Source organism: Streptomyces sp. NPDC054975, from assembly GCF_053609105.1.
Map to the genome: position 1 here is coordinate 1 of NZ_JBSGWV010000025.1, position 56,509 is coordinate 56,509.

Consider the following 56,509-nt stretch of genomic DNA (forward strand, 5'->3'; position numbering starts at 1 on the left):
CAGCCGGCACACCGTGGGTGTGCCGGGCCCTGACGCGACCCAGAAGCCTTACAAGTACGGGCCCGAGCGGACCGCGTGTCCGCGGCCGTGTTCGTCGTCATCGTCGGCCGATGCACCCGGAGGAAGCGCCCGCCGCATCTGCTCCAGTTGGGCGCGGGCTGCCATCTGCTGGGCGAACAGCGCCGTCTGGATGCCGTGGAAGAGGCCTTCGAGCCAGCCCACCAACTGGGCCTGGGCGATCCGCAGTTCCGCCTCGGACGGAATCGCCTCGTCGGTGAACGGCAGGGAGAGCCGCTCCAGTTCCTCGACCAGTTCGGGCGCGAGCCCGTCCTCCAGCTCCTTCACGGAGCTCGCGTGGATGTCCTTGAGTCTGACCCGGCTCGCCTCGTCGAGGGGAGCCGCGCGTACTTCCTCCAGGAGCTGCTTGATCATGCTGCCGATCCGCATGACCTTCGCAGGCTGCTCGACCATATCCGTCACCGGGACCTCGCGGGATTCGTCGTCACCCTGAGCGCCGCCGAGTGCCATCCCGTCCTGTCCCACGATGAGGACCTGGGGAGTCTCCTGCGACCGTTCATTCCTCGGCATCTCCATGCCGCCATTCTCTCGCACACGTGCCTCACCACACGGTGTGCCCCTGGAGAAGGGTGATCCACCCTTCTCCAGGGGCACAGGACGGCAACGACCGACCGGGACGCGTCAGGCCGCTTCGCGGCGGGCCAGGGCCCCGCGCGAGCGGGTCACCAGGGCCGCGAGGAGCGCGGCACCGAGCGGCACGGCGACCAGCAGCGCCGCCAGCGTCTCCCAGGGGACCACGATCGGGACGTACGGCACGTCCGACGCCACGCTCCAGCCGTTGTCGAGGCTCTCCTGGTAGAAGCGCAGCTCCTGGCGCTCCTCGGTGAGCCGCAGGCCCATGGCCGGGAGCACACCGGCCGCCGACCCGAGGATCACGCCCATCGCGGCGACCACCCCGCACTGGAAGCCGCTGAGCGTGCGGCGGACCCGCGGGGGCGCGCCGACGGCGGACAGGGTCTTCAGATCGGCCTCGGCGTCGGCCTGTGCGAGGCCGGTGGCGATACCGGCGGCGCCGATGGTGACGAGGCCGGCGAAGACGGTGAGCGCGAGGAGCACGATGCTGGTGTCGCTGACGAATCCTTCCTCCACGTGGAGCGAGGCATCGCTGCCGATCTTGGCGAGCTCCCCGTCGAGCTTCTGACGCTGCTCGGCGGTGGGCATCGTGTCGGTGGAGAAGAACGAGCCGAGCGGCACCGCGGTGAGGCCGGCGGCCTTGGCGGCTTCCGGGGTGAGGAGCGCCCGTACGCCGTAGGCGTTCTGCCCGGTCACCAGGTGGGCGGGGAGCGTCTTGACCGTGCCGGGAACCGGCTTGCCCGCCTGTTCGGCCTCGTTGGCCTTCCGGGTGTCGGCGATCAGCTTGAGGCCGATCGCGCCGGACTTGTCGATCGGGGCCTTGGCGAAGGAGACGATCTTCCCCTCGGCGAGGGCCTTCTCCGCGCCCGCGTCCGTGACGCCGAGGACCTTCAGGAGCGAGGCGTCACCGACCAGCAGGCCCCCCTCGACGTAGACGCCGCCGGGCAGATCGCCACCGCTGTTCTCCTTGCAGCGCCAGTCCTCGGCGAACTTGCGGCGCTGCTCCTTGGTGAACTTCTCGGCGGGGTCCGAGCCGTCGGTGGTGGTCATCCACAACGGGCACTCGTTGGCCTTCGGGATCACCAGCTCGAAGCGGCCACAGCCCGGGCTGTCGCTGTACGGGGCACAGCCCGGCTTGCCGACCTGGATGCGCTGGACGTCCGCGCGGGAGTCGACGGGCAGCAGCCGCTGCACCGCGTCACGCACCTGCGGCACGTCCCGGCCGCCGTCCTCCATGACCAGGGCGGAGACCGCACCGTGCGGCAGCTTCGCCGTGTAACCGGCCTCGTCCTGGGCCTCGCGGCTGGCCGCGTACGTGGAGACGGCGACCGTTCCGGCGACCGCCGCGAGCACGGCGGCGACGGCGGGGGCCGTACGGCCCCGGTTGCGGACCGCGTCCCGCAGGGCGAGGCGCGGCGAGAGCGGCAGCCAGCGGCCGGTGCGGCCGAAGAGGCCCACCAGAGCCGGCGTCATGGCGACCACGCCCAGCTCGGCAAGGGCGCTGCCGCCCGCGACGATGACGAACTGGTCGGTGACCACCGAGCCGTACAGCGCGATCGCGGCGCCCAGGAGCAGGGCCCCCAGGCCGACCAGCGGCAGCACGCGGCTGCTGCGGCGGACACCGCGACGGCCGGTGAGCGAGGCGAGAACGGTCTGCCGGGACGCGGTGACGGCCGGGACGATCGCGGCCAGCAGGCCGGTCAGCACGGCGATGAGCGCGATGCCGAGCAGTTCCAGCGGGCGGACGTCGAAGGAGCCGAACCGCTGGCCCATCGCGTCTTCCAGGAGCGGCTGCAGCGCGAACGTCAGGATCAGCGCGAGCACGGTGCCCGTGACGGCCGCCGCGACGCCGATGACGAGGCCGCCGCTCAGCACGATGGCGCGGATGTGGTGGCGAGCGCCGCCGTTGGCTCCGACGAGCCCGAGCTGACGGCGCGAGCGGCGGGCGCCCACGGCGAACGCGGGTCCGGCCAGCAGGCAGATCTCCAGCATCGCGAGGCCGACGACCGTGCCGACGGCCGCGAGTTCGGCGGCCTGCGCGCCGGCGCTGGACTCGAAGTCGCCCCAGCCTTCCTTCTGGTAGAGCGGCACGTCCGCCTTGGCGGGCGGGTCGAGGAGAACCGCACGCGAGGTGACGGTGACACCCTTGGTGTTGACCTGCTGGACGGTGTTCCACGTGAAACCACCGGCGGCCTTCACCAGATACGTGGTGGACGGCAGGTCCGTGCCCATCCCGCTCTTGGCGAGGACCTTGGCGTACGACTCCAGGAACGCGCCCGGCAGGGCGTTGATCTGGTCGGCCTTCAGGTCGTTGGGGAGCTCGTACGAGCCGACGATCCGGAACGTCCGGTCGTCACCGCGCGCGGAGAGGGTGGAGCCGATGGACAGCCCGCTGGTCTCCAGGAAGTGCTGGGTGGCGGCGACCTCGTCGGCCTTCTCCGGGAAGCGGCCCTCCTCAAGGGTCATGATGCCGCGGGCGATCGGGTCGGCGGCCTTCAGCTCACGGACCTGGGTCTGGAGCAGCCCGTGCGAGGTGGTCAGCTTGGCGCTGCCGGTGCTGTCCGTGAGGACCGTGGCGCCGGCCGGGAAGGTCTTCGTGACGTCGGTCGGACCGCTCGGCCAGACCCTGTCCTCGTAATCCGTGGCCGGCGTGCTCATCTCGCCGCTCGGATCCTGGAGGATCGGCACGCCCGCCACGTGGGCGTCGGTGAACCGGGCGTCGGCGCCGCCGATCGTCCGGCTCAGGCTCTCCTCGGGGGAGAGCTCGGAGCTGCGCAGGGTCAGATCCGCGGCGCTCACACCGAGGATGGGCAGGGCGATCATCGCGAGGACGAGGAAACTGCGTCCCTTGGAGCGCCAGGCGTCGCGGCGTGCGATGCGGATCGCGGCGCGCCAGGAGTGGAGCCACTTGTTCACCGTTCGGCCGCCTGGCCGGAGAGGAGCGAGTCGGCCTCGCTGCGCACGGTCTGGTCGACGACGGCGCCGTCGCGCAGGAAGACGACCCGGTCGGCCCAGGCGGCGAACCGCGGCTCGTGGGTGACGAGGACGCCCGCCGCGCCGGCGTCGCAACGCGAGCGCAGCAGGGCGAGGACGGACTCGCCGGTCTCGGAGTCCAGGGCGCCGGTGGGCTCGTCCGCGAGGACCAGACGCCGGTCGCCGACGAGGGCGCGGGCGATCGCCACGCGCTGCTGCTGGCCACCCGACATCTCGTCGGGGAAGCGGTCGGCGAGGTGGCCGAGGTCCATCTCCTCCAGCGCCGCCACGGCCTCCACGCGCGCCTTGCGGGCCGAGACACCGTCCAGCTCGCGGGGCAGGGCGACGTTCTCGGCGGCGGTCAGCGCCGGGATGAGGTTGTAGTCCTGGAAGACGTACCCGATGCTGCGGCGGCGCAGGGCCGCGAGGGCCTTGCGGTCGGCGGTGGTGATGTCGGTGTTCTCGACGATCACCCGGCCGGAGGTGGGGGTGTCGAGGCCGCCCGCGATGGTGAGCAGGGTCGACTTGCCGGAGCCGGACGGGCCCATGACGGCGACGAGTTCACCGGGGTAGACCGCGAGGTCGATGCCGCGCAGGGCGTGCACCTCGGTGGCGCCGGAGCCATGGACGCGGGTCAGGTTCTGGAGTTGCAGCACGGGCTGCGCTGTGGACATGGAGGGGTCCCCCTTGGGCGTACGGACGCGGACGGCGCACTCGTACGGAGCGGTTGAGAGAGGTGGTGGTGCCGGAGGGTTCGGGACGTGGGGCGTCCCGGTGGATCCGGCGGGGTGGTCGGTGTGGTGTGGATCGTGCGGGGTGGTGCGGACGGCTACCCGGGCGCCGGTGCGGACCGTGGCGCGGCCGGTGAAGCGGGGCGGGAGGCGGATGGTGATGCGGGGCGGGACATGGGCGGTGACGTGGGCGGCTCGACGGGCTCGGCAGGCCGGGGGTCCCCCGCGCCGACGGCTGACGTCGAGAGCCGGATCAGCCGGGCCTCGCAGTGGTCCAGCCAGCGGGCCTCCGCCTCGGTCTGGAAGATCAGCTGCTCCAGGACGAGGAGCCAGGCGACGTCGTCGCGTTCCCGGGACCGGCCGCTCTCCAGCGCTGCGAGCGCCTGGGCCTTGAGCCGGGTGTAGTCCTGCATCGCCTTGACGGTGTGGTGGCGCTGGGACTGGATGACCGCCCGGATGTCGACCCCTGGCGCTCCGACGGCCATGGCGAGCTTGATGGCCAGCTCGTCGCGGGCGGGGCTGGTGCGGTCCACGGGCTTCTCGAACCAGTTCCGCAGCTCTTCCCGGCCGCTGTCGGTGATCGAGTAGAGCGCGTGACCGGCCTCGTCCTCGCCGTCCTGGGCGACCATGCCGTCCCGTTCGAGACGGTTCAGGGTCGTGTAGACCTGGCCGACGTTGAGCGGCCAGGTGGAGCCCGTGCGGGACTCGAACTCCGTGCGGAGTTGCGAGCCGTAGCGAGGCCCGCGTTCGAGGAGGGCGAGCAGCCCGTGGCGGATCGACATACTCAGTATGTATACCGAGTATGTCGAGGCCGACAAGCGACCTGAGACGGAGCTTCCGCGTCCGACTCAAGGGGGACACGCGGCAGCGTGCGGCGGCGCGGTGCCCTCAGCGGCGCCGCATCCGGAGGCCGAGGAAACCGATCCCGAGCCCCATCAGCGCGAGCCCCGCGCCCAGCGTGACGACAGGAATCTGCCGGTCAGCGGCGTTGGTCGCGGTACGGGCGCCGATCCGGGGCGCGGCGGCGGGCAGGGTCGCGGGCGAGGAAGCGGAGGCCGTGGCATCCGTCTCCGGTACCGCTTCGAGCACGCCGCCGGCCTCGTCCCCGTCCCCGGGCGGCCTCTCCGCAGGCTCCTCGGCTGTTTCGGTTTTGGTACGAGACGGGTCCTCCGGCGCGTCCGTCGCGATCGGTCTCGGCGGCGCCGCCGGTCGCCCGGGCCGCTCGCGGCCCGCCGCCGCGGGTCGACCGGCCAGCGAACCGGACGGGGTGGGCCCGGGGACCTCCGACGCCGAGGGCGCGGTGGAGCTGGGCGCGCCGGGCGGACCGGAGGCGCCGGGGGCAGGGGGCGTGTGACCCGTGGAGGGGGAGGCTGAGGCGGTCGGGGGCGGCGCGCCCGAGGTGGCGGGCGCCGACGGTCCGGCGCTCCTCGTCGCGGACGGAGACGCGGACGGGGGCTTCGGCGCGGACGCGGGCGTGGCCCTGGACACGCTCTTGGACGACGACTTCGACGACGACCTCGACGAGGACTTCGAGGAGGACTTGGGCGTGGAGGACGACGACGGCGCCGACACGGATGCCGGAGTCGGCCGCTCGTACCCGTACGCCACCGGCACGGCGCCCACCAGCAGCCCGCACGCGACCACGGGGCCGAGCGCCCGCCAGCGCAGCGCCCGCTCCCGCCGAGCCCCAGCACGTACCCGCGGTACCCGAGCCCGTACCCGCGCGCGCGGTACCCGAGCTCGAACCCGTACCCGCGGTACCCGCGTCCGCAGTGCCCGCTTTCGCGTGCTGCGGAGTCCTGGAGTCACCGGGTGACCCCCTCCCGTGCCGAGCCGCCGAGGTGTCCAACTCAGCGTCACATGGCCGGACAATTCCGGCATCCGGGCGGCCGCGCAGGGATGACGCCTGCTGAGGAGCGACTACTGCCCGGGGTTGCCCGTCGAGATCTCCAGGGTGAACTCGGCGTCGTCCTTGGACGCGTCCTCACCGGCCGGCGGGTACTGGGTGAGCACCGTGCCCTCGCCGTACGTCGCCTCGTCCACCGGCGTCTGCTTCGTGATCTTCCACCCGGCGGCCTGGATGCAGTCCTTCACCGACTGGATGTTCTTGTACGTGAAGTCGGGGATCTCGAACTTCGAGGGGTCGTCGCTCGACTCCCTCGGCTCGGTGCACTTCTTCACGTCGATGGTCTTCGTCAGGTCCGGACCCTTGTGCCCCGGCGCGGCCGACTGGCTCTGGCTCGGGTCACCGCCCGCGTTGTTCCCCGGCTCGTCGTCCTTGTTGAGGTTGATCGCGGTGATCACACCGCCGACCACCAGCAGCGCGGCGACGGCCGCGCCCACGATCATCGGAACGTTCCGCCGCGACCCGCCGGATCCACCGGGCGTCCCGGACGTGACGCCGCCCGTCGGAGGCTGCGGCGACATCGTGTACGGCCCGGGCGTGGGCGTCTGGTACGCCGGGGCCGGCGGCGGGGTCTGCGCCTGCTGCGGGTACCCGTAGGAGGGCGCCGGCGTCGGCGGACCGTAAGGAGAGTGGGGCTGCGGCGTCGGCTGCTGGTACGGGTGCTGGACCCCGTGCGTCGACGGCGGCGGCGTCTGACCGACCGGCGGGAAGACCGCCGAGCCGACGCCCGCGCCGCTGCTGACCGGACCGCCCGCCACGATCACCGGGGCGCTCGTCTGCCCCGCCGAAAGGACGCGCAGGCACTCGTCCTGCATCGCGGCGGCGCTCGGGAAACGCTCGTTCGGGTTCTTCTTCAGCGCGCGGGCGACGAGCGCGTCCATCGCCGGAGTGACCGAACGGTTGATGGAGGACGGAGCCACCGGCTCCTCCTGCACATGCGCGTACGCGATGGCCAGCGGCGAGTCCGCGTCGAACGGCAACCGGCCCGTGAGCAGCTGGAACAGCATGATGCCGACCGAGTACAGGTCGGAGCGGGCGTCCACCGCGCGGCCGAGGGCCTGCTCGGGGGAGAGGTACTGCGGCGTGCCGACGACCATGCCCGTCTGCGTCATGGAGGTGACACCGGACTGCATGGCGCGCGCGATGCCGAAGTCCATCACCTTGACCACGCCACGCTTGGTCATCATCACGTTGCCGGGCTTGATGTCCCGGTGGACCAGGCCCATTTCGTGGCTGGTGTCCAGGGCGGCGAGGACGTCGGCCGTCACCTTGAGCGCCTTGTCCGCGGGCATGGCGCCGAACTGCCGTACGTCGGAGGCCAGGGCCGAGCCGAGCGGCTGGCCCTCCACGTACTCCATGACGATGTACGGCATGACGGAGCCGTCGAGGGTGTCCTCGCCGGTGTCGAAGACCGACACGATGTTCGTGTGCGAAAGCTTCGCGACAGCCTGCGCCTCGCGCCGGAACCGCTCGCGGAACGACTGTTCCCGGCCGAGTTCCGTGTGCAGGGTCTTGATGGCGACCTGCCGGTCCAGCGCGCTGTCGTACGCCAGGTAGACCGAGGCCATGCCACCTTCGCCGAGCAGGTCGCGAAGCTGGTACCGGCCGTTCGCTACCGAACCGCCCGCATAGCGGCCCTGGGCGCCGTCCTGGCTCATTCGTGCTCCCCCTACGCGCGCGTGGCGGCGCTGATCGTGAATTTCCTGGCCAAGTCTGCCCCAGGGCACCGACACGTCAAGCCGGGTGCCCGTTCCGTGACCCTCCGCGCAAGAAGCGTCTCGGAAGCGTTACACGAACGGACGTGAATTTGCACGGGCGTACGCGCAGGGGGTTGGATGGCCGGTCCACTCGGACCGTGTTGTCGGACGAAGCCTGTAGCGTGACGACGGCACGGCTCCACACGACAGACACATGACGGCGAGGACTGATGGCACCCGAATCCGAAGCAGGCGGCGGCGGCCTGTCGGGCGCTGCCGCGGAGTCCTGGGGCGTCGGCGGAGTCGTCGGTGACGGACGGTACCGGCTGACGCACCGCCTCGGGCGCGGTGGCATGGCCGAGGTGTTCGCCGCCGAGGACGTCCGCCTCGGACGCACCGTCGCCGTCAAGCTGCTCCGCTCCGACCTCGCCGAGGACCCGGTCTCCAAGGCCCGCTTCACGCGCGAGGCGCAGTCGGTCGCCGGCCTGAACCACCACGCGATCGTCGCGGTGTACGACTCCGGCGAGGACGTCGTCGGCGGCCACTCCGTGCCGTACATCGTGATGGAGCTGGTCGAGGGCCGCACCATCCGCGACCTGCTGATCAGCGCCGAGGCGCCGGGCCCCGAGCAGGCCCTGATCATCGTCTCCGGTGTCCTGGAGGCGCTCGCCTACTCGCACCAGCACGGCATCGTCCACCGCGACATCAAGCCGGCGAACGTCATCATCACGCACGGCGGCGCGGTGAAGGTGATGGACTTCGGCATCGCGCGCGCCCTGCACGGCGCGCAGTCGACGATGACCCAGACCGGCATGGTCATGGGCACGCCGCAGTACCTCTCCCCCGAGCAGGCCCTCGGCAAGGCCGTCGACCACCGCTCCGACCTGTACGCCACCGGCTGTCTGCTGTACGAACTGCTGGCGCTGCGGCCCCCGTTCACCGGCGAGACCCCGCTCTCGGTGGTCTACCAGCACGTCCAGGACGCTCCGGTCCCGCCGTCCGAGGTCGCGCACCCCTCGCCGCCGGAGCTCGACGGGCTCGTGATGCGTTCGCTGGCGAAGGACCCGGACGACCGGTTCCAGAGCGCCGAGGAGATGCGCGGGCTCATCCAGTACGGCCTGCAGATGCTCCAGCAGGCGGGCGGCCACACGGGCACGTGGAGCACCGGCCCCGTGGAGGTGCACGAGGGCGGTCACACCCCGGTCGGCGGCGTCGCGGCGACGACGGCGATGGGGCACCCGATGCACCACGAGACCGCGCAGCGCCCGATCCTGCCGCCGATGAACCCGGACGACGGGGGCTACGACGGCGGCCACGGCCACCAGGGCGGCGGCAAGGGCGGGCGCGGCAAGGTGCTGCTGTTCCTGTCGCTCGCGCTGATCGCGATCGTGGCGGGTGTCGTGTACGCGCTCGACAAGGCGGGCGACCCGGGCAGCAACAAGCCGAAGGCGCCGGTCACCAACTCGCCGTCCCCGTCCTCGCAGACGCCGACGCCGTCGCAGGAGCCGAGCCAGGAGTCGCAGGAGCCGGACACGTCGACGGGCGGCAACCAGCAGCCCTGGACGCCTTCGTGGACCCCGTCGACGACGCCGCCGACGACGCCCCACACGACCCCGCCGACCACTCCGTCGACGGACCCCACGGACGACGGTTCGGACGACGGGGGCAACACGGGCGAGCCGACGGACGAGCCGACCGGCACTCCGTCCGACAACCCCACGAACACGCCGTCGACCGGCGTCGTCCAGGGGAGCACCGGGCAGCCGACCCGCGGCGGCACCGGCACCCCGTAAGGGGCGCGGCGGCACCGGCACCCGCCTGACGGGCGAGCCCGTCATCCCGCGAACGCGTCGCGTACCGCCTCGTACTCGCGGGTCCACCACACCGCCAGGGCCGACGCCGCAGGAAACTGCGGGTCGGCCCTTCGGTCGTGGAGCTGGTAGCGCCAGCGCAGTATCCAGAAGTCGTTGAGCCGCTCCCACCACACCCGGTGCACCGCCGAGGCCAGCTCCGCCTCGTCCGCGCCTGCCGCCCGCCGGTAGGCCCGCGCGTACGCCCGTACCTTCTTCAGGGCCAGCTCCCCCGCCGGCCGCACGAAGAAGATGGCGGCGGCCCTGACCGCCTCCTCCGCCCGGGGCTGGACGCCGAGGCGGTCCCAGTCGACGATCGCGGCCGGTTCGGCGCCCCGGTAGAGCAGGTTCAGCGGGTGGAAGTCGCCGTGCACCCAGCCGGCGGAGGTGGCGCGCGGCGGGCGGCGGTGGGCGTGCTCGGCGAGCAGCACCCGGCGCTCGAGGAGCCGGTGCTCGGCGAGGGCGTCGAAGCCGGTGCGGGGGCGGTGGGCGCGGGCGAGGCGGAGGAGCTCGTCGATGACGCGGAGGGTGTCCTCGGGGCAGGCGCTCTCGTGCCCGTCGCCGGGCGGCGGGGACTCCATGACCTGCTCCAGGCAGGTGTGGACGTGGCCGAGGAGCGCGCCCAGGCGGCGTGAGCCGCCCTTCGAGAGCTGGGCACCGTCGCGGTGGCGGCCGTCGATCCAGGGGTGCAGGGCGTAGCAGCGGCCGCCGATGACGGCGACCGTGCGGCCGGCGGAGTCGGCGAGCGGCGGGGCGACGGGCAGGCCGAGGGCGTGCAGGCGCTGGGTGGCGCGGTGCTGGCGGCTGATGGTGTCCCGGTCGGCGGTCGGGGCGTCGAGGTGCTGCTTGAGGAAGTAGGAGCCTCGGGTGGTGGAGAGGCGGTAGCCGCGGTTGAGGAGGCCCTGGGTGACGGGTTCGCAGGAGAGCGGCTCGCCGGCCTCGCGGTAGCGGCGCAGCAGGGCGCCGACGGGCGGCGCGAGCGCGGCTCCGCCCGCGCGCGGAACGGGCGCGGTGAGACCGACTGGTGGGGCGAGCGTCGTGGAGCCGGCCGGAAGGGCGAGCGGAGGGGTGCCGATCCGTTGGGCGAGCGAGGTGGAGCCGGCCGGTAGGGAGAGCGGAGAGGAGCCGATCCGTTGGGCGAGCGTGGGGGAGCCGGCCGGCGGGGGCGTGGTGGAGCCGATCGGGGGAGCGTGCGTGGGGGCGCCGACGGGCGGAGCGAGGGTTTCAGATGAGCGCGGCACTCGCCAGATGTTAGATCACGCTACGTGCTGGACGTGTCGCTCGGTGGTGTAGTCGAGCTGGTGCACGGTCACGAACTGCGGCTCGATGCGCATGTAGAGCGCCTCGAAGGGCTCGCCGTCGACGATCTTCGGGGCGGGGCCGAAGGCGGCGAGCTGCTCCTCGGTCGGTTCGACGACCTCTGCGGTGCCGGTGAACTGCACGGACCAGAGGTTCTCGGCGCCGGAGTTGAAGTTGTCCGCGCCGTAGGCGACGACGCTTCCCGCGCAGGCCCGGTGGTATCCGAGGCCGCGGTGCATGCGGAGCAGGACGCAGCCGTCGTCCACGATGTGCCGGGCTGGGGCGACGAACGGCATCGCGCGCATGCTCGTCGCCACCCGGCCGTACGAGACGCGGGTCAGCAGCTCGATGGCGCGGATCTCCTCGGTGGACATGGCTTCCACTCTCCGCCACCGGCCCGGAGTCGGGAAAGGGGCGCCTGCCCCGGCTCGACGGGGACGTAGGTCCCGAAGTGGGGCCCGCACCGGGTCAGGCCGAACGGGCGCCCCCCGACCGGGGGCCAGTCGGCGGCCCCGGCCTCGGCGTCAGCGCCGCTCGGCGCCGGCCTGCATCCGGGCCACGTACGCCGCGGCCTGCGAACGGCGCTCCATGCCCAGCTTCGACAGCAGGCTGGAGACGTAGTTCTTGATGGTCTTCTCCGCCAGGTGGAGCCGTTCGCCGATGGCCCGGTTGGTCAGGCCCTCGCCGATCAGATCCAGGATCTTGCGCTCCTGCTCCGTCAGGTTGGCGAGTTTGTCGTCACCCTTCGGGTTGTTCCCGTCCCGCAGCCGTTCCAGGACGCGGGCGGTCGCGACCGGGTCGAGCAGGGACTTTCCGGCTGCAACGTCGCGCACGGCCGAAAGGAGTTCGTTTCCGCGGATGGCCTTGAGGACATAACCCGAGGCCCCGGCCATGATCGCGTCGAAAAGCGCCTCGTCGTCGGCGTACGACGTGAGCATCAGGCACTTGATGTCTTCGTTCTGCGAACGCACCTCGCGGCAGACCTCGACGCCGCTGCCGTCCGGCAGCCGCACGTCGAGCACGGCCACGTCGGGCCGGGTCGCCGGGATCCTGACGAGGGCGTCGCCCGCCGTACCCGCCTCTCCGACGACCTCGATGTCGTCCTCCACGGAGAGCAGCTCATGGACGCCGCGCCGGACCACTTCGTGGTCGTCCAGCAGAAATACCCGGATTTTTCCCTCTTCGCGCACGCGCTCAGTCTCACATATTGGCTCTTCCCGTGCCCGGGGTGTGCGGGATAACGTGCCCGTGTTCCGGCGGCCCGCGAGTCTGTTGCCAGCGCGCTGACCAGCCACTGTTCCCCCATTTCTCGATTTACTTGGAAATCCAAGCAAAATCGCAGGTCAAATGGGGTTTCGCAGGAATGCGAAGCAGTGGGTAACGTGCCTATGACAGGGCGCTCGCCGGGGCAACCTGTCACGCCTGACCCGGCCGAGTCGCACCCACCCCGTGCGCGCGTCCGGACAAGGCGAGCCGCACTGGCCTTTCCCGGCAACCCCGGGGGCCGGACCGACGGAGGAGTACGCACGTGACCGTGGAGAGCACTGCCGCGCGCAAGACGACGCGACGCAGCAGCGGCACCAAGCGCACTGCCAGCGCCAGCGCGAGCGCCAAGAAGTCGCAGACTTCGGAGCCCGAGCTTGTTCAGCTGCTTACGCCTGAAGGGGAGCGCGTCCAGCACCCCGAGTACGACATCGACCTGAGCGCCGACGAGCTGCGCGGCCTCTACCGGGACATGGTCCTCACCCGCCGCTTCGACGCCGAGGCCACCGCCCTGCAGCGCCAGGGCGAGCTGGGCCTCTGGGCCTCGCTGCTCGGCCAGGAGGCCGCGCAGATCGGCTCCGGGCGCGCGCTGCGCGACGACGACTATGTCTTCCCGACCTACCGGGAGCACGGTGTCGCCTGGTGCCGGGGGGTCGACCCGACGAACCTGCTCGGCATGTTCCGCGGTGTGAACCACGGTGGCTGGGACCCCAACACCAACAACTTCCACCTGTACACGATCGTCATCGGCTCGCAGACCCTGCACGCCACCGGCTACGCCATGGGTGTCGCCAAGGACGGCGCGGACTCCGCCGTGATCGCGTACTTCGGTGACGGCGCGTCCAGTCAGGGAGACGTCGCCGAGTCCTTCACCTTCTCCGCGGTGTACAACGCGCCCGTCGTGTTCTTCTGCCAGAACAACCAGTGGGCGATCTCCGAGCCCACCGAGAAGCAGACCCGTGTGCCGCTCTACCAGCGCGCGCAGGGCTTCGGCTTCCCCGGCGTCCGGGTCGACGGCAACGACGTCCTCGCCTGCCTGGCCGTGACCCGCTCCGCACTCGAGCGTGCCCGCCGGGGCGAGGGCCCGACCCTCGTCGAGGCGTTCACGTACCGCATGGGCGCCCACACCACCTCCGACGACCCGACCAAGTACCGCGCCGACGAGGAGCGCGAGGCCTGGGAGGCGAAGGACCCGATCCTGCGGCTCAAGGCGTACCTGGAGCGCGAGGGCCACGCCGACGCGGCCTTCTTCGAGGCCCTGGAGACGGAGAGCGAGACGCTCGGCAAGCGCGTCCGCGAGGCCGTCCGCGCCATGCCCGACCCGGACCACATGGCGATCTTCGAGAATGTCTACGCCGACGGCCACGCGCTCGTCGACGAGGAGCGCGCGCAGTTCGCCGCCTACCAGGCGTCCTTCGCCGAGGAGGGCAACTAACCATGGCCGTACAGAAGCTTCCCCTGGCCAAGGCGATCAACGAGTCGCTCCGCACGGCCCTCGAGAACGACCCCAAGGTCCTCATCATGGGCGAGGACGTCGGCAAGCTCGGCGGTGTCTTCCGGGTCACCGACGGCCTGCAGAAGGACTTCGGCGAGGACCGGGTCATCGACACCCCGCTCGCCGAGTCCGGCATCGTCGGCACCGCGATCGGCCTGGCCCTGCGCGGCTACCGGCCCGTCGTGGAGATCCAGTTCGACGGCTTCGTCTTCCCCGCGTACGACCAGATCGTCACGCAGCTCGCCAAGATGCACGCCCGCGCGCTCGGCAAGATCAAGCTGCCGGTCGTCATCCGGATCCCGTACGGCGGCGGCATCGGCGCCGTCGAGCACCACTCGGAGTCCCCCGAGGCGCTCTTCGCGCACGTCGCCGGCCTCAAGGTCGTCTCGCCGTCCACCTCGGCGGACGCGTACTGGATGCTCCAGCAGGCCATCCAGAGCGACGACCCGGTCATCTTCTTCGAGCCCAAGCGCCGCTACTGGGACAAGAGCGAGGTCGACACCGAGGCCATCCCGGGCGAGCTGCACAAGGCACGCGTCGCCCGCGAGGGCACGGACCTCACGCTCGCCGCGTACGGCCCGATGGTGAAGGTCTGCCTGGAGGCCGCCGCGGCCGCCCAGGAGGAGGGCAAGTCGGTGGAGGTCGTCGACCTGCGGTCGATGTCCCCGATCGACTTCGACACGCTCCAGACCTCGGTCGAGAAGACCCGCCGCCTGGTCGTGGTCCACGAGGCCCCGGTCTTCTACGGCTCGGGCGCGGAGATCGCCGCCCGGATCACCGAGCGCTGCTTCTACCACCTGGAGGCCCCCGTCCTGCGGGTCGGCGGCTACCACGCGCCGTATCCGCCGGCGCGCCTGGAGGAGGAGTACCTGCCGGGTCTGGACCGCGTGCTCGACGCCGTCGACCGCTCGCTGGCGTACTGACGGGCTGAAGGAGAGCATCGTGACGATCCGCGAATTCAAGATGCCCGACGTGGGCGAGGGCCTCACCGAGGCCGAGATCCTCAAGTGGTACGTCCAGCCTGGCGACACGGTCGCCGACGGGCAGGTCGTGTGCGAGGTCGAGACGGCGAAGGCGGCCGTCGAGCTGCCGATCCCGTTCGACGGCACGGTCCACGAGCTGCGTTTCCCCGAGGGCACGACGGTCGACGTCGGCCAGGTCATCATCTCGGTGAACGTGGGCGGGGAGGCGCCGGCGGCAGAGACCCCGGCGGTTCAGGCGCCCGTGGAGGCGCCTGCCGAGGAGCCGGCTGCGGAGGAGGCCGAGCCGCAGGGCCGGCAGCCGGTCCTGGTCGGCTACGGCGTGGCCGCGACCTCGACCAAGCGCCGGGCCCGCAAGGGCGGGACGGTACCCGGGCAGGCCGCCGCCGCCATCCAGGGTGAACTCAACGGCCACGGTGGCGCGGCCGCCGCGACCGCCACCCGGCCGCTGGCCAAGCCGCCGGTACGCAAGCTCGCCAAGGACCTCGGCGTCGACCTGGCCGCGGTCGTCCCGACCGGACCGGACGGGATCATCACCCGCGAGGACGTGCACAAGGCGGCGGCCCCGGCCGTCGAGGCCCCGGCACCGGTCTCCGCTCCGGTGGAGGCGCCGGCTCCCGCCCCCGCCGCGGCGCCCGTCGTGTCGGCGGACGCGCGCGAGACGCGTATCCCCGTCAAGGGCGTACGCAAGGCCACGGCGGCGGCGATGGTCGGCTCGGCCTTCACCGCGCCGCACGTCACCGAGTTCGTCACCTTCGACATCACGCGCACGATGAAGCTGGTCGAGGAGCTCAAGTCCGACAAGGACATGGCGGGCCTGCGGGTCAACCCGCTGCTCCTCATCGCCAAGGCCGTCCTGGTCGCCGTCCGGCGCAACCCGGAGATCAACGCGGCCTGGGACGAGGCGAACCAGGAGATCGTGCTCAAGCACTACGTCAACCTGGGCATCGCCGCGGCCACCCCGCGCGGTCTGATCGTGCCGAACATCAAGGACGCGCACGCCCAGACCCTGCCGGAGCTGTCGGCGTCCCTGAGCGAACTGGTCGCCACCGCCCGCGAGGGCAGGACGACTCCGGCGGCGATGCAGGGCGGCACGTTCACCATCACCAACGTCGGCGTCTTCGGCGTCGACACCGGTACGCCCATCCTGAACCCGGGCGAGTCCGCCATCCTCGCGGTCGGCGCGATCAAGCTCCAGCCCTGGGTCCACAAGGGCAAGGTGAAGCCGCGTCAGGTCACCACGCTGGCCCTCTCCTTCGACCACCGCCTGGTCGACGGCGAGCTGGGCTCCAAGTTCCTGGCGGACGTCGCCGCGATCCTGGAGCAGCCGAAGCGCCTCATCACCTGGGCGTAGCGACAAGCAGGCCCGTCCGTCATGCGGACGGGCCTGTCTGTTGCACCCCTGTTGTATCTATGCTGTGCGCATGCCGTCAGCACCCGCCGCCGCCGACCGTGTCTACATGCATGTCAAGCAGGCCGTCCTCGACCGCCGCTACGAGGGCGGGACGCTGCTCACCGAGGGCGAACTCGCCCAGGCCGTCGGAGTGTCCCGGACCCCCGTACGGGAAGCGCTGTTGAAGCTGGAGATGGAAGGGCTGCTCAAGCTCTACCCCAAGAAGGGCGCCCTCGTCCTCGCCGTCTCCGCACAGGAGATCGCCGACGTCGTCGAGACCCGGCTCCTCGTCGAGGAGTTCGCCGTCCGCCGGGCCGTCCCCGCGTCCGCCGCGCTCGTCGAGCGGCTCGAAGAGCTCCTGGAGGAGCAGAAGCGACGGGCCGCGGCCGGGGACCTCGCCGAGGTCGCCGTCACCGACCGCTCCTTCCACGCCGAGATCGTCAAGCACGCCGGCAACCAGATCCTCGCCCGCCTCTACGACCAGCTGCGCGACCGTCAGCTGCGGATGGGCGTCGCCGTCATGCAGTCCCAGCCCGACCGGATCGCCAAGAACATCACCGAGCACGCCGAGATCCTGGAACGCATCAAGGCCGGCGACACGGAGGGCGCAGCCCACTGCGTCCGCCAGCACCTGAGCTGGGTCAAGGTCCTGGTCCGGGGTGAGGCGCGGTGAGCCGCGACGGACACGGTCCCGCCGTCACCCTCCCCGGCGACCCGCCCGGCGGCCGGCGCGCCGCCCTCGTCTGGGGCGTCGGCGTCGCCGTCTACTTCGTCGCCGTCATCTTCCGTACGTCCCTGGGCGTCGCCGGACTCGACGCCGCCGACCGCTTCGACGTCAACGCCTCCGCCCTGTCCACCTTCTCCATACTCCAGCTGCTCGTCTACGCCGGCATGCAGATACCCGTCGGCCTCATGGTCGACCGGCTCGGCACCAAGAAGGTGCTGACCATCGGCGTCGTGCTCTTCACCGTCGGCCAGCTCGGCTTCGCGCTCTCCCCCTCGTACGGCACGGCCCTCGCCGCCCGCGCCCTGCTCGGCTGCGGGGACGCGATGACCTTCATCAGCGTGCTACGCCTCGGCACCCGCTGGTTCCCCGCCCGGCGCGGCCCCCTCATCGCCCAGGTCGCCGCCCTCTTCGGGATGGCCGGCAACCTCGTCTCGACCATCTTCATCGCCCGGGCCCTGCACGACCTCGGCTGGACGACCACCTTCGTCGGCAGCTCGATCGCGGGCGCCGTCGTCCTCGTCCTGCTGCTGCTCTTCCTCAAGGACCACCCCGAGGGCCACGAACCGCCGCCCGCGCCGCACGCCGGCGCCGCGTTCGTCCGCCGTCAGATCGCCGAGTCCTGGCGCGAGCCGGGCACCCGGCTCGGCATGTGGGTGCACTTCACGACCCAGTTCCCGGCGATGGTGTTCCTGCTCCTGTGGGGCCTGCCGTTCCTGGTCGAGGCCCAGGGCCTCTCCCAGGGCGTCGCCGGCGAGCTGCTGACCCTCGTCGTGCTGTCGAACATGGTGGTGGGGCTCGCGTACGGGCAGATCATCGCCCGCCACCACACGGCAAGGGCCCCGCTCGCCCTCGGCACGGTCACGGCGACCGCGCTCGTGTGGGGGGCCACCCTCGCGTACCCCGGCGACCGGGCGCCGATGTGGCTCCTCATCACCCTCTGCGCGGTCCTCGGCGCCTGCGGTCCCGCCTCGATGATCGGCTTCGACTTCGCCCGCCCCGCCAACCCGCCGGAGCGTCAGGGAACGGCCTCCGGAATCGTCAACATGGGTGGTTTCACCGCCTCGATGACGACACTGCTCGCGATCGGCGTCCTCCTCGACGCGACCGGCGACAACTACCGGATCGCCTTCGCGTCCGTCTTCGTCCTGGAGACGCTGGGCGTCGTCCAGATCCTGCGGCTGAAGTCCCGTACGGCACGCAGGGAGAAGGAGCGCCTGGTCGCCAGCCGCGTGGAGGCCGTGCACGTACCGGCCTGAGCGCGCTACGGAGTGACCGCGAAGGGGCCGTGCACGTACCGGCCTGGCGCGCTACGGAGTGACCGTGAAGTTGTTGAGGATGGCGTGGCCCAGGTCGACGTCGCCCTCGATCTTGACCCGGTCCGTGACGGTCTTCGGACGGATCCGGCCGCAGGCGAGACCTACGTACGTCTCCCAGTCCAGCGCCAGCGTCACCGCGGGCCCCAGCGACGGAGCGCCGTCGACCGTGCCGCGCCCCTCCGCGTCCACCCGCACCGTCCGCAGGAACTCCACCGGTCCGTGCACATCGACCACGACCGCCGAGTTCGCGGGCGCGCCCGCGTCCTTCGCGACGACCTTCGGCAGCGCCGTGAGCAGGACGTCCCGGGTCACCAGCGCGCCGGGGGAGTCCAGGTTGCCCGGCTTGCCGAGCGCGGTGCGCAGGTCCTGCTCGTGCACCCAGACGTCGAAGGCGCGCATCCGGTAGGCCACTTCGAGCGTCTGCTCGGCGCCCAGAGGCGCGCGGATCAGATGGTCGGGCTGCCGGTTCTCGTTGCGCAGCTGGCGGGCGCGGCGGATCAGGACGTACTCCAGCTCCGAGGTCATCTCGGGGCCGGTGTGGTGCCGCCGCACATCGACCTGCATCTCCATGTAGCGGGCGAACTCACCGCGTACGTGGTAGAGATCGCGCGGCAGAGAGTGGATCGGGCGCGGATCGCCCAGCATCTCGCACTCCATGCCGATCACATGGGACACGATGTCGCGCACCGACCAGCCCGGGCACGGTGTCGCACGGTTCCATTCGCCTTCCACGAGAGGCTGCACCAACTCGGATATCGCTTCGATGGAGTGGGTCCAGGCGTCGGCGTAGGTCTGGAGGCTGGGATGGACGGTCACGGGACCCCTCGGCGGTTCTGCGGTGCACGGGCTGACGATCGAGCGGACAGGCGGGCTGGAGACAAGACTGCGTGGGAGGCTCGGACGCTAAGTTACGCTGCCCGAAGGCACCCCGGCAGTGCTTTCGTGTGACGATCGTAGGCCTGTGTTGACCGCTCGAATGCCAGGACGGTGGTAGTGTGCGCGCCTCCCTCATCCAGATCGCAGTAGACCCGGACGAACCGGTCGTTTCGCGCCGCGCGCGCGTGGCCGGACTGGTGCGGGCGGAGCGCGGCGCGGCGGACCTCGTGGTCCTGCCGGAGCTCTGGCCGACGGGCGCGTTCGCGTACGAGTCCTTCACGGCGGAGTCGGAACCGCTGCGCGGCCCCACGTACGAGGCGATGGCGGCGGCCGCGCGCGACGCGGGGGTCTGGCTGCACGCCGGATCGATCGTCGAGGCGGCGGACGGGAAGCTGTTCAACACCTCCCTCGTCTTCTCCCCCGCCGGGGAGCTGGCCGCGAGGTACCGGAAGATCCACCGCTTCGGCTTCGACAAGGGCGAGGCCGTGATGATGGCGCCGGGCGACGAACTGGTGACGTTCGCCCTGCCGGACCTCACCGTGGGCGTCGGCACCTGCTACGACCTGCGCTTCCCGGAGCTCTTCCGGGGCCTGGTGGACGCGGGCGCCCAGGCCTTCGTCGTCCCGGCCGGCTGGCCGGCCCGCCGCCGCGCCCACTGGACGGTGCTGGCGCAGGCACGGGCGGTGGAGAACCAGGCGTACATGCTGGCCTGCGGCACGGCCGGCACCCACGCGGACGTGGAGCAGGCCGGGCACTCGATCGTCGTGGACCCCTGGGGCGAGGTCCTCGCGGAGGCGGGCCCGGGCGAGGAGACCCTGCGCGTGGAGCTGGACCCGGCGAAGGTGACGACGACGAGGGAACAGTTCCCGGCGCTGAAGGACAGGGTGCTGTAGGGGCCCGTCCGCACGGCGGCCCACTGCCCCTTCCGCTGCCCCCGCTACTCCTCCCGCTCCCGCTCGGCCATCCGGATCACGCACACCGCGACGGCGATGAGCAGCGAGGCGTCGGTGTCCTCCCGGACGACGTTCACGGCGTACGTGTCCCGCACGCGGAACCACTGCCGGGAGATGTGGGCGAGGAGCTCGCCGTCGTACTCGACGGTGAACTCCCGGTCCAGGATCCGCCCGCTGACGTCCAGCTCGGTCCCCTCGACGAGCGTGACCCGGTAGTGGTTGCGGAGCAGCGAGAGCCGCTTCCTGCGGACCGTGGCGAGCGGCCGGTCGTCCCGCTCGATCGTCATCGAGTCCCGCAGGCTGAACATCCTCTGCCGCAACGTGACCAGGACCTTCCCGAGCGGATCCTTCAGCTCCAGCGTGTCGCGCAGCCGCAACGCCTTGCCGTCGACGAGGAAGGCGTGGCGGCCCTGCTCGTCCTCGATCCAGTAGTCGTCGCCGATCGCGAAGATTTTGTCCCGTACGAGGTATTTCATGACGGGACGGGTTCCCCGACCGGCGACGGTTCACGCCGCGTCTGCCTCTAACGTGGCGGCATGAGCGACATGTGGGTGGGCGAGAAGGTGCGCCTTCGGGGCGTCGAGGCGGACGACTGGGAAGACTTCCGCGACCTTTCCCGGCACACCGTCGACATGCGCGACGCGGATGTCGTCGAGCCGCCGCGGTCGGAGGAGAGCTTCCGGTCCTGGACCGCCGAGCGCGCCGGGCGCGCACCCGGCGGCGACGCCTTCCGGCTGGTCGTCGAGTCCCTGGCCGACCAGGCCTTCGTCGGATCGGTGACGGTCGGGGAGACGGACCGCCGAGCGGGGCGGTTCAAGACCGGGATCGAGATCGCCCGCGAGCACCGCGGCCACGGATACGCCACGGACGCCACCCGGCTCCTCCTCACGTACATGTTCGCCGAGCAGCGCCTCAACAAGTGCGAGGTCGAGATCTACGCCTTCAACGACGCCTCGCTCGCCCTCCACCGCAAGCTCGGCTTCGTCGAAGAGGGACGGCTCCGCCAGCACGAGTTCTTCGCGGGCGCCCACCACGACGTCGTCCTCATGGGCCTCACGGCCGCCGAACACTGGACGACCCACCCCCGCCCTTCGCTGCGCTGACCCGTCTCGTACGGCCGTGACAGGCCGTTCACGAGCGGGTGGCAAGCTTGAAGCATGAACGATGCAGCCCCGGCGCCCACCCCCGCGCCCGTGCCCACGCCCCGTCGCCGTGCCCGTGTCCGTGCCCCCGAGCTGATCGGTAGGGGCGGCTGGCTGAACACCGGAGGCAAGGAACTCACGCTCGCCGACCTGCGAGGTAAGTGCGTTGTTGTTGATTTCTGGACCTTCTGCTGCATCAACTGCCTGCACGTCCTCGACGAGCTGCGTGATCTGGAGGAGAAGCACCGCGACACGTTGGTGATCGTCGGTGTGCATTCGCCGAAGTTCGTGCACGAGGCTGAGCACAGGGCCGTCGTCGATGCCGTCGAGCGGTACGAGGTGCACCACCCCGTTCTGGACGACCCCGAGCTCGCGACCTGGAAGCAGTACGCCGTACGGGCCTGGCCGACGCTCGTGGTGATCGACCCCGAGGGGTACGTCGTCGCCCAGCACGCGGGTGAGGGGCACGGCGAGGCGATTCGCAGGCTTGTGGAGGAGCTGGAGGCCGAGCACGAGGCCAAGGGGACGCTGCGGCGCGGGGACGGGCCGTACGTGCCGCCGGAGCCGGTCGCGACCGATCTGCGTTTCCCGGGCAAGGCCGTCCTCCTCGCGAACGGGAACTTCCTCGTCTCCGACACCACCCGTCACCAGCTCGTCGAGCTGGAGCCGGACGGGGAGACCGTGGTGCGGCGGATCGGGGAGGGGGAGTTCCGGGAGCCGCAGGGGCTCGCGCTGCTCCCCGACGGCAAGGTCGTCGTCGCCGACACCGTCCATCACGCGCTGCGCACGTACGACCCCGCGACCGGGGTGATCGAGCGGGTCGCCGGCACCGGGAAGCAGTGGTGGCAGGGGTCGCCGACCTCCGGCCGCGCCCTCGACGTGGACCTTTCCTCGCCGTGGGACGTGGCCTGGTGGCAGGGCAAGGTGTGGATCGCGATGGCCGGTGTCCACCAGCTGTGGACCTACGACCCGGAGACGGGGACCGTCGAGGTCGCCGCCGGTACGACCAACGAGGGCCTGGTCGACGGGCCCGCCGCCGAGGCCTGGTTCGCGCAGCCCTCGGGGCTCACGGCCACCGAGGACCGGCTGTGGATCGCCGACTCCGAGACGAGCGCGGTCCGCTGGATCGACACCGAGGGCACCGTCCACACCGCCGTCGGCACCGGCCTCTTCGACTTCGGCCACCGTGACGGCTCCGCCGGCCAGGCGCTGCTCCAGCACCCGCTCGGCGTCACCGCGCTCCCCGACGGCTCGGTCGCCATCTCCGACACCTACAACCACGCCCTGCGCCGCTTCGACCCGGCGACGGGTGAGGTGACGACGCTGGCGACCGATCTGCGCGAGCCGAGCGACGCGGTGCTCGTCGGGGACGAGATCGTGGTCGTGGAGTCGGCCCGGCACCGGCTGACCCGGCTGCGGCTGCCCGAGGAGGCGGTCCAGGTCGAGGCGGTCGCCCACCGCACGCAGCGTGAGGCCACCGAGGTCGCGCCGGGCCGCCTCCGGCTCGACGTGGTCTTCCAGGCGCCGACGGGCCAGAAGCTGGACGACCGTTACGGCCCGTCCACCCGGCTCCTCGTCTCGTCGACGCCGCCGGAGCTGCTGCTCGGCGGCGAGGGCACGGGGACGGACCTCTTCCGCGAGCTGGAGCTGAACCCGGAGGTGGCGGAGGGCGTGCTGCACGTGTCCGCCATGGCGGCCTCCTGCGACGACGATCCGGCCAACGAGTACCCGGCCTGCCATGTGCATCAGCAGGACTGGGGCGTTCCGGTGAAGCTGACGGCCGGCGCCGCCGACCGCCTCCCGCTGATCCTCGCGGGGATGGACGCCCAGGAGGCCTAGGGCCTCTCGTTCGGATCATGCCGGGCTCGCGGGGTCTGGCACCGTGCCTCGCCGCGTTGTCGTCGGTTGCCATGGCTCCGCCATGGCGCCCTCCTCCGCCTTGCGATCCACGGCACCAGACCCCGCTCCCTGATCCGGCCTGATCCAAACGAAAGGCCCTAGCGCACGATTCCCTGGTTCCTGGACGGGCGGTTCGCCGCGCCGTCCAGGCAGCCGGAGACCCAGGCGGCCGGGTCGTGCACGGCGCGGTCGCCGCCCATGCCCATGCGTTCCATGGACGCGCACTCACCGGCCAGGAGGGCGCGGGTGCGCTGCCCGGTCACGTCCGCCTTCCGGATCCGGACGGCCTGCAGGTAGCCGCCCTCGTAGGCGATGTCGGTGCCCCAGGGCGGGCGTTCGTTGTACGTGGCGATGCCGAAGCCCGCCACGGTCGTGCCGATCAGCACGGCCGCGGCGACGCAGGCGACGAACTTCCCCCGGGGCGGGCCCTCGTGACGATCCATGAGGTCGACGGTGCCAGGAGCGACCTTTCCCGGATGTTTCGTGCGGGAGCGTCTCAGTAGCCGCGGTCGCGCCGGTCCTCCTCCATGACCGTGGGGGTGGCCGGCGGTACGACGAGCCGTCGGCGCCGGGCGATGCTGGTGAAGGTCGCCACGCCGATGAGACCGACCGCCATCATGATCAGTCCCACCAGGTCGAGGTTGACGCCGTCGAGCTCCCAGTCCGTGGCGAACGTGAGGATCGCGCCCACGGCGATGAGGATGATGCATCCTCCGAGTCCCATGAATCCCGCCTCCTAGTGGAGTAGTTGGGATCGGGTACCCGGGTTCGGGCGCGTCATCCCTCCAGGAACGCCACGAGCGCGTTCGCGAGGAGGTACGGGTCGTCGGCGCCGCAGAGTTCGCGGGCGCTGTGCATCGAGAGGCAGGCCACGCCGATGTCGACCGTGCTGATGCCGTGCCGGGCCGCGGTGATCGGGCCGATCGTCGTGCCGCACGGCATGTCGTTGTTCGAGACGAAGGACTGCCACGGCACGCCCGCCTTCTCGCACGCCGCCGCGAAGACCGCGCGGCCGCTGCCGTCGGTGGCGTACCGCTGGTTGACGTTCACCTTGAGGATCGGGCCGCCGTTGGGGCGCGGGTGGTGGGTCGGGTCGTGGCGTTCGGAGTAGTTGGGGTGGACGGCGTGGCCGACGTCGGAGGAGAGGCAGATCGAGGCCGCGAAGGCCCGGGCGCGGTCCTCGTAGGCGCCGCCCCGGGCGTAGACGGAGCGTTCCAGGACGTTGCCGAGGAGGGGGCCCTGGGCGCCGGTGTCGGCCTCGGAGCCGTTCTCCTCGTGGTCGAAGGCGGCGAGCACCGGGATGTACGGGAGGTCGGCACGGCCCGCGACGGCGGCCAGGGCGGCCACGCCGGCGTGGACCGAGATCAGGTTGTCCATGCGGGGGCCCGCGACGAGTTCGCGGTCGCGGCCCAGGTAGGAGGGGGCCTCGATGGCGTGGACCATCAGGTCCCAGCCGGCGACGTCCTCGGCGTCGACGCCCGCCTCCTCGGCCACGAAGCGGATCAGGTCGCCCTCGTGGACGTCGCCGAGGCCCCAGATCGGCTGCATGTGGCGCTGCCGTTCCAGCTTGAGGCCCTCGTTGGCCTGGCGGTCGAGGTGGATGGCGAGCTGGGGGACGCGCAGCACGGCGCGATCCACGTTCACCAGGTGGTGGCTGCCGTCGCGCAGGGTGAGCCGGCCGGCGAGGCCGAGGTCGCGGTCGAGCCAGGTGTTGAGCAGCGTCCCGCCGTAGATCTCGACGGCGACCTGGCGCCAGCCCCGTGCGCCCATGTCGGGCTGCGGCTTCACGCGCAGGTTGGGGGAGTCGGTGTGGGCGCCGACGATCCGGTACGGGGTGTGGGGGGACGCGCCCTCCGGTACGTACCAGGCGATGAGCGCGCCGCCGCGGATCACGTACTGGCCGCCGGGCGTGCCCTCCCAGGCGGCGGTCTCCTCGACCTGGCGGAAGCCGGCCTTCTCGAGCCGCTCGGCGGCGTTCGCCACGGCGTGGTACGGCGACGGGGAGGCCGCCAGGAACGTCATGAGGTCGTCGGTGTGGCCGCGGTCGAAGCGGGCGGTGCTCGTCATGGGTTCACCTTACGCAGGCCCCGGAATACGGCGCCGGGGCCCCGATAGACGGAACGGTCCCCTCCTGGCGGGCCCTCGGCCGGGCTCGTGCCCGCGGCTCGTCGATCCGGGACGCAGGACGGCCCCTCCGGACGCGCCCCGGGTCGGGCTCGTGCCCGCGGCTCGTCGATCCGGGACGCAGGACGGCCCCTCCGGACGGGCCCCGGGTCGGGCTCGTGCCCGCGGCTCGTCGATCCGGGACGCAGGACGGCCCCTCCGGACGGGCCCCGGGTCGGTGCCCGTACCTCGGCCCGTACCTCCAGGAAAGCGGAACGGCCCACTCCCCTCCCCGGGAGCGAGCCGTTCCTCGTTGGACGGGGGCGCGTACTAGAACGCGGCCTCGTCCAGGTCCATCAGCGAGCCGTCGACGGCCTCGGCGAGCGCGCGCTCGGTGCCCACGCCCGGCAGGACGTTGGCGGCGAAGAACTTCGCGGCCGCGATCTTGCCCTGGTAGAAGGCCTGGTCCTTGGCGGAGGCGCCGGCGGCCAGCTTCTCGGCGGCGACGGCCGCGCCCTTCAGGAGCAGGTAGCCGACGACGACGTCACCCGAAGCCATGAGCAGGCGCGTGGTGTTGAGGCCGACCTTGTAGATGTTCTTGACGTCCTCGCCGGTCGCGGTGAGGTCGGTGAGCATCTTGCCGACGATGCCCTCCAGGTCCACGGCGGCCTTGGCGAGCGCGTCGCGGGCCCCGGCCAGCTCCTCGCCGCCGGTGCCGACCGCGAGGAACTTCTTGATCTCCTCGGCCAGCGCGTTCAGGGACGCGCCCTGGTCGCGGACGATCTTGCGGAAGAAGAAGTCCTGGCCCTGGATGGCCGTGGTGCCCTCGTAGAGGGTGTCGATCTTGGCGTCCCGGATGTACTGCTCGATCGGGTACTCCTGCAGGAAGCCGGAGCCGCCGAAGGTCTGCAGCGACTGCGCGAGCTGCTCGTAGCCCTTCTCGGAGCCGTAGCCCTTCACGATCGGCAGCAGCAGGTCGTTCAGGCCGTGCAGCGCCTTCGCGTCCTCGCCCGCGGCTTCCTTGATCTGGATCTCGTCCTGCACGGCGGCCGTGTGGAGGACGAGGGAGCGCATGCCCTCGGCGTACGCCTTCTGCGTCATCAGCGAGCGGCGGACGTCGGGGTGGTGCGTGATGGTGACCTTGGGCGCGGCCTTGTCCATGAAGTTCGCCAGGTCGGTGCCCTGGACGCGCTCCTTGGCGTACTCCAGGGCGTTGAGGTAACCCGTGGAGAGGGTGGAGATCGCCTTCGTGCCGACCATCATGCGGGCGAACTCGATGATGAGGAACATCTGGCGGATGCCGTCGTGCTTGTCGCCGATCAGCCAGCCCTTGGCGGGGTGCTGGTCGCCGAAGGTCATCTCGCACGTGTTGGAGGCCTTGAGGCCCATCTTGTGCTCGACGTTCGTGGCGTACACGCCGTTGCGCTCGCCCAGCTCGCCGGTCTCCCAGTCGAAGAGGAACTTCGGCACGAGGAAGAGCGAGAGGCCCTTGGTGCCCGGACCGGCACCCTCGGGGCGGGCGAGGACGTAGTGGAGGATGTTCTCCGACATGTCGTGCTCACCGGACGTGATGAACCGCTTCACGCCCTCGATGTGCCAGGAGCCGTCCTCCTGCTGGACCGCCTTCGTGCGGCCGGCGCCGACGTCCGAGCCCGCGTCGGGCTCGGTGAGGACCATGGTGGAGCCCCACTGCTTCTCGACGGCGATCTGCGCGATCTTCTTCTGCGCCTCGTTGCCCTCGTTGTGCAGGATGCCGGCGAAGGCCGGGCCGGAGGAGTACATCCACACGGCCGGGTTGGCGCCGAGGATCAGCTCCGCGTAGGCCCAGATCAGGGAGCGCGGGGAGGTGGTGCCGCCGATCTCCTCGGGCAGGCCGAGGCGCCAGTACTCGGAGTCCATGAAGGCCTGGTACGACTTCTTGAAGCTCGCCGGGACGGGCGCGGTGTTGGTCTCGGGGTCGAAGACCGGGGGGTTGCGGTCGGCGTCGGCGAAGGACTCGGCCAGCTCGTTCTCGGAGAGGCGGGTCAGCTCCTCCAGGACGCTCTTGGCGGTCTCGACGTCCATCTCCTCGAACGGACCGGTGCCGTACACCTTGTCGCGCCCGAGTACCTCGAAGAGGTTGAACTCGATGTCGCGGAGATTCGACTTGTAGTGCCCCATGGCGACGGCTCCGTAAGGATCGGGGAGGCAGATTCCTCGTACACGTACCAGCGAGTAGCTAATCGCTCTCTCCGATGATGCTACCCACCGGTAATAAGAAGCAACCCCTATCCGGTCATCTGTGACGTCAATCGCTGCCCCCGCCCACTCGCTAGGCTGTGCGCCATGTACGGCTACGAGCAGAATCCGGGTGCCCAGCAGCAGTACGCCCCGCCGCCGCAGCAGCCGATGGCCGGCGGGATGCCCGGCATGCAGGGCGGGATGCAGGGGGGCATGCAGGGCGGGTACGGGCAGCAGGCGCCGCTCTACCCCGAGCCGTCGCCGCCGTCCCTCGCCGACGCCGTGCGGGCCTTCACGACCGGGTCCCTGTCCGCCGAGGACTTCCAGCAGATCTTCGCGAGCTCGAAGGTCTACTGCCCGCGCGGCGACAACCCCGGCTTCCTGGCCCTGCACAACACCCAGCAGCCGGTCATCCCGATGTTCACCTCGCTCAAGGAGCTGCGGCGGTACGCGGGCAAGGAGTCGAAGTACTTCGTGATCACCGGCGCCGAGGTGATCGACCTGCTCCCGACCGGCTACGGCTTCGTCCTCGACATGGAGGGCGACCACCGGATGGTCTTCGACGCCAAGGCCGTGGAACAGATGGTGGACTTCGCGATGCGCCGGATGTACGGCTGACCGACGCTGGTAGGTGGGAGAGCGCCCGGGAGGAATTCCTCCCGGGCGTTCCGCGTTCCGGGTGGCAGGAAGTTCATTGTTCAACTAAACTGGTCGCACAAGGAGGTCCCGCCATGCCCGCTGTGACTGTCGAGAACCCGCTCACCCTGCCGCGCGTCGCCGCCCCGGCCGACGCCGTCTCCCGCCCCGTGCTCGCCGTGACCACGGCCCCGTCCGGCTTCGAGGGCGAGGGTTTCCCGGTGCGCCGCGCGTTCGCCGGGATCAACTACCAGTACCTCGACCCGTTCATCATGATGGACCAGATGGGAGAGGTGGAGTACGCGCCCGGTGAGCCCAAGGGCACCCCGTGGCACCCCCACCGCGGCTTCGAGACGGTCACGTACATCATCGACGGCGTCTTCGACCACCAGGACTCCAACGGCGGTGGCGGCACCATCACCAACGGCGACACCCAGTGGATGACCGCCGGCTCCGGCCTGCTCCACATCGAGGCCCCGCCGGAGCACCTCGTCGTCAGCGGCGGCCTCTTCCACGGGCTCCAGCTGTGGGTGAACCTGCCGGCCTCCGACAAGATGATGGCCCCGCGCTACCAGGACATCCGCGGCGGCCAGGTCCAGCTGCTCACCTCGCCCGACGGCGGCGCGCTGCTCCGTGTCATCGCGGGCGAGCTCGACGGCCACGCCGGACCGGGCATCACCCACACCCCGATCACGATGATCCACGCGACCGTCCGGCCGGGCGCCGAGGTGACCCTGCCGTGGCGCGAGGACTTCAACGGCCTCGTCTACGTCCTGGCCGGGCGCGGCTCGGTCGGTGCGGAGCGCAGGCCGGTCCACATGGGCCAGACCGCGGTCTTCGGCAAGGGCGGCGCGCTCACGGTCCGCGCGGACGAGAAGCAGGACGGACACACGCCCGACCTGGAGGTCGTCGTCCTCGGCGGCCGGCCGATCCGCGAGCCGATGGCGCACTACGGCCCGTTCGTCATGAACAGCCAGGCCGAACTCCGCCAGGCCTTCGAGGACTTCCAGGCGGGCCGCCTCGGCACGATCCCGGCGGTGCACGGGATGGGCGAGTAGCTCCAGCCGTCGTACGGGTGCGGTGCGGGTGCGGTGCCTGCGCGGGTACGGGCAGGGGTACGGGGTCGGGGCCGTGCGCCCCGGCTCCGTACTACGGGTCGCGCCGCGCCGTGTTCGACCCGCGCACCGCCTGGAACAGGCCCCACGCGACAAGCACACCGCCGACCCACATGAGGACCACACCGACCTTCGTCAGCGTGACGACGGGCGTCTCCACTCCGTCCGTGAACAGCCGAAGGACCAGGCCGACGGCGAAGGTGACGACACCTTCCAACAGATTCTTCGACGCCTGCTTCATGTCAGCAGCCTAGAAGCGGGGCGTGCGCGTGGCCTCCTCCCGGGGAACGAGCGGGAGTACATCCTTCGACGCACCGGGCCGCGCCCCTGACGGGCCGGCGGGCTGACGGTGCGTCACTCGTCCGGCGCGTAGCGGAGGACGACACGCCGCGGGGCGTGGTCCGGTGGACGGGTGCAGACGCAGAGGCCTCTCCTTCCCGAAGCCGCCCGGCGGACCGCGGCCTGGTGCGTCGTCCTGCTGCTCGTCGCCGGGGTCGCCGCCGTCGGGATCTGGCTGTGCGTCGTGTTCCAGACGGCCGTCACGCCCGTCCTGCTCGCGCTCCTCGGCACCGCGCTCCTCGGGCCCCTCTACCGGCGCCTGCTGCGGATGAAGGTGCAGAAGTCGCTCGCCGCCGGGCTCACGGTCCTCGCCGTCCTCGCCTTCGTCGGCGGCGCGACCTACATCGTGGTCGTCGCGCTCATCGAGACCGGCGACCAGATCGTCGCCTCGCTGCGGCAGGCCGCGACGGACATCGCCGGCCACCTCGGGGCGGCCGGGACCTCGCTCGACGACCTCGCCAGGAACGCGAAGTCGCTGCTGCAGAAGTTCGGCGGGACCGCGGCCTCGGGGGTGATCAGCGGGCTCAGTGTCGTCGGCCAGGTCGCCGCCATGGCCCTGCTCGCCCTGCTGCTGATCTTCTTCTTCCTCCGCGACTCCGACAAGGCGGTCGGTGCCCTGCGCTCGCTCGCCCCGCGCGCGACCGGCGACACGCTGGAGGCCATGGGCCGCCGCGCCTTCGAGGCCGTCGAGGGCTTCATGCGCGGGACGACCCTCGTCGCCCTCGTCGACGCCGTCCTCATCACCATCGGGCTGCTGGTCCTGCGGGTCCCCGGCGCCGTGGGCCTCGGCGCGCTCGTCTTCGTCACCGCTTACATCCCGTACCTCGGGGCCTTCCTCTCCGGCGCCGTCGCCGTCCTCGTCGCGATGGCCGACCGGGGCTTCGTCATCGCGCTCTGGGTCCTGGGCGTGGTCCTGGCCGTCCAGGTCATCGAGGGGAACGTCCTCCAGCCCGCGATCCAGAGCCGTACCGTGCAGATGCACCCGGCCGTCGTCATGCTCACCATCACGGCCGGGGCGTCGGTCGCCGGGATCCTGGGCATGCTGCTCGCCGTACCGGTCACGGCCGCCGCCTTCGGGGTGATCGGCGAGCTGCGCGGCCGGTACGGGCCGGAGGCGCGGGAGGCGCGGGAGGCACCCGGACCGGGGTGAGTCAGGTCGCGGCCGGCATGCCGCCCGGTTCGAAGGACGCCAGCATCTGCACCAGGGCCGCCTGGTCCGGGCCCACGAACGGGTCCGAGTCCGGCGCCATCGTGATCGTGTCGACCATCAGGTCCGTCATCCGTACGGCGGGCGGCAGATGCGTGCTGAGCACGATCTCCGGGTTCATCTCCCGCAGCGGCTCGATCGTCGCCCGGTACTTCGCCGGGTCCACGATGTGCACCCACGGGCTGTCCAACGTCGCCCACATCAGCTGTGCCTGCCGCAGCTCCTCCGGCTTGAGGTCGTTGGCGTGCCCGCTCTCGGCGAGTTCGGCGGTCGGCATCGGCCCGCCGAAGCAGTCGGAGCTGAAGCAGATCCGGGTCTTCTCGTCGTAGAAGCCGACGGTCGCCGGGTTGTCGAAGAGCGGCGGCCGGAAGGCGTCGAGCGTGCGGTCGCCGACGTCCAGGGACTGGCCGGGGTTGAGGAAGTAGACGCGGTCCATCGGCAGCGGGCGCTCGGTGGTCATGATTCCGGCGCCGATGAAGGTGGTCACGACCTTCGCCTGCGGCGCGGCGACCAGCAGGTCGAAGATGCCGCCGGTGTGGTCGCGGTCCGGGTGCGTGAGCCAGATCCAGCGGACGTCGGCGGGGTCGATGACCGAGCCGAGGGTGTCGATGAAGTTCCGGTCGGCGACGGAGAGTCCGGTGTCGACGACGACCGGTTCCTTGGCGGTGAGGACGTACGCGTTGCAGGGGATGTGGCCGAGCCCCGGTGCTTCGAGGCTGTCGGCCAGGACGGTCGTGTCGCTTCCGACCTTGTGGGTGTCCATGGCGTGCTCCGTGGTCCCCCCGGCGGTGGCCGTACGACACCAGTCTCCTCCGGGGGCGTACGCCCCGCGCGCTGTGCGCGAGCGGGTACGACGCCTTGGCCCTCGGGGCTCGTCCGGGGCGCATGCCCTGCGCGCTGCGCGTGAGCGGGTACGACGCCCGAGGCTCCTCCGAGGGCGGGCGCCCCCCGCCCTGTGGCGCGCGGCGCGTGCTCTCTCCCCCGGGCCCGTCTACTGCGCGGCCTTGGCCGCCTCCTCCAAGCCCCCGGCGTCCCCCGCGTCCCCCGTGTCCTCCACCCCGTCCTTCGTCGGCGGCTCGTGCAGCTCGAACCAGATCGACTTGCCCTCGCCCTGCGGGTCCACGCCCCACGCGTGCGCGAGCATCTCCATGAGGACCAGGCCGCGCCCCGACGAGGCCATCTCCCCCGGCTGCCGCTTGTGCGGCAGCTCGTCGCTGCCGTCGGAGACCTCCACCCGCAGCCGCCGCCGCGAGCCGTTGGGGCAGGTCACCTCGGCGATGAGGAGCGCGTCGCCGTCCGTGTGGATGAGGACATTGGTGACCATCTCGGAGACCATCAGGACCGCCGAGTCGACCTGGTCCTCGTCCGTCCAGTCGTGCAGCAGCTGCCGCAGGTGCTGGCGGGCGGCGGCGATCCGCTCCGGCTCGGCCTGCGCGACGGTCATCATCGTGCGGCGCGGGGGACGGCGGGTGGCCGGGCCCTGGCGGGAGAGGAGCAGGACCGCGATGTCGTCCTCTCGGCGGTCGGCGAGCGGACCGGTGGTGTGGTGCGAGCCGGGGCCGTGGACGGCCTCCACGAGGCTGTCGGCGAGCTCCTCCAGCGACTCGCCGTCGTGCCCTTCGAGCAGCTCCCGGATGCGCTCCCAGCCGGTGTCGAGGTCGTGGCCGCCGGTCTCCAGGAGCCCGTCGGTGCACATCATGAGGGTCTCGCCGGGCTCCAGGGTGAACCGGGTCGTCGGATAGTCGGTGTCGGGGTCGATGCCGAGGGGCAGCCCGCCGGCCGTGGGGCGCAGAAGGACCGTTCCGTCGGTCATCCGGACCGCCGGGTCCGGGTGCCCGGCCCGCGCGATGTCCACGACACCGGTGACCGGGTCGACCTCCAGGTAGAGGCAGGTCGCGAAGCGCGGGCCGCCGTCCGGGACACCCCGGTCGCCGTCCGCCCCCTCCTCGTGACGGCTCCCGGGTGTCTCCCCGTTGGTGATCCCGTACAGGAAGCGGGAGGCGCGGGAGAGGACCGCGTCGGGCCGGTGGCCCTCGGAGGCGTACGCGCGCAGGGCGATACGCAGCTGGCCCATCAGACCGGCGGCGCGCACGTCGTGGCCCTGGACGTCGCCGATGACGAGGGCGATGCGGCCGCCCGGCAGCTGGATCATGTCGTACCAGTCGCCGCCGACCTGGAGCCCGCCGCCGGTCGGGACGTACCGGGCGGCGATGTGCAGGCCCGGGATGCCGGGGCCGATGACGGGCATCATCGTCCGCTGGAGGCCCAGCGACAGTTCGCGCTCGGACTCGGCGACGCCCGCACGGGCGAGGGCCTGGGCGAGCATCCGGGCGACGGTGGTGAGGACGGAGCGCTCGTCGGGGGTGAAGGCGACGGGGTGCTTGAAGGCGGCCATCCAGGCGCCCATGGTGCGGCCCGCGACGATGAGCGGGAGGTACGCCCAGGACTGTCTGCCGAAACGTTGCGCCAGGGGCCAGGTCACCGGGAAGCGACGCAGGTACTCCTCCGGCGTCGGCAGGTAGATCGCCCGCCCGGTCCGTACGACCTCGGCCGCCGGGTAGTCGGTGTCCACCGACATCGAGGTGAAGGGGCCCTCGTCGCCCACGTTGTGCCCGTGGTGGCCGATGATCGTCAGCCGTTCGCCTGCGACCCCGAAGACGGCGAGCCCGTCCGGCGAGAAGCCCGGCATGGAGAGGGAGGCGGCGACGCGCAGCACCTCGGCGGTCGAGCGGGCCTCGGCGAGCGCGCGGCCCGCGTCGAGCAGGAACGCCTCGCGGGAGCGGCGCCAGTCGCCGGTGATGGGCGTACGGGCGGCGGTGCCGGGCTGCGGCTCGGCGACCTCCTGGAGGGTGCCGACGAGCTGGTAGTCGTTGCCCTCGATGAGCGGCTTGGACCTGGACCGTACGGTACGGATCACCCGTCCGTGGCCGTCCATGATGCGGAGCCGGGCCTCGGCGAGGGTCCCTTCGGCGACGGCGAGGTTCACGACCCCGTCGATCTCGTTCCAGTCGACGGGATGAAACCGGGAGCGTACGGCCGCCTCGGTGAGCTGGGCCGGTTCGGCGGGCAGCCCGAGCAGCCGGGCCGCCTCGGCGTCGAGCGTCACGATCCCGGAAGCGTTGTCCCAGCGCCACAGGCCGGTCGCGATCGCGGCCAGGACGTCCTCGGTGCGCATTGCCCTACTTTATGAATATCGGACAGAAGGTCGCCACTGAGCGTATTCGAAATGCGATCTTGGGGCGCCCGGTAGTCTGGGACGGGTCTGCCGTCACGACCCGTCACGACGGCGCACCCCTCTGGTTCCCGTAGATCCCGAAGACTGGATGAACGACGATGCATCGGTACAGGTCCCACACCTGCGGCGAGCTCCGCGCCTCTGACGTCGGCACCGACGTCCGGCTGAGCGGCTGGCTGCACAATCGGCGCGACCTGGGCGGCATCCTCTTCATCGATCTGCGCGATCACTACGGCATCACGCAGCTCGTCGCCCGGCCCGGCACGGCCGCTGCCGAGGTGCTCGACAAGCTGACGAAGGAGACCGTCGTCCGCGTGGACGGCAAGGTCGTCTCGCGTGGCGCGGAGAACGTCAACCCGGAGCTGCCGACCGGCGAGATCGAGATCGAGGCCGCCACGGTCGAGGTCCTGGGCGCGGCGAAGCAGATCCCGTTCACCGTCAACACGGACGACGGCGTGAACGAGGAGCGGCGCCTGGAGTACCGCTTCCTCGACCTGCGCCGCGAGCGCATGCACCGCAACATCATGCTGCGCTCGGCCGTCATCGCCTCCATCCGTTCGAAGATGGTGGCCCTCGGCTTCAACGAGATGGCGACCCCGATCCTCGCCGCGACCTCCCCCGAGGGCGCCCGCGACTTCGTCGTCCCGTCCCGGCTGAACCCGGGCAAGTTCTACGCGCTGCCGCAGGCGCCGCAGCAGTTCAAGCAGCTGCTGATGATCTCCGGCTTCGACCGCTACTTCCAGATCGCGCCGTGCTTCCGCGACGAGGACGCCCGCGCGGACCGTTCGCCGGGCGAGTTCTACCAGCTCGACGTCGAGATGAGCTTCGTCGAGCAGGAGGACGTCTTCCAGCCGATCGAGAAGCTCATGACGGAGATCTTCGAGGAGTTCGGCGGCGGCCGCCCCGTGACGTCCCCGTTCCCGCGGATCCCGTTCCGTGAGTCGATGCTGAAGTACGGCAACGACAAGCCGGACCTGCGCACGTCCCTGGAGCTCGTCGACATCTCGGACGTCTTCGAGGCGTCGGAGTTCAAGGCCTTCGCCGGCAAGCACGTGCGTGCGCTGGCGGTGCCGAACACGGGCGACCAGCCGCGCAAGTTCTTCGACTCCCTCGGTGACTTCGCGGTCTCGCTGGGCGCGAAGGGCCTGGCGTGGGTCCGCGTGGGCGAGGGCAACGCGCTCACGGGCCCGATCGCCAAGTTCCTCACCGAGGAGAACGTCAAGGTCCTCACCGAGCGCCTCGGCCTGGAGCCGGGCCACGCGATCTTCTTCGGCGCGGGCGAGTTCGACGAGGTCTCCAAGATCATGGGCCCGGTCCGGGTCGAGGCGGCCAAGCGCGCCGGCCAGTTCGAGGAGAACGTCTTCCGCTTCGCGTGGATCGTGGACTTCCCGATGTACGAGCGGGACGAGGAGACCGGCAAGATCGACTTCTCGCACAACCCGTTCTCGATGCCGCAGGGCGGCCTGGAGGCCCTGGAGACCCAGGACCCGCTGGACGTCCTCGGCTGGCAGTACGACATCGTCTGCAACGGCATCGAGCTCTCCTCGGGCGCGATCCGTAACCACGAGCCCGAGATCATGTTCAAGGCCTTCGAGATCGCGGGCTACTCGCGCGAGACGGTCGAGCACGAGTTCGCGGGCATGCTCCGCGCCTTCGAGTACGGCGCCCCGCCGCACGGCGGCATCGCCCCGGGCGTGGACCGCATCGTGATGCTCCTGGCCGACGAGCCGAACATCCGCGAAACGATCGCCTTCCCCCTGAACGGCAACGCCCAGGACCTCCTGATGGGCGCCCCGACGGAACTGGACGAGGCCCGCCTGCGCGAACTCAACATCCAGCTCCGCAAGCCGGTCGAAAAGCCGACCGCCACGGACCGCCCGATCACGGACGCGGTCCACCCGGACGCGGCGCGGTAATCACTGCCGTCGCACGGATGAGTGAAGGCCCGGGATCTTCGGATCCCGGGCCTTTGGCATATGCCAGGGTGCCGCCATGGCGACTGTGACGAACCCGGCCGGGTCTGCCGGGAAACCCGTACCGTGGGAGGCACCACCGATCTGGGAGGAGTCCGCCGTGAGCGTTCTGACGCAGGAGGGGTTCGAAGAACTCGCCCGTCTTGGCGAACGTGTGGACGAATCTCTGCGCCTGGAGTTCATCGACGGGAAGATCGGGGAGAAGGCTGTGCCGGACGGCGACCACGGGCGGATCATCGAGTGGCTGACGCGACTGTGTATTCAGGCCAACGTCGGCTGGTGGCTCTATCCGGACCAGGGTCTGAGGATTGAGAAGTACCGGAAGGGCAATGCCCGCCCGGACGGCTGCCTCGCGCCGAGTGGCGCTTTCGTCGGCCAGGGGGAGTGGGCGAGTGCGGACGACGTCCTCATGGTTGTCGAAGTGACCTCCGGCGACTCGGACACCGGTCGGCGGGACCGTGTCGAGAAGCCGCGTGCCTACGCGGAGACAGGGCTCCCCGTGTACCTGCTGATCGACCGGACCACCGGCGAGGTCAAGGTCCACTCGCAGCCGGACGGAGAACGGTACGAGATGGTGGCCACGGTCCCCTTCGGAAAGACGGTCACGCTGCCCGACCCGGTGGGCATGGAGCTGGACACGGAGCCGCTGAAGGACTGGACGCATTAGCCACTGCCTGCGTCGTGTCGAGTCCGGGGCAGGCGTGGAGGAGTCGGCGGCCTGCGGGGCAGAAAAGGACGAACCCCGCGTAGGGGTGCAACAAGGGAGAGACGGCTGTGGCCGCCGCCCCGGGAGCGGGGCGGCGGCCACAGGATGGTGCGTGGGGGAGGAAGGTCAGTCCTTCTTCGGGTCCTCCAGGCGCGGGAAGAGCACCGCGCCCTTCGTCACCGTCGTGCCTGCCGGGAGCTTGCCCCACTCGCCGGCCGACTGGACCGGCTGGGCGGACAGGGCGCCCAGGGAGGCCTCCGCGCCCAGGGAGTCCCAGAGCTTCTGGGAGGTCTCCGGCATGATCGCGTTCAGGAGGACCGCGACGCCCCGGAGGGACTCGGCCGCCGTGTAGAGGATCGTCGCCAGGCGGGCGCGGCCCGCCTCGGACTCGTCCTTCGCGACCTTCCACGGCTCCTGCTCCGTGATGTAGCCGTTGACCTGCTTCACGAAGTCGAAGATCGCCAGGATGCCGCCCTGGAAGTCCAGCTCCTCGCCGATCTTCAGGTCGGCCGCCGCGACGGCCTTCGCCAGGCCCTCGTGGATCGCCTTCTCCGCGTCGCCGTCGGCCGTCGCCGCCGGCAGGGCGCCGTCGAAGTACTTGCCGACCATCGCCGCGACGCGGGACGCCAGGTTGCCGTAGTCGTTCGCCAGCTCGCTGGTGTAGCGGGCGGTGAAGTCCTCCCACGAGAACGAGCCGTCCTGGCCGAACGCGATCGCGCGCAGGAAGTACCAGCGGTACGCGTCCACGCCGAAGTGCGAGGTCAGGTCCTGCGGCTTGATGCCCGTCAGGTTCGACTTCGACATCTTCTCGCCGCCGACCATCAGCCAGCCGTTCGCCGCCACCTTGCCCGGCACCGGCAGACCCTGCGCCATCAGCATCGCCGGCCAGATCACCGCGTGGAAGCGCAGGATGTCCTTGCCGATGAGGTGGACGTTGGCCGGGAAGGTCTCGTCGAACTTCTCCGGGTTCTCGTTGTAGCCGACCGCCGTCGCGTAGTTCAGGAGCGCGTCGATCCACACGTAGATGACGTGCTTCTCGTCCCACGGCACCGGGACGCCCCAGTCGAACGTCGAGCGCGAGATCGACAGGTCCTCAAGACCCTGCTTGACGAAGTTCACGACCTCGTTGCGCGCCGACTCCGGCTGGATGAAGCCCGGGTTCGCCTCGTAGAACTCCAGCAGCTTCGGGCCGTACTCGCTCAGCTTGAAGAAGTAGTTCTCCTCCTTGAGGATCTCCACCGGCTTCTTGTGGACCGGGCACAGCTTCGTGCCGTCCTCGGCCTCGATGAGATCGCCCGGGAGCTTGTACTCCTCACAGCCCACGCAGTACGGGCCCTCGTACCCGCCCTTGTAGATCTCGTCCTTGTCGTACAGGTCCTGCACGAACTCCTGGACGCGATCCGTGTGCCGCTTCTCCGTCGTACGGATGAAGTCGTCGTTCGCGATGTTCAGGTGCTCCCAGAGGGGCTTCCAGGCCTCCTCGACGAGCTTGTCGCACCAGGCCTGGGGCGTGACGTTGTTCGCCTCGGCCGTGCGCATGATCTTCTGACCGTGCTCGTCCGTGCCGGTGAGGTACCACACCTTCTCGCCGCGCTGACGGTGCCAGCGCGTGAGCACGTCGCCTGCGACGGTCGTGTAGGCGTGGCCCAGGTGAGGAGCGTCGTTGACGTAGTAGATGGGGGTCGAGACGTAGAACGCCTTCGCCCCCTGCTTCTCGGATCCAGTGGCCGCCATGGTCGAAATCCTAACGGGCAGTTCAAGATCCACTCACATCGATAAGCGGCGGGGGAGCAGCACCGGAGCACGGAGACGTTCGCGAAACGTCGGAGGGCGTAGAAAGGCGGGGTGCCGAGCAGCGAGGAAGAGAGCATGCGCGTACTGGTCGCCGAGGACGAGGAGGTCCTCGCGGAGCTCGTCGCCACCGGGCTGCGGCGGGCGGGCTTCGCCGTCGACACCGTCTACAGCGGCGACGCCGCCCTCGCCTACCTGGGCCTGCACGACTACGACGTCGTCGTCCTCGACCGCGACCTGCCGCGCGTCCACGGCGACGACGTGGCCCGTGCCCTCGTGGCCGAGGCGGCCAGGACCCGGATCCTGATGCTGACCGCGGCGGCGTCGACGGAGGACCGGGTCGAGGGGCTCGACCTCGGCGCCGACGACTACCTGGCCAAGCCCTTCGAGTTCCCCGAGCTGGTGTCCCGGGTGCGCGCCCTGCGGCGGCGCAGCGCCCGGCCCGTACCGCCGAGGCTCGCACGGGCGGGCGTGGAGATGGACACCGTACGGCGTGAGGTGACCCGGGACGGGCGGGCGCTCGACCTGTCCCCGAAGGAGTTCTCCGTCCTGCAGATCCTGCTGGAGGCGGACGGGGCGACGGTCTCGGCCGAGGAGCTCCTGGAGCGCGCCTGGGACGCCCACACCGACCCCTTCACGGGCGCGGTACGGGTCTGCATGAGCAAGCTGCGCGCGAAGCTCGGCGAGCCGGGGCTGATCAGGACGGTGCAGGGAGTGGGGTACGCGCTGTGAGTCGAGCGGCGGGGGGTACGGGTTCCTCGGCGGGGACGGGAGGGGTGGCGGTGGGTACGGGGGTGCCGACGGCGGGGACGGGAGTGGCGGCGGGTCCGGGAGCGGGGGGTACGGGGGTGCCTGCGCATGGCGGGATGCTGGGGGCCGGGTCGACCATCCGGACGCGGATCGCGCTCGTCTACGGGGGTGTCTTCGTCGTCCTTGGAGGCTGTCTGCTCACCTTCGTGAACCTGCTGTCCCGGGCCGGTACGGAGGGCGAGGCGGCGGCGATCGCGGCGCGGGTGCGGGTGGTGGCGCCGTTCGAGACGGTCACCGCCTACCGGCTGAGCGACGACGTCAGCCGGGCGGCGGGCGAACAGATGCTCATGTGGTCGTGCCTGGCGCTCGTCGTCATGGCGTTCTGCGCCGTCGCGGTGGGGTGGTGGACGGCGGGGCGGGTGCTGCGGCCGGTGCACGAGATGACGGCGCGGGCGCGGCGGCTCTCGGAGCGGAACCTGCACGAGAGGATCGCGGCGAGCGGGCCCGACGACGAGCTGAAGGAGCTCGGCGACACGATCGACGCGCTGCTCGGCCGGCTGGAGGCCGCCTTCGACAGCCAGCGGCGGTTCATCGCGAACGCCTCGCACGAGCTGCGGACCCCGCTCGCCACGCAGCGCGCCGCGATCCAGATCGGCCTCGACGACTCGACCGAGGTCAAACAGGTCCTCTTGGACAGCAACCGGCGCAGTGAGCGCCTCATCGAGGGGCTGCTGATGCTGGCCCGCAGCGAGCGGGGGCTGGAGGCCCGGGAGGACGTGGAGCTGGGGGCGGTGGTCGAGGAGGAGTGCGAGACGTACGGCGTCTCGCGGGTCTCCGTGACCGGTGAGCGGGGTGTCGTACGGGGCAACCGGGTGCTGCTCGGGCAGCTCGTACGGAACCTCGTCGCGAACGCGGTCGCCTACAACGTGCCGGGGGGATGGGTGGAGGTCCGCGTGGACGGTGGGGTGGTGACCGTCGCCAACACGGGGCCGGTGGTCGCGGCGGGTGAGGTGGCGGGGCTGTTCGAGCCGTTCCGGCGGGGAGAGGGGCGCGACCGGCTGGGGCCGGGGGCGGGCCTCGGTCTGTCGATCGTCCGGTCCATCGCGGTGGCGCACGGGGGGACCGTGGGCGCGGTGGCGCGGGCGGACGGGGCGCCGGAGGCGGAGGGCGAGGCGGACGGTGAGGGCGAGGCGGACGGTGAGGGCGAGGCGGACGGTGAGGGCGAGGACGAGGACCGGGGCCAGGACGGGGGCGGGGGCCTGGTGGTGACGGTGACGCTGCCGATCGTGTCGACGGCGGTCACCACCAGGCCCTTGGCCGGTTCTGGCCCCGGCTCAGGTGCCGGTCACGCCTCCCAGGTGGAGAGCAGCCCGCGGTAGAAGTCGGCGTGGGCGGTCTCGGAGGGGGTCGGGCCGGCGAGGTAGTGCCCGGTGCGGGGTGCGGTGAGCTTACGGAGGTAGTCGAAGGCCTTGTTGTCCTCCTCGCCCCACGCGACGAACTGCCAGTGGATCGGGCGCTCGGCGGCCTCGGCGAGCGCCTGGGTGGCGGCCGTCTTGGACTCCGGGGCGCCGTCCGTCTGGAAGACGACGAGGGCGGGGCGGGTGGGGTCGGCCTTCTCGTGGTGGGCGAGGACCTCCTCGACTGCGCGGTGGTAGTTCGTACGGCCGAGGCGGCCGAGGCCCGCGTTGATCTCGTCGATGCGGCCGTCGATGCCGGCGGGGCGGAGTTCGGCGGTGCCGTCGATGTCGGTGGAGAAGAAGACGGCGGTGACGGCGGCGTCCTCGGTGAGGTGCGCGGCGAGTGCCACGGTCTGCTCGGCGAGCCGCTGGACGGACCCGTCCTTGAAGTACCCGCGCATCGACCCGGACCGGTCGATCACGAGATACACGGCCGCCCGAGCGTCCAGGAGCCCCCGCTCCTTGAGCACGTCCCCGGCGGCGACGTACGCGTCGGTGAGCTGGGGCGCGTCGGTTGCGAGGGGGGTGGGGGTCGCCTTTGCGGCGGGGGTGGGGTCGGCCGGGGTCGCCTCGGGCTCGGCGGCGGCCGGGGTGTCGGCCGGGGTCGCCTCGGGTTCCGCAGCGGCCGGGGTGCCGGCCGGGGTCGCCTCGGGTTCCGCAGCGGCAGCCACCGGCTCCGCCTCCGGCTCGGCTGCCGGGGTGATGGCCTCCGGCTCCGCCTCGGCCGCGACCGGCTCGGCTGCCGGGGTGACAGTCTCCGGCTCTGCCTCGGCCGCGATCGGCTCGGGCTTCTCGGCTTCGTCCACGGCGGGCTCCACCGCCGGTGCGGGAGCCTCGGGGGCCTCGGCGGCCTCGGCCGCCTCGGCGGCGGGCTCCTCGGGCTGCGGCTCCGCCTCGACCTGCTCGGCCTCGACCGCCGGTGCCTCCGGAGCGGACGCCTCGGGCTCGTCCACCACGGTGGCTTCCTCGGCGAGGGGCTCATCGGTGGACGGCGCCTCGGCGTCCTGCGCCTTCGGCGCGGACTCCGTGGTGGCCTCGGGCTCCGCCACGACCTCGGCGGCCGCCTCGGCCTTCTCGGCGACAACCTCGTCCGCGTCGTCCGCGTCGTCCGCGACGTTCGCGTCCGAGGTCACGGCCACGGCCGTTGCCTCCGGCTCCGCCTCGGCGGAAACGACGGTCTCCACCTCCGTTGCCTCGGCCTCAGGGTCGGCAGCCTCGGCCACCGCTTCGGCCTCAGGGTCGGCAGCCTCGGCCACCGCCTCGGCCTCAGGGTCGGCAGCCTCGGCCACCGCTTCGGCCTCAGGGTCGGCAGCCTCGACCACCGCTTCGGCCTCAGGGTCGGCAGCCTCGACCACCGCTTCGGCCTCAGCCTCGGCGGACACGGCCGGCGCCTCCACCTTGGCCTCCGCCTCAGGCTCGGCGGCCGAAACCGCCGCCTCCGTCTTCGGCTCCGTGGCCGTCGCTTCGGCCTCCGTCTTGGGCTCCGAGGCAGCCGCCTTCGGCTCGGCCTCCGCAACCTCCGCTTCGGCCTCCGTCTTGGGCTCCGAGGCAGCCGCCTTCGGCTCGGCCTCCGCAACCTCCGCCTCGGCCTCCGTCTTGGGCTCCGAAGCAGCCGCCTCCGGCTCGGCCTCCGCAACCTCCGCCTCGGCCGCCGCCTGCGCCTCCGTCACCGCCTCCGCGGCCGCGACCGCCGCGCCGCCCGCGACAGCGCCCTGCTCGCCGAGCGTCGTCGGCCGGGAGGGCGAGGTGGCCGTCCTTGCCGCCGGGACCTTCGGGTTGTCGAAGGCGGCTGCCACCAGGTCGTCCGCGGCGCGCTGGGCCTCGTCCTTCTCCGAGTCCGACGAGCCGGACGCCACCGGAGACGCCGGAGCCCCTTCCGACGTCGACGACCCCGAGCCGGACGAACCCGAGCCCGACGACGCCGCCCCCGACGACCCCGTGGGCGACGTCCCCGCCGCCCCCGTAGCCGTCGACGCGGCCCTTGCCCGCCCCGGCTCCTCCCGTGAGGTGGGGGCCGCCTGGGGCGGGACGGAGGTTGCCGGGGAATCAGCGTGCTGTTCCGCACGATCGCGTCCGAACACCTTGCGCAGCAAGCTCCGAATGCCCATGGGCGAGGCCTTTCGCATGAGTTGAGTGCGGTGAATGTCCGTACTGGGAGGAATCATCCCTGGCCAGGGCGGACACGTAAGGTTAGCGGCCCGGGGTGTGTCGCCTTCGGTGGCCCATAATCGACCCTCCTTGCGTCACGAGCCGCTCACGACCCGCCGCCGAACAGGGCCTCCGGGGAGCCCCGTTCCCGCTCATTCATTCGGCGTTCACTTCGTCGCCTCCCCCGTGCAGATGTGTGCACATAACGTCACCGCCGGACCAATTCCCGACACCATGTCGGGACCAAGGGGCGGCGCGGAACGCGCCGGAGGAGGACCAAGTGCGCAAACTGCTGCCGCTGCTGAGCACCAACCCGCACGGAGGCGGCCGTTCCGCCCTCACCTGCCGGTTCCGCTGTGGTGACGCCTGCTTCCACGAGGTGCCCAACACCAGTGACAACGAGTACGTCGGCGACGTCATAGCCGGCGCTCTCTCCCGCCGTTCCATGGTGCGCGCCGCCGCCGTCGTGACCGTCGCCACCGCCGCCGGCAGCGCCGTCGTCGGCTCCGGCGGCACGCCCGCCGTCGCCGCCACCCCCGGCACCGACGCCGCCTCCGCCGTCGCCAAGGGTGTCCAGCGCTCCGACGGTGCCCGTGGCCTCCGCTTCACGCCCGTCGCGCCCAACACCGCCGACAAGGTCACCGTCCCCGCCGGCTACGAGCAGAACGTGGTCATCCGCTGGGGCGAGCCCATCCTCCGCGGCGCCCCCGCCTTCGACGGCGACAAGCAGACCGCCGCCGCGCAGGCCGGTCAGTTCGGCTACAACAACGACTTCCTGAGCCTCCTCCCCCTCCACGGGGAGCGGGACCGTCAGCTCCTGGTCGCCAACCACGAGTACACCGACGAAATTCTGATGTTCAAGGGGTACGACGCCGAGAACCCGACCCGCGAGCAGGTCGAGATCGCCTGGGCCGCCCACGGCCTCTCCGTCGTCGTCGTCCAGGAGGAGCGCCGCTCCGGCAGGCTGACGCCCGTCACCCGGCACCCGCTCAACCGTCGCCTCCACACCACCAGCGCGTTCGAGCTGACCGGCCCGGCCGCCGGCTCCGCGCTCCTGAAGACCTCCGCCGACCCGACCGGCCGCAAGGTCCTCGGCACCCTCAACAACTGCGCCGGCGGCACCACCCCGTGGGGCACCACGCTGCACGGCGAGGAGAACTTCAACCAGTACTTCGCCAACGGCTCCAGCGCCACCGACAAGCGCTACGGCATCGGCACCGGCGCCTCCGAGCGCAAGTGGGAGCGGTTCGACAAGCGCTTCGACCTCAAGCAGGAGCCCAACGAGGTCCACCGCCAGGGCTGGGTCGTCGAGCTCGACCCCTACGACCCCGAGTCGACCCCGAAGAAGCGCACCGCCCTCGGCCGCTTCAAGCACGAGGCCGCGCAGCCCCGCCTCACCGCGGACGGCCGCCCGGTCGTCTACATGGGCGACGACGAGCGCTTCGACTACTTCTACAAGTTCGTCTCCTCGAAGAGGATGATGAAGGGCTCCTCGCGGGCCGCCCGCGAGCACAACCTCACCCTCCTCGACGAAGGCACCCTGTACGTCGCCAAGCTGACCGGCGACAGCCCGGCCGCCCAGATCGACGGCACCGGCAAGCACCCGGCCGACGGAGAGTTCGACGGCTCCGGCGTCTGGATCCCGCTCGCCACGGGCAACGTCTCGCACGTCGAGGGCATGACCGCCGAGGAGGTGTACGTCTTCACCCGCCTCGCCGGTGACAAGGTCGGGGCGACGAAGATGGACCGGCCCGAGGACGTCGAGCCGAGCCCCCGCACCGGCCGCGTCTACGTCGCGCTGACCAACAACACCAACCGCGGCAAGGGCACCAACCCGGGCGCCGACGAGGCCAACCCGCGCAACCTGAACAAGCACGGCCAGATCCTGGAGCTCGCCGAGAACTTCGACGACCCGGCGGGCGACGGCTTCGCCTGGCGGCTCTTCCTCGTGGCCGGCGACCCGAACGACCCGGCCACGTACTTCGCGGGCTACCCGAAGGACAAGGTCTCCCCGATCTCCTGCCCGGACAACGTCGCGTTCGACCCGCACGGCAACCTGTGGATCTCCACCGACGGTGCCCAGCTCGGCTCGCACGACGGCCTGTTCGGTGTCGCCACGCAGGGCGAGCGGCGCGGTGAGCTCAAGCAGTTCCTGACCGTCCCCAAGGGCGCCGAGACCTGCGGTCCGATCATCCAGGACCGCCGCGTCGTCGTCGCCGTCCAGCACCCGGGCGAGCTCGACGGCGCGTCCGTGGAGACCCCGAAGTCGGAGTGGCCCGACGGACCGGGCAAGCTCGTCCGCCCGTCGGTCGTCTCCGTCTGGCGCCGCGACGGCCGCGACATCGGCGTCTGAGGCCTTGGAGGCCGGTGAGGCCCTGGTGTGAGGGGCGCCGTCGCGCGCCCCTCACACCGGGTCCACCCCCAGGCCGTCCCTGAACCGCCTGAACTGCTCGGCCGGGTCCCCCGTGTACGCCCACGGCACCCACGTCGCCCGCGCTCCGAGCATCCCGAGGACCTCTCGCGCCACCTCCACCTGGCCCGCGTAGCAGGCCGCGTGGGCCAGGTAGTTGAGGTCCGGCACCTCCTCCGGCGCGACCGCCTCGCCCGGTTCACGGCCGCCGATCCAGCGTTGATACGTGCGGCGCAGCTCGTCCACCGCCAGCTCGTGCTTCCAGTGCTGGTCGAATCCGCGCACCGGGCCACGTCCCAGCGCCCCGTCGGCGATGTACCGGTACTCCTCCACCCGCGCCACCTGCACCAGGACCGGCAGCGGCGAACCGGGCGGCGCCACCCCCGCCGCGTCCCGCGCGAAGTCGTACATGGCCCCGTGCGTGCCGTGCCACCGCGCCGACAGGTACCGCATCACCTGCGCGTGCCCCTCGGTGTTGTACGGGTCCCGGCGGCGCAACTCGTCGAACCACTGACGCAGTTGGCGGCGCGGCACCCCGCCCTCGTACAGCCGTGCCACCGAGAGCAGCGAGACCCACGGCATCGGGTCCGCGGGCGCGGCCTCCGCCGCCCGCAGGCAGGCCTCGACCGTGGCGTCGACCCGCCCCCGGTCCACGGCCGTGCCCCGGCCGGCGGCGATGGCCGTGTCGAAGACCCGTACCACCTCGGTCGCCGCCCGCAGCACCGCCGCGTCCGGGCTGTCCGGTTCGGCCGCCCGCCATGCCTCCACCGACGAGCTGCCGGCCGCCGCGTGCGCGAGGAGCCGGAGCCGGTGTGTCCGGCGCGCCCAGTCCTCGCCCGTCTCGCGCAGCAGGTCCCGTACGCCCTGCCAGCGGCCGATGACGATGTCGTGCCGCGCGTCGGTGAGCGCGCGGTCGCCGAAGTCCGGGTCGAAGACGGGCGTGAAGCGGCCCGAGCGCCCGGAGCGCCCCGAGCGTGCCGGTCGGCGGAGTGCGGCCATCCAGGTCCTCCCGCCTCAGAAGTCCGTCGCCAGCGATTCGTCCGCCCTGCGCGCTCGGGGCGTGCTCGGGGCGAAGGGTTCCGCCGCCGCGAGCGCCCGGGCCGCGTCAAGGCGTGCCGGCCGGTAGTACGTGCTGCCCCGGCGCCAGTACACGAGCATCGGGACCACCCCCACGAGCAGACCGCCGAGGCCCACGACCCGTGCCGTCGTGGACAGTTCGCCGAGCGACTCTACGAACGCCCACAGCATGAAGGCGGCGCCGAGGAGCGGCCAGACGCCGCCGACCAGGAAGTTCCGTACGGATGTCAGCAGCATCCGCCGGTACGCGACGACGGCGGCGAGGCCTGCCAGGGCGTAGTAGAACGCGATGAGGAGGCCGATCGCGGAGACCGCGTCGCGCAGGATCCGGCTCATCGAACCGGCGGCGGCCGCCGCCCCGAACATCAGCAGCGCGGCTCCTCCGACGGCGGCGATCGCCACCCACGGGGTGTTCCAGCGCCGGTGCACGGTCCCGAGCGAGGCGGGCATCGTCCGGTCGCGGCCCATCGCGAAGAGCGAGCGGGTGACCTGGATGAGGGTGGTCTCCAGGGTGGCGACCGTGGACAGCAGCACCGCCGCGACCAGCAGTTTGCCGCCGACGCCCGGCCAGATCTCCTGGCCGAGGACGGCCAGGACGTTCGCGCCGCCCTGCTCGATCTGGTCGGAGGTGAGAAGGACGTTGACCGCGATCGTGAACGCCTCGAAGAGCAGGAAGACCACGCCGACGCCGACGAGTGCGGCGAGTCCGGCCGTGCGGCGGCTGTCCCGGGTCTCCTCGCTGAGGTTGCTGGTGACGTCCCAGCCCCAGTAGTAGAAGGCGGCGATCAGCGCGCCCGAGGCGAAGCCGGCCGGGCCGTCGAAGTGGCCGAAGCCGAACCAGGACCAGTCGAAGGCGGTCGCGTGTCCCCGGTGCAGCAGGGCGGCCACGATGAAGGCGACCAGGATGAACATCTCGACGCCCGACATGAGCAGTTGGGCGCGTACGGTGAGCCGCGCTCCGCCCAGGACGACGAGCAGCATCATCAGGAACCAGCCGGCGCCGACGGCGGCGGCGAGCGGGGTGTTGTCGGCGAGTTCCGGGTCGATCAGGGAGAGCGTCAGGGCTCCGGCGGGGAGGGAACCGGCGACCATGAACACGGTCGCGGAGACGACGAGGGCCCAGCCGGAGAGGAAGCCGAGGAAGGGGTGGAGCGTACGGCCCACCCAGGAGTAGCCGGCGCCCGCGTTGACGTCGATGCGGCCGAGGCGCGCGTAGGCGAGGACGATGCCGAGCATCGGTATCGCGCAGTAGAGCAGCGCCGCTGGTCCCGCCAGGCCGACCGCGCCGAAGAGCACGGCCGTGGTGGCGGCCAGCGAGTAGGCGGGCGCACTGCCCGCGACGGCCATCACGATGGTGTCGAAGGTCCCGAGGACGTTGGGCTGGAGCCCTCTGCCGGTGGTGGTGCGCATGGCGGATGTCCTTGGGGGGGCACGGGAGCGGTGCAGGACGGAGTGACCGTGCCGCCGAGTCGGTTGTTCGCCAAACCGCGCACGGATCAAGGTGAATCGAGCGCATCGTAGTCGCACCTACGGATTCCGGTAACGGCGGCATGGAGGGTTCCGTCGGGTGACCGCCGGTAAGGGCATCCGTGCGCCCCCGCAGGGGAGTTTGGCCGGATCCGGGGAGGGGAGAGGCGTTCAGACGCGGGGCGTCGCGATCGCCCGGGCCGCGCTCACCTCCTGGCGCAGCGGGGCGAGCACCCCCTCCTCGTCGCCGGTCAGTTCGGCGCGCACCTCCACCAGGACGTCCGTGCCGCGCAGTCCGTCGGCGAGCTCCCGCAACTGCTGCTCCACGGCTTCCACTTCCGCCGGGTCGGGCGGTTCTGCGCCGTGGTTGACGCGGACCCGGGCGGCGGTCGTCGCGTCGACGATCCGCTCCACGGCGACGACCAGCGGCCACCAGGCCGAGGCGACGGTGCCGGTCGGCGGCGGCTCGGTCAGGGCGCGCTGGAACTCGGAGCGTACGGCGGACAGATCGCGATACAGCTTCCGCCGGGCCCGCAGCCGGGCGGCCGGGTCCTCCTCCTCGGGCGCGCAGAACGCGCGCGCCACGTAGGCCGCGGTGTCGGCGACGGAGTCGGCGAGCCGGTCGCCGATGCGGCTGTGCCAGGACTCGGGCCAGAGCAGGTAGCCGGCGACCAGGGCGATCCCGCAGCCGATGAGGGAGTCGTAGAGCCGGGGCAGCACCAGGTCGAAGCCCTGCCGGTTGAGGAGGTCGGAGAGCAGCAGGATGACGGGAGTGATCGCCGCCGTCTGGAAGGCGTACCCCTTCGCGGAGAAGGCGGGGATCAGCGCGGCGAGCACGATCATCACCGGCACGTCCCACCAGCCCCGGGGTACCTCGGCGAGGACGAGCGCGGCGGTGACGAGGCCGACGGCCGTGCCGAAGGCGCGCAGCACGGCCCGGGAGAAGACGGAGCCGAAGTCGGGCTTCAGCACGAAGGTGACGGTGAGGGCGACCCAGTACGAGCGGGGCACGTCGATCAGCGAGACGAGCGCCTGGGCGAGGCCGATGCAGAGCGCGAGCCGCAGCCCGTACCGCCAGGAGGCCTCGGAGAGCAGCACACCGCGCACGACGCGCCGGGCCCGCACGCGCAGGGCGGCGGGGCGGCCGAGGCGGTCGTCCACGTTGTAGGGGTTCGGCTCCGCCTCGTGGACGACGGTCGCCGCGTGGCGCAGGGCGTGGTCGACGGCCTTTTCGGAGGGGCGGACGGCGGGCGGGAGGTCCAGGTCGGGGGTGTCGGTGCGGCCCCGCTCGATCGCGTCGGCCAGGTCGCGCACGGCCGCGGGGATCGCGGGCGGCAGGGGGCGGTGGAAGCGGAGGGCGGCGATGTGGACGGCGGGGGCGGCCTCCACGAGGGGGATGACGGCGTTGAGCTGGGCGAGCAGCCGCACGAGGATCGGCGCCCGGCCGTGTTCGCGGGTGCGGCGGGCGAGGACGAGGTCGTAGGACTGGTTGAGGGAGGTGGTGACGGCCTGCCGCAGCTCGTCGTACGCGGGGGTGCCGGCGGCTTCGAGGACGTCGGCGACGGCCCGGTAGGTACCGGCCACGGCCGTCCGTTCGGGGGTGAGGCCGCGCAGCGGCCAGCCGAGCAGGGTCAGGACGAGGACGAAGGCGCCGCCGAGGGCGAGCAGCAGCGGCGGTTTCCACCATGGCTCGGGCATCGGGAGCCCGGCGCCGACGACCGCGTTGAGGAGCAGGAGCAGCCCGGACACGGAGGCGACCGCGCCGATCGAGGAGATCATCCCGGAGACGAGCGCGATCAGGGTGAGCACGGCGACGGCGAGCCAGCCGTCGCCGAAGACGAGGCTGCCGAGGGTGACGCCGAGGGCGCCGAAGAGCTGGGGGACGGCGATGTTGTAGAACCGCATCCGGTACGCGTCGGCGGTGTCGCCGATGACCCCGGAGAGGGCGCCCATGGAGACCAGGGCCCCCTGGACGGGCTGGTCGACGGCGAGCCCGACGGCGAGCGGCGCGGACAGGGCGATGGAGGCGCGGGCGACGGCGGCCCACGGAATCGGCGCGGGCGCGGGCTTCAGGCCGGCGGTGAGCCATGCGGGCGGACTGAGGCGCCCGGGGTGCCCGGGTTCTTCGGGGCGGCTGAGGCGCCCGGGGTTTTCGGGGCGGGTGGGGCCTGCGGGGTCTCCAGGGCGGGCGGGGCGTGCCATGGGGTCACGGTACGCGGATTGCGGGGGTTCGCCCCGGTTCAGCTGCGGTAGCCCTCCACCTCTGCCGCCGGGCGGACCGCGGCGGTGTCCGGGTCCTCGCCGAACTCGGCCTTCGCGCGGCGCTGGCGCAACAGGTCCCAGCACTGGTCCAGTTGCACCTCCAGCTCGGCGAGCCGGGTCAGCTCCTCGGGGAGCAGACCGCCCATCCGCTGCCGCAGGGCCCGTTCCTCTTCGACGAGGGCGCCGATGTTCGCCAGGATCTGCTCGTCGTCGTGCATGTGGTCCATGTAATCCAGCGTGGCCGATCAGCGGCCCGCGTGCAGGTCGAGCTCGGTCAGGACGGCCCGGTGGTCCGAGCCCGGCAGGTCGAGGAAGCGCACGGAGCGGACCCGGAAGTCGTCGCTGACCAGCACATGGTCGATCTGGACGTACGGCGGCAGCGGCAGCTCGCGCGGCCAGGTCGGGGTCCGGGCGGCGCCCGCGAGGCGGGCCGCGTCGTGGAGCCGGCCCGCATCGAGGACCGCGCGGAAGGCGGCGTGGTCCTGGGAGGCGTTGAAGTCGCCGGCCAGGAGCACCGGGGCGCCGGAGCGGTGCGCGGCGCCCGCGGACCGGGCCACCCGCCCCAGCTCGCGCCGCCACGCGTCGACCTGGCGCGGGATCGGCGGCAGCGGGTGCGCGAGGCGGAGTTCGACGCTCCGGCCGCCGATCACGGCGGTGGCGCCGGGCATTCCCATCGCGGCCGGGAGCGGGGGCCGCGCGGTCAGCGGGTACGCGCTGAGGATCACCGAGCCCGTCGAGCCCTCGCCGTCCACCACCGCCCGGTGCGGGTGGCTCGCTCCGAGGGCGGCGGTGAGGGTTCGGACGCAGGCGGTGTCGCACTCGGAGACGTACACGAGCCGCGGCCGCTCCCGCCGTACCGCCTCGACCAGCGCGCCCGTCGCCTCGCCGAACTCGACGTTCGACGCCAGCACCCGGAGCCGTTCCACGACCGGGCCGCGGGCCGTCGTGCCGTCCGGCCCGTACGGCAGCGTGAACCAGGCCGTGGTCAGCAGGACGAGGACCGACCAGCCCGCCAGCAGCCGTCGACGGGCCGCCAGGGCCGCCAGCGCCGCGAGCCCGGCGGGGAGCGTGAGCCAGGGCAGGAACGACAGCGCCTGCGGTACGGGGGTCAGCGCGTCCGTGTCGAGAAGGCGGCAGCCGGTGACCACCGTCGGCACGGCCACGAGCAGACCGGCGGCCCCGGCGGCGAGGCGCCGCCTGGGCCGGGGGGTCGTCGGGGCCGGATCGGGCGCGGAGGACGGGTGCGCTGCCAGGAGTTGCTCCACTCCGTCAGTGTCGCAGCGCCCGGGCCACCTCGGCCTTCGTCGCGCCCGACAGGGTGCGGTTGCTGCGCGCCGTGGCGGACTTGGACTTCCCCGGCTCGACGCCGTCGATGTTCAGGACGACGGAGTCGAGCAGATTCCCGCCGCCGTCACGGAAGTTGACCATGACGGTGTAATCCGCGTTCTTGTCCTGCGGGTTGGTGGCGGTGATCTCGGCCGTCGTGCGGTCCCCGTCGGCCTTCGCGGGGCCGGCCTTCACGTCTCCGGTGGCGTTCACCCCGTCCTTGACCTGGTTCATCTTCTCCTCGGCGGCGTCGGCGGCCGAGGCCACGGCGGCCGTCGCCGAGGAGACGATGTCGCCCGCCTTCTGCCTGTCCTCCTCCGTGCAGCCGGTGACGGCCAGCACGAGGACCGCTGTGGCGCACCCCGCGAGGAGCCGGTCGCGGCTCACACCCGGGCCTTCCCGAAGGAGGTCTCGTCCGTGGCCAGCGCCCAGATCACGAAGATCGAAATGGCCATGGAGAACAGCGCCCACCAGGGGTGGTACGGCAGGAAGAGGAACTGGGCGACGACGTTCAGGGAGGCCAGGGTGATGCCGCCCATCCGCCCCCACTCGGAGCGCTGGAGGATTCCGGCGCCGGCGGCGGCGACGAGGATGCCGAGGACGAGATGGATCCAGCCCCAGCTGGTCAGGTCGAACTTGAAGACGTAGTCGCCCACGCGCTGGTAGACGTCGTCCTCCGCGATGGCGGCGATGCCCTGGAGGATGTCCAGGATGCCGATGACCAGCATGAGGACACCGGCGAACAGGGTGCCGCTGGAGGCCCAGGCGGCGCGCGAACCGGAGTCGGGCGGGCGGGATGCGGTGTTCTGGCTCATGGGCACATCGTTCCGGCGCCGTCCCGCGGGCGGCCTGTTCAGCTGGGCCGATCGAGTGAGCCGAGGAAGGCGGCCAGCGCCGCGTCGAACTCCTCCGGCCGTTCCAGGTTCGGCATGTGCGCGGCCCGCTCGACGACCACGAGCGTGGAGTGGGGCAGCGCCGCGTGCATCGCCTCCGCGTCCGCCACCGGCGTGAACGCGTCGTCGCGGCCGACCACGACCAGGGCCGGTACGGAGACGGTGGCCAGGAGCGCGCGGTAGTCGGGACGCTCGGCGCGGCCGCGCAGCGCCGCCGCCGCGCCCTCCGGGTCGGTGGCGAGCATCATCCGGTGGACGTGGGGCGCGGCGTGCGTGTTGTACGGGGCGATCATCCGGTCCAGGACCTCGTCGGCGTACCCCCGCATGCCCTCGCGGACGAGCCGCTCGGCCATGGCGTACCGGCCGGCCCTGCCCTCCTCGGTCTCGGCGGCGGGGGAGGTGTCGGCGAGGACGAGGCCGCGGACCCGGTCGGGGAAGAGGCGGTGGCACTCCATGACGATCTGGCCGCCCATGGACAGGCCGCCGAGGACGAACTCCTCGATGCCCAGGTGGTCGAGGAGCGCGGCGAGGTCGTCGGCGAAGACGGAGAGCGGGGTGGTGCCGGGGACGACGGTGGTGGCGCCGTAACCCCGCAGGTCGGGGGCGACGACCCGGTGCGTGGCGGAGAAGCGGTCGATCTGGTGGCGCCACATCGAGCGGTCGAAGGGGTGGCCGTGGACCAGGACCAGCGCGGGGCCGGTGCCCTTGTCCTCGTAGCCGATCGTGATTCCGTTGATCTCTGCGGAAGGCATGCTCGGAGGCTAGGCAGGCGCCGTCCCTCGGTGCAATGAGATCCTTTGCTCTCGGTGCAATGACGTCTGGAGGGTGTGCCGTGGAGGAGTACCGCAGGATCGCCGATCTGTTCGCACGGCGGATCGCGGACGGGCGGCTGCGCCCCGGCGACCGGCTGCCCCCGCAGAGGGTGCTCGCGCGCCGCCACCGGATCGCCAACTCCACGGCGATCCGGGTGTACGGAGAGCTGGCGAGGCGCGGTCTGGTCGTCGGCGAGGTGGGCCGTGGCACGTTCGTCCGGGCGGCTCCGCCGCCGCAGGGCGCCGCGCTCGCGCTCGCCGAGGCGACCGGGGAGGCACCGGTCGACCTCCAGCTCAACTACCCCGTCGCGCAGGGGCAGTCGGAGCTGATGGCCCGGGCGCTCGCCGCGCTCGCCCGCGCCGACGTCCTCGGCGAGGAGACCAGCCGTCCGGCGGCGGCCACCGGCACGGCCCGGGCACGGGCCGCCGCCGCGCGGGTGCTGGCCCGGCCGGGCTGGGCGCCCGACCCCGACCGGATCCTCTTCGCGGGCAACGGCCGCCAGGCCATCGCGGCGGCGCTCTCCGCGCTCGTCCCGCCCGGCGGCGCGCTGGGCGTCGAGGCCCTGACGTATCCGCTGGTCAAGACGGTGGCGGAGCGGCTCGGGGTACGGCTCGTGCCGATCGGGCTCGACGGGGAGGGGATGCGGCCGGACGCGCTGGCGGCCGCCCATCGCGCGGGCCCGCTCTCCGCCGTGTACGTCCAGCCGACCCTGCACAACCCGCTGTCCCTGACGGCGAGCCCGGAGCGGCGGGCCGAGCTGGCCGAGGTGCTGCGTGAGTCGGGCCTGCCCGCGATCGAGGACACCACCTGGGCCTTCCTCGTCCCGGACGCCCCGGCGCCCCTCGCCGCGTACGCCCCGGAGCGGGTGGTGCTCGTGGACAGCCTCTCCAAGCGCCTCGCGCCCGGCCTCACCGTCGGGCACCTGGTCGCGCCGGAGGCCCCGCTGGTGGACGACCTCGCGGGGGCGCTGCGCTCCGGCGCGTGGACGGCGGGCGGGCTCGCGCTCGCCGCGGCGACCCGGTGGGCGGCGGACGGCACGGTCGACGCGCTCGTGGCGGCGAAGCGCGCGGACGCGGCGGCCCGGCACGCGGTCGTGCTGCGGCACCTGGGCGCGTACCGGATCCGCACCTCGCCGCACGCGTACTACTGCTGGTGGGAGCTGCCGCCGCCCTGGCGGGCGGAGACCTTCGTGGCCGCGGCGGCGGAACGCGGCATCGCGCTGACCCCGGGCCCGGCGTTCGCCGTGGGCGGCCGCGGGAGCGGCCCGGCCCCGGGGCGCGGCCTCGCACGCGGGGCGGCGGACGCGGTCCGGGTGGGCCTGGCGTCGCCGCCGGTACGGGTCCTGGCAGGCGCCCTCGCGCGGCTCGCGGACCTGGCGGAGCGGGGGCCGCGGGGGTGACCGGCGTCGCTCGGCATCCCGCGGCCATGACGGTGGCGGAATGGACGGGCCGGCGTGGGGTGTTGGCGGAAGCGGGGGTGATGTTGCGTGTCGGCCACGGGGGCTCTTGGGACGCCGCGGCCTGCCCTGCCGGACGGGCAGGACGCGAGGGCAAGGCGCCGCAGCGGGATCGCGGAGCTTCTGGCCTGCCACGTCGCCACGCAACCGCCCCTCCCGGCGGTCTGATCACCGACCCGCCCACGATCACCGCGCCCACCTCGGCCACCTGCGTGACGGCCGTACTCCCCAGAAGGAAGCACACCGCATGAGCACCGACCAGCGCACCATCACCAACCCGGCCACGCTCCACGACCCGTCGCCCTTCGGCTACAGCCACGCGGTCTCCGCGCCCGGCGAACTCGTCTTCATCGGCGGCCAGTACGCCTCCGACGAGACCGGCGCCCCCGTCCCCGGGGACTTCGCCGCCCAGGTCGAGCTGGCCTTCACTCGCCTCCGCCTCGCCCTCGACGGCGTCGGGCTCGGCTTCGAGCACGTCGTGCGCCTCGGCACGTACATCGTCGAGCACGACCTCGGGAAGCTGGAGGTGCTGGGGAAGGCGCTGCACGGCGCGTTCGGGGAGCGGCTGCCCGCGCAGACGCTCAGCGGTGTCGCCGCCCTCGCGCTGCCCGGGATGCTCTTCGAGATCGACGCGGTCGCCGCACGGCCCGCGCCCGCTCCCGCGAGCTGACCCGCCCGGGTTGCGGTGGCGGGGGCTCCGGGTGTGCCCTTGAGGGTGAGGCGAGGGGGGCCAGAGCGAAGGAGCGCCCGTCATGGCCGCACACGCAGCGATACCGACGCGACGGCACACGCGACGGCACATGAGCACCCACGGCTGGGGCCTGCCCGTGACGCTGGGCCTCGCCTACGGCATCTACGCGGCCGCCATCCAGCGCTCCGGCGGCGTCATCACCTGGGGCCAGGTCGTCCTCGGACTGGTCTCCGGTGTGATGCTGGCCGGCGCGGTGTACGCGCTGCGGACGTGGGGCCGCGTCCTGCCGCGCGAACTGCGCGCGGCGGCCTGGGCGGTGCTCGCCGGCTGTGCGATCGGCTTCCTGTTCAGCCTGTCCCGCGCGAGCGTCCTGTCCGGGGCGGTCCTGGGCCTGGTGGTGGCGGCGGGCACTTTCATCACCGCGTTCTACCTCTTCTACACGCACGAGCCCGCCACGCCCGAGACGCTGCCCGCCCGCCGCTCGCCCAAGCCCCCGGCACCCGCGGCACCCCCGTCCTCGCGCCCGTACCCGCCCGCGCCGTAACGACCCGTCCGGCGGCGCCCGCCCGCGCCGTGACGACCCCCTCCGGCGGCGCCCGTACGCCACCGCCACGGCGGCGAGCAGCGGGCGCCCGCCCCGGGGTACAGGCGTTCCCCCTGGCATCCGGGCGACCTTCGTCGGAGACTGGTTGAAGCGACCGCGCATCCGGCAGCCGGGAGGACAGGGCATGACCGACCTCGCCATCGAGACCGAGGGGCTGGTCAAGGTCTTCGGCACGAACCGTGCCGTCGACGGCATCGACCTCCGCGTACCCGCCGGGACGGTCTACGGCGTCCTCGGCCCCAACGGCGCCGGAAAGACGACGGCCGTCAAGATGCTCGCGACCCTGCTCCGCCCCGACGGCGGCCGGGCGCGCGTCTTCGGCAAGGACGTCGTCAAGGACGCCGACACCGTGCGCGGGCGCGTCAGCCTCACCGGCCAGTACGCCTCCGTGGACGAGGACCTCACCGGCACCGAGAACCTCGTCCTGCTCGCCAGGCTCCTCGGCCACACCCGCCCCGACGCCCGCGCGCGCTCGGCGCAGCTGCTCGAAGCGTTCGGGCTCGCGGAGGCCGCCGACAAGCAGATCAAGAACTACTCGGGCGGCATGCGGCGCCGTATCGACATCGCCGCGTCCATCCTCAACACCCCCGACCTGCTCTTCCTCGACGAACCGACCACCGGCCTCGACCCGCGCTCCCGCAACCAGGTCTGGGACATCGTCCGCGCGGTCGTCGCGCAG

50 protein-coding genes (1 of these 50 cut by a window edge) are annotated in these 56,509 nt (G+C 72.0%); 22 read left to right on the forward strand and 28 right to left on the reverse strand.

Annotated features, from left to right (window positions below; all coding sequences use genetic code 11):
- Positions 1-48 precede the first annotated feature (48 nt).
- The 5 genes from ACWF79_RS21730 to ACWF79_RS21750 form a co-directional block, all read right to left on the reverse strand.
- A complete protein-coding gene (locus ACWF79_RS21730; RefSeq protein ID WP_453729765.1) occupies positions 49-594 on the reverse strand; it encodes a bacterial proteasome activator family protein in 546 nt (181 codons plus the stop codon).
- A gap of 105 nt (positions 595-699) precedes the next feature.
- Positions 700-3,567: an ABC transporter permease gene (locus ACWF79_RS21735; protein ID WP_453729766.1), complete on the reverse strand. Its 2,868-nt coding sequence runs from the start codon at positions 3,565-3,567 to the stop codon at positions 700-702.
- Positions 3,564-4,298: an ABC transporter ATP-binding protein gene (locus ACWF79_RS21740; RefSeq protein ID WP_453729767.1), complete on the reverse strand. Its 735-nt coding sequence runs from the start codon at positions 4,296-4,298 to the stop codon at positions 3,564-3,566. The genes ACWF79_RS21735 and ACWF79_RS21740 overlap by 4 nt, the downstream gene beginning before the upstream one ends.
- A 155-nt stretch (positions 4,299-4,453) precedes the next feature.
- Entirely contained in the window at positions 4,454-5,137 is a 684-nt protein-coding gene (locus ACWF79_RS21745) for a PadR family transcriptional regulator (RefSeq protein ID WP_453729768.1), read from the reverse strand.
- Between the two features lie 106 nt (positions 5,138-5,243).
- A complete protein-coding gene (locus tag ACWF79_RS21750; RefSeq protein WP_453729769.1) occupies positions 5,244-5,444 on the reverse strand; it encodes a hypothetical protein in 201 nt (66 codons plus the stop codon).
- A 268-nt stretch (positions 5,445-5,712) separates the two neighbouring features.
- Between ACWF79_RS21750 and ACWF79_RS21755 the strand changes: the two genes are divergently transcribed.
- A complete protein-coding gene (locus ACWF79_RS21755; RefSeq protein WP_453729770.1) occupies positions 5,713-6,171 on the forward strand; it encodes a hypothetical protein in 459 nt (152 codons plus the stop codon).
- 104 nt (positions 6,172-6,275) lie between these two features.
- On the opposite strand, the gene ACWF79_RS21760 is transcribed toward ACWF79_RS21755, so the two are convergent.
- Positions 6,276-7,919: a protein kinase domain-containing protein gene (locus tag ACWF79_RS21760; RefSeq protein WP_453729771.1), complete on the reverse strand. Its 1,644-nt coding sequence runs from the start codon at positions 7,917-7,919 to the stop codon at positions 6,276-6,278.
- Positions 7,920-8,188: 269 nt separating this feature from the next.
- Between ACWF79_RS21760 and ACWF79_RS21765 the strand changes: the two genes are divergently transcribed.
- Positions 8,189-9,751 carry a protein kinase domain-containing protein gene (locus ACWF79_RS21765; protein WP_453729772.1) on the forward strand — a complete coding sequence of 521 codons (1,563 nt, stop codon included), beginning with the start codon at positions 8,189-8,191 and terminating at the stop codon, positions 9,749-9,751.
- Between the two features lie 41 nt (positions 9,752-9,792).
- On the opposite strand, the gene ACWF79_RS21770 is transcribed toward ACWF79_RS21765, so the two are convergent.
- The 3 genes from ACWF79_RS21770 to ACWF79_RS21780 form a co-directional block, all read right to left on the reverse strand.
- Positions 9,793-10,767, reverse strand: a complete 975-nt coding sequence (locus ACWF79_RS21770; protein ID WP_453729842.1) for a phosphotransferase — start codon at positions 10,765-10,767, stop codon at positions 9,793-9,795.
- Between the two features lie 297 nt (positions 10,768-11,064).
- A complete protein-coding gene (locus ACWF79_RS21775; RefSeq protein ID WP_453729773.1) occupies positions 11,065-11,481 on the reverse strand; it encodes a pyridoxamine 5'-phosphate oxidase family protein in 417 nt (138 codons plus the stop codon).
- A 150-nt stretch (positions 11,482-11,631) separates the two neighbouring features.
- Positions 11,632-12,297, reverse strand: coding sequence for a response regulator (locus ACWF79_RS21780; RefSeq protein WP_453729774.1), 666 nt, complete (start codon positions 12,295-12,297; stop codon positions 11,632-11,634).
- 338 nt (positions 12,298-12,635) lie between these two features.
- On the opposite strand from ACWF79_RS21780, the gene pdhA reads away from it, so the two are divergent.
- From pdhA to ACWF79_RS21805, 5 genes are all read left to right on the forward strand, one after another.
- Positions 12,636-13,805, forward strand: coding sequence for a pyruvate dehydrogenase (acetyl-transferring) E1 component subunit alpha (gene pdhA / locus ACWF79_RS21785; protein WP_453729775.1), 1,170 nt, complete (start codon positions 12,636-12,638; stop codon positions 13,803-13,805).
- 2 nt (positions 13,806-13,807) lie between these two features.
- Positions 13,808-14,788: an alpha-ketoacid dehydrogenase subunit beta gene (locus ACWF79_RS21790; protein WP_453729776.1), complete on the forward strand. Its 981-nt coding sequence runs from the start codon at positions 13,808-13,810 to the stop codon at positions 14,786-14,788.
- Between the two features lie 40 nt (positions 14,789-14,828).
- The gene (locus tag ACWF79_RS21795) at positions 14,829-16,199 is read left to right on the forward strand and encodes a dihydrolipoamide acetyltransferase family protein (protein ID WP_453729843.1); all 1,371 of its coding nucleotides are present in this window, start codon (positions 14,829-14,831) and stop codon (positions 16,197-16,199) included.
- Positions 16,200-16,269: 70 nt separating this feature from the next.
- Positions 16,270-16,911 (forward strand): GntR family transcriptional regulator, encoded by a 642-nt coding sequence (locus ACWF79_RS21800; protein WP_453729777.1) that lies wholly within the window; start codon positions 16,270-16,272, stop codon positions 16,909-16,911.
- Complete coding sequence (locus ACWF79_RS21805; RefSeq protein ID WP_453729778.1) at positions 16,908-18,221, forward strand: MFS transporter; 1,314 nt, start codon at positions 16,908-16,910, stop codon at positions 18,219-18,221. The genes ACWF79_RS21800 and ACWF79_RS21805 overlap by 4 nt, the downstream gene beginning before the upstream one ends.
- A 51-nt stretch (positions 18,222-18,272) precedes the next feature.
- Here ACWF79_RS21805 and ACWF79_RS21810 read toward each other — a convergent pair whose 3' ends face one another.
- Positions 18,273-19,097 carry a maleylpyruvate isomerase family mycothiol-dependent enzyme gene (locus ACWF79_RS21810; RefSeq protein WP_453729779.1) on the reverse strand — a complete coding sequence of 275 codons (825 nt, stop codon included), beginning with the start codon at positions 19,095-19,097 and terminating at the stop codon, positions 18,273-18,275.
- A 179-nt stretch (positions 19,098-19,276) separates the two neighbouring features.
- Between ACWF79_RS21810 and ACWF79_RS21815 the strand changes: the two genes are divergently transcribed.
- Entirely contained in the window at positions 19,277-20,050 is a 774-nt protein-coding gene (locus ACWF79_RS21815; protein ID WP_453729780.1) for a carbon-nitrogen family hydrolase, read from the forward strand.
- Positions 20,051-20,094: 44 nt separating this feature from the next.
- On the opposite strand, the gene ACWF79_RS21820 is transcribed toward ACWF79_RS21815, so the two are convergent.
- Positions 20,095-20,586 (reverse strand): LURP-one-related/scramblase family protein, encoded by a 492-nt coding sequence (locus ACWF79_RS21820; protein ID WP_453729781.1) that lies wholly within the window; start codon positions 20,584-20,586, stop codon positions 20,095-20,097.
- A 60-nt stretch (positions 20,587-20,646) separates the two neighbouring features.
- Here ACWF79_RS21820 and ACWF79_RS21825 point away from each other — a divergent pair, with 60 nt between their 5' ends.
- Positions 20,647-21,213, forward strand: a complete 567-nt coding sequence (locus ACWF79_RS21825; protein WP_453729782.1) for a GNAT family N-acetyltransferase — start codon at positions 20,647-20,649, stop codon at positions 21,211-21,213.
- A gap of 54 nt (positions 21,214-21,267) precedes the next feature.
- Positions 21,268-23,091, forward strand: coding sequence for an NHL domain-containing thioredoxin family protein (locus ACWF79_RS21830; RefSeq protein ID WP_453729783.1), 1,824 nt, complete (start codon positions 21,268-21,270; stop codon positions 23,089-23,091).
- A 158-nt stretch (positions 23,092-23,249) separates the two neighbouring features.
- Here the strand turns inward: ACWF79_RS21830 and ACWF79_RS21835 are convergent, their stop codons facing one another.
- The 4 genes from ACWF79_RS21835 to ACWF79_RS21850 all read right to left on the reverse strand — a co-directional run bounded on the left by ACWF79_RS21835 (position 23,250) and on the right by ACWF79_RS21850 (position 27,414).
- Positions 23,250-23,594 (reverse strand): hypothetical protein, encoded by a 345-nt coding sequence (locus ACWF79_RS21835; RefSeq protein WP_453729784.1) that lies wholly within the window; start codon positions 23,592-23,594, stop codon positions 23,250-23,252.
- 53 nt (positions 23,595-23,647) lie between these two features.
- A complete protein-coding gene (locus ACWF79_RS21840; RefSeq protein WP_453729785.1) occupies positions 23,648-23,875 on the reverse strand; it encodes a DUF6458 family protein in 228 nt (75 codons plus the stop codon).
- A gap of 53 nt (positions 23,876-23,928) precedes the next feature.
- Complete coding sequence (locus ACWF79_RS21845) at positions 23,929-25,218, reverse strand: M18 family aminopeptidase (protein ID WP_453729786.1); 1,290 nt, start codon at positions 25,216-25,218, stop codon at positions 23,929-23,931.
- 366 nt (positions 25,219-25,584) lie between these two features.
- Entirely contained in the window at positions 25,585-27,414 is a 1,830-nt protein-coding gene (locus tag ACWF79_RS21850; protein ID WP_453729787.1) for an acyl-CoA dehydrogenase, read from the reverse strand.
- Between the two features lie 165 nt (positions 27,415-27,579).
- On the opposite strand from ACWF79_RS21850, the gene ACWF79_RS21855 reads away from it, so the two are divergent.
- Together ACWF79_RS21855 and ACWF79_RS21860 are read left to right on the forward strand one after the other, a co-directional pair.
- Positions 27,580-28,092, forward strand: a complete 513-nt coding sequence (locus tag ACWF79_RS21855) for an SseB family protein (RefSeq protein WP_401433872.1) — start codon at positions 27,580-27,582, stop codon at positions 28,090-28,092.
- Positions 28,093-28,205: 113 nt separating this feature from the next.
- Complete coding sequence (locus ACWF79_RS21860; RefSeq protein ID WP_453729788.1) at positions 28,206-29,168, forward strand: pirin family protein; 963 nt, start codon at positions 28,206-28,208, stop codon at positions 29,166-29,168.
- 91 nt (positions 29,169-29,259) lie between these two features.
- Here ACWF79_RS21860 and ACWF79_RS21865 read toward each other — a convergent pair whose 3' ends face one another.
- A complete protein-coding gene (locus tag ACWF79_RS21865; protein ID WP_453729789.1) occupies positions 29,260-29,466 on the reverse strand; it encodes a DUF5708 family protein in 207 nt (68 codons plus the stop codon).
- A gap of 171 nt (positions 29,467-29,637) precedes the next feature.
- On the opposite strand from ACWF79_RS21865, the gene ACWF79_RS21870 reads away from it, so the two are divergent.
- Entirely contained in the window at positions 29,638-30,714 is a 1,077-nt protein-coding gene (locus tag ACWF79_RS21870; RefSeq protein ID WP_453729790.1) for an AI-2E family transporter, read from the forward strand.
- A 1-nt stretch (position 30,715) separates the two neighbouring features.
- On the opposite strand, the gene ACWF79_RS21875 is transcribed toward ACWF79_RS21870, so the two are convergent.
- Both ACWF79_RS21875 and ACWF79_RS21880 read right to left on the reverse strand, forming a co-directional pair.
- Positions 30,716-31,534, reverse strand: a complete 819-nt coding sequence (locus tag ACWF79_RS21875; protein ID WP_453729791.1) for an MBL fold metallo-hydrolase — start codon at positions 31,532-31,534, stop codon at positions 30,716-30,718.
- 228 nt (positions 31,535-31,762) lie between these two features.
- A complete protein-coding gene (locus tag ACWF79_RS21880) occupies positions 31,763-33,946 on the reverse strand; it encodes a SpoIIE family protein phosphatase (protein ID WP_453729792.1) in 2,184 nt (727 codons plus the stop codon).
- 158 nt (positions 33,947-34,104) lie between these two features.
- Here ACWF79_RS21880 and aspS point away from each other — a divergent pair, with 158 nt between their 5' ends.
- Positions 34,105-35,922, forward strand: a complete 1,818-nt coding sequence (aspS, locus tag ACWF79_RS21885) for an aspartate--tRNA ligase (protein WP_453729793.1) — start codon at positions 34,105-34,107, stop codon at positions 35,920-35,922.
- A 157-nt stretch (positions 35,923-36,079) separates the two neighbouring features.
- Positions 36,080-36,646: a Uma2 family endonuclease gene (locus ACWF79_RS21890; RefSeq protein ID WP_453729794.1), complete on the forward strand. Its 567-nt coding sequence runs from the start codon at positions 36,080-36,082 to the stop codon at positions 36,644-36,646.
- 165 nt (positions 36,647-36,811) lie between these two features.
- On the opposite strand, the gene metG is transcribed toward ACWF79_RS21890, so the two are convergent.
- Positions 36,812-38,419: a methionine--tRNA ligase gene (metG, locus tag ACWF79_RS21895; RefSeq protein ID WP_453729795.1), complete on the reverse strand. Its 1,608-nt coding sequence runs from the start codon at positions 38,417-38,419 to the stop codon at positions 36,812-36,814.
- Positions 38,420-38,554: 135 nt separating this feature from the next.
- Here metG and ACWF79_RS21900 point away from each other — a divergent pair, with 135 nt between their 5' ends.
- Together ACWF79_RS21900 and ACWF79_RS21905 are read left to right on the forward strand one after the other, a co-directional pair.
- On the forward strand, positions 38,555-39,208 hold the full coding sequence (locus ACWF79_RS21900) for a response regulator transcription factor (RefSeq protein ID WP_453729796.1): 654 nt from the start codon (positions 38,555-38,557) through the stop codon (positions 39,206-39,208).
- A 134-nt stretch (positions 39,209-39,342) separates the two neighbouring features.
- On the forward strand, positions 39,343-40,605 hold the full coding sequence (locus ACWF79_RS21905) for a sensor histidine kinase (protein ID WP_453729844.1): 1,263 nt from the start codon (positions 39,343-39,345) through the stop codon (positions 40,603-40,605).
- On the opposite strand, the gene ACWF79_RS21910 is transcribed toward ACWF79_RS21905, so the two are convergent.
- Complete coding sequence (locus tag ACWF79_RS21910) at positions 40,572-42,539, reverse strand: VWA domain-containing protein (protein ID WP_453729797.1); 1,968 nt, start codon at positions 42,537-42,539, stop codon at positions 40,572-40,574. The genes ACWF79_RS21905 and ACWF79_RS21910 overlap by 34 nt on opposite strands.
- A gap of 572 nt (positions 42,540-43,111) precedes the next feature.
- On the opposite strand from ACWF79_RS21910, the gene ACWF79_RS21915 reads away from it, so the two are divergent.
- Positions 43,112-45,184 carry a PhoX family protein gene (locus ACWF79_RS21915; RefSeq protein WP_453729798.1) on the forward strand — a complete coding sequence of 691 codons (2,073 nt, stop codon included), beginning with the start codon at positions 43,112-43,114 and terminating at the stop codon, positions 45,182-45,184.
- Positions 45,185-45,235: 51 nt separating this feature from the next.
- On the opposite strand, the gene ACWF79_RS21920 is transcribed toward ACWF79_RS21915, so the two are convergent.
- The 8 genes from ACWF79_RS21920 to ACWF79_RS21955 form a co-directional block, all read right to left on the reverse strand.
- Positions 45,236-46,240 (reverse strand): hypothetical protein, encoded by a 1,005-nt coding sequence (locus ACWF79_RS21920; protein WP_453729799.1) that lies wholly within the window; start codon positions 46,238-46,240, stop codon positions 45,236-45,238.
- A 15-nt stretch (positions 46,241-46,255) separates the two neighbouring features.
- Positions 46,256-47,728 (reverse strand): APC family permease, encoded by a 1,473-nt coding sequence (locus tag ACWF79_RS21925; protein WP_453729800.1) that lies wholly within the window; start codon positions 47,726-47,728, stop codon positions 46,256-46,258.
- 228 nt (positions 47,729-47,956) lie between these two features.
- On the reverse strand, positions 47,957-49,987 hold the full coding sequence (locus tag ACWF79_RS21930) for an FUSC family protein (RefSeq protein ID WP_453729801.1): 2,031 nt from the start codon (positions 49,985-49,987) through the stop codon (positions 47,957-47,959).
- Between the two features lie 38 nt (positions 49,988-50,025).
- Positions 50,026-50,274, reverse strand: a complete 249-nt coding sequence (locus ACWF79_RS21935; RefSeq protein ID WP_453729802.1) for a DUF2630 family protein — start codon at positions 50,272-50,274, stop codon at positions 50,026-50,028.
- An 18-nt stretch (positions 50,275-50,292) separates the two neighbouring features.
- Positions 50,293-51,312 (reverse strand): endonuclease/exonuclease/phosphatase family protein, encoded by a 1,020-nt coding sequence (locus tag ACWF79_RS21940; protein WP_453729803.1) that lies wholly within the window; start codon positions 51,310-51,312, stop codon positions 50,293-50,295.
- A 4-nt stretch (positions 51,313-51,316) separates the two neighbouring features.
- On the reverse strand, positions 51,317-51,760 hold the full coding sequence (locus ACWF79_RS21945; RefSeq protein WP_453729804.1) for a hypothetical protein: 444 nt from the start codon (positions 51,758-51,760) through the stop codon (positions 51,317-51,319).
- Positions 51,757-52,188, reverse strand: a complete 432-nt coding sequence (locus ACWF79_RS21950) for a DUF7144 family membrane protein (protein WP_453729805.1) — start codon at positions 52,186-52,188, stop codon at positions 51,757-51,759. The genes ACWF79_RS21945 and ACWF79_RS21950 overlap by 4 nt, the downstream gene beginning before the upstream one ends.
- 38 nt (positions 52,189-52,226) lie before the next feature.
- On the reverse strand, positions 52,227-53,018 hold the full coding sequence (locus tag ACWF79_RS21955; protein ID WP_453729806.1) for an alpha/beta fold hydrolase: 792 nt from the start codon (positions 53,016-53,018) through the stop codon (positions 52,227-52,229).
- Positions 53,019-53,077: 59 nt separating this feature from the next.
- On the opposite strand from ACWF79_RS21955, the gene ACWF79_RS21960 reads away from it, so the two are divergent.
- The 4 genes from ACWF79_RS21960 to ACWF79_RS21975 all read left to right on the forward strand — a co-directional run.
- Positions 53,078-54,478, forward strand: coding sequence for an aminotransferase-like domain-containing protein (locus tag ACWF79_RS21960; protein WP_453729807.1), 1,401 nt, complete (start codon positions 53,078-53,080; stop codon positions 54,476-54,478).
- Positions 54,479-54,782: 304 nt separating this feature from the next.
- Positions 54,783-55,205, forward strand: a complete 423-nt coding sequence (locus tag ACWF79_RS21965) for a RidA family protein (protein WP_453729808.1) — start codon at positions 54,783-54,785, stop codon at positions 55,203-55,205.
- Between the two features lie 82 nt (positions 55,206-55,287).
- Positions 55,288-55,770, forward strand: a complete 483-nt coding sequence (locus ACWF79_RS21970) for a hypothetical protein (RefSeq protein WP_453729809.1) — start codon at positions 55,288-55,290, stop codon at positions 55,768-55,770.
- Positions 55,771-55,954: 184 nt separating this feature from the next.
- A protein-coding gene (locus ACWF79_RS21975; RefSeq protein WP_453729810.1) for an ATP-binding cassette domain-containing protein crosses the window boundary here: on the forward strand, positions 55,955-56,509 show its 5' portion. Its footprint extends 414 nt past the window's final position; the window shows 555 of its 969 coding nt (coding positions 1-555); it begins with the start codon at positions 55,955-55,957; its stop codon lies off the right edge, out of view.

Coding starts and splice junctions, on each gene's coding strand:
- ACWF79_RS21955 (WP_453729806.1), bottom strand. CDS start 53,018: ATGCCTTCCGCAGAGATCAACGGAATCACGATCGGCTACGAGGACAAG.
- ACWF79_RS21960 (WP_453729807.1), top strand. CDS start 53,078: ATGACGTCTGGAGGGTGTGCCGTGGAGGAGTACCGCAGGATCGCCGAT.
- ACWF79_RS21875 (WP_453729791.1), bottom strand. CDS start 31,534: ATGGACACCCACAAGGTCGGAAGCGACACGACCGTCCTGGCCGACAGC.
- ACWF79_RS21925 (WP_453729800.1), bottom strand. CDS start 47,728: ATGCGCACCACCACCGGCAGAGGGCTCCAGCCCAACGTCCTCGGGACC.
- metG (WP_453729795.1), bottom strand. CDS start 38,419: ATGGCGGCCACTGGATCCGAGAAGCAGGGGGCGAAGGCGTTCTACGTC.
- ACWF79_RS21880 (WP_453729792.1), bottom strand. CDS start 33,946: ATGCGCACCGAGGACGTCCTGGCCGCGATCGCGACCGGCCTGTGGCGC.
- ACWF79_RS21730 (WP_453729765.1), bottom strand. CDS start 594: ATGGAGATGCCGAGGAATGAACGGTCGCAGGAGACTCCCCAGGTCCTC.
- ACWF79_RS21920 (WP_453729799.1), bottom strand. CDS start 46,240: ATGGCCGCACTCCGCCGACCGGCACGCTCGGGGCGCTCCGGGCGCTCG.
- ACWF79_RS21850 (WP_453729787.1), bottom strand. CDS start 27,414: ATGGGGCACTACAAGTCGAATCTCCGCGACATCGAGTTCAACCTCTTC.
- ACWF79_RS21740 (WP_453729767.1), bottom strand. CDS start 4,298: ATGTCCACAGCGCAGCCCGTGCTGCAACTCCAGAACCTGACCCGCGTC.
- ACWF79_RS21820 (WP_453729781.1), bottom strand. CDS start 20,586: ATGAAATACCTCGTACGGGACAAAATCTTCGCGATCGGCGACGACTAC.
- ACWF79_RS21745 (WP_453729768.1), bottom strand. CDS start 5,137: ATGTCGATCCGCCACGGGCTGCTCGCCCTCCTCGAACGCGGGCCTCGC.
- ACWF79_RS21970 (WP_453729809.1), top strand. CDS start 55,288: ATGGCCGCACACGCAGCGATACCGACGCGACGGCACACGCGACGGCAC.
- ACWF79_RS21900 (WP_453729796.1), top strand. CDS start 38,555: ATGCGCGTACTGGTCGCCGAGGACGAGGAGGTCCTCGCGGAGCTCGTC.
- ACWF79_RS21835 (WP_453729784.1), bottom strand. CDS start 23,594: ATGGATCGTCACGAGGGCCCGCCCCGGGGGAAGTTCGTCGCCTGCGTC.
- ACWF79_RS21760 (WP_453729771.1), bottom strand. CDS start 7,919: ATGAGCCAGGACGGCGCCCAGGGCCGCTATGCGGGCGGTTCGGTAGCG.
- aspS (WP_453729793.1), top strand. CDS start 34,105: ATGCATCGGTACAGGTCCCACACCTGCGGCGAGCTCCGCGCCTCTGAC.
- ACWF79_RS21830 (WP_453729783.1), top strand. CDS start 21,268: ATGAACGATGCAGCCCCGGCGCCCACCCCCGCGCCCGTGCCCACGCCC.
- ACWF79_RS21950 (WP_453729805.1), bottom strand. CDS start 52,188: ATGAGCCAGAACACCGCATCCCGCCCGCCCGACTCCGGTTCGCGCGCC.
- ACWF79_RS21855 (WP_401433872.1), top strand. CDS start 27,580: ATGTACGGCTACGAGCAGAATCCGGGTGCCCAGCAGCAGTACGCCCCG.
- ACWF79_RS21795 (WP_453729843.1), top strand. CDS start 14,829: ATGCCCGACGTGGGCGAGGGCCTCACCGAGGCCGAGATCCTCAAGTGG.
- ACWF79_RS21845 (WP_453729786.1), bottom strand. CDS start 25,218: ATGACGAGCACCGCCCGCTTCGACCGCGGCCACACCGACGACCTCATG.
- ACWF79_RS21840 (WP_453729785.1), bottom strand. CDS start 23,875: ATGGGACTCGGAGGATGCATCATCCTCATCGCCGTGGGCGCGATCCTC.
- ACWF79_RS21965 (WP_453729808.1), top strand. CDS start 54,783: ATGAGCACCGACCAGCGCACCATCACCAACCCGGCCACGCTCCACGAC.
- ACWF79_RS21790 (WP_453729776.1), top strand. CDS start 13,808: ATGGCCGTACAGAAGCTTCCCCTGGCCAAGGCGATCAACGAGTCGCTC.
- ACWF79_RS21765 (WP_453729772.1), top strand. CDS start 8,189: ATGGCACCCGAATCCGAAGCAGGCGGCGGCGGCCTGTCGGGCGCTGCC.
- ACWF79_RS21860 (WP_453729788.1), top strand. CDS start 28,206: ATGCCCGCTGTGACTGTCGAGAACCCGCTCACCCTGCCGCGCGTCGCC.
- ACWF79_RS21905 (WP_453729844.1), top strand. CDS start 39,343: ATGCTGGGGGCCGGGTCGACCATCCGGACGCGGATCGCGCTCGTCTAC.
- ACWF79_RS21800 (WP_453729777.1), top strand. CDS start 16,270: ATGCCGTCAGCACCCGCCGCCGCCGACCGTGTCTACATGCATGTCAAG.
- ACWF79_RS21775 (WP_453729773.1), bottom strand. CDS start 11,481: ATGTCCACCGAGGAGATCCGCGCCATCGAGCTGCTGACCCGCGTCTCG.
- ACWF79_RS21825 (WP_453729782.1), top strand. CDS start 20,647: ATGAGCGACATGTGGGTGGGCGAGAAGGTGCGCCTTCGGGGCGTCGAG.
- ACWF79_RS21865 (WP_453729789.1), bottom strand. CDS start 29,466: ATGAAGCAGGCGTCGAAGAATCTGTTGGAAGGTGTCGTCACCTTCGCC.
- ACWF79_RS21935 (WP_453729802.1), bottom strand. CDS start 50,274: ATGGACCACATGCACGACGACGAGCAGATCCTGGCGAACATCGGCGCC.
- ACWF79_RS21930 (WP_453729801.1), bottom strand. CDS start 49,987: ATGGCACGCCCCGCCCGCCCTGGAGACCCCGCAGGCCCCACCCGCCCC.